Genomic DNA, 57,671 nt, shown 5'->3' on the forward strand with positions numbered 1-57,671 from the left:
GGGGATTAGCTCAGCTGGCTAGAGCGCCTGCCTTGCACGCAGGAGGTCAACGGTTCGACTCCGTTATTCTCCACAAATCAGTTGATTTGGTTTTTTGGTCATTCGTTTATTCGAATCACGAATCCATAAATCCACAGATAACCGTTCATTGACATATTGAGATAAGAAAAATATTAAAAAGTAGAAAGCGTTTTTTACTATTTATAGTAAAAGACAAACAAAAACGGTCTTAATTAAATTTAAGATTGGTACAATAAGCAAAATAAGGGCGTATGGGGGATGCCTTGGCTCTCAGAGGCGATGAAAGGCGTGATAAGCTGCGAAAAGCTACGGGGACGGGCACACACCGATTGATCCGTAGATACCTGAATGGGGCAACCCACTATGTTGAAGACATAGTACACCGATAGGTGGGCAAACCCGCTGAACTGAAACATCTAAGTAGGCGGAGGAGAAGAAAACAAAAGTGATTCCGTAAGTAGTGGCGAGCGAACGCGGATTAGCCCAAACCAATGTTGTTACGGCAATGTTGGGGTTGTAGGACCACGACATTTCTTGCACAAGGAACTAGAATCTACTGGAAAGTAGAACCAAAGAGGGTGATAGTCCTGTATAGGTAACGAGTGTAAAGGATAGTGGTATCCTGAGTAGGGCGGGGCACGTGAAACCCTGTCTGAATTTGGCGGGACCATCCGCTAAGGCTAAATACTCCTGAGAGACCGATAGTGAACCAGTACCGTGAGGGAAAGGTGAAAAGAACCGTGAATAACGGAGTGAAATAGATCCTGAAACCATACGCTTACAAGCGGTCGGAGCCCTTTCGTGGGGTGACGGCGTGCCTTTTGCATAATGAGCCTACGAGTTAACGTTGCTGGCAAGGATAAGTGGTTAAGCCACGGATCCGTAGCGAAAGCGAGTCTGAATAGGGCGCTTTAGTCAGTAGTGTTAGACGCGAAACCGTGTGATCTACCCATGGACAGGTTGAAGCTGTGGTAACACACAGTGGAGGACCGAACCCGTTGACGTTGAAAAGTCTTGGGATGATCTGTGGGTAGGGGTGAAAGGCCAATCAAACTCGGAAATAGCTCGTACTCCCCGAAATGCATTTAGGTGCAGCGTTATGCGTAAAGTTATATAGAGGTAGAGCTACTGATTGGATGCGGGGGCTTCACCGCCTACCAATTCCTGACAAACTCCGAATGCTATATAATGTTTCATAACAGTGAGGGCTTGGGTGCTAAGGTCCAAGTCCGAGAGGGAAAGAACCCAGACCATCAGCTAAGGTCCCCAAATATATACTAAGTTGAAAGAACGAGGTTTGTCTGCCCAGACAGCTAGGATGTTGGCTTGGAAGCAGCCATTCATTTAAAGAGTGCGTAACAGCTCACTAGTCGAGCGGACGAGCATGGATAATAATCGGGCATAAGTATATTACCGAAGCTATGGATTTAGAGTTTACTCTAAGTGGTAGGGGAGCATTCTAACAGGGTAGAAGGTGTATCGTAAGGTATGCTGGACTGGTTAGAAAAGAAAATGTAGGCATAAGTAACGATAATGCGGGCGAGAAACCCGCACACCGAAAGACTAAGGTTTCCACAGCTATGCTAATCAGCTGTGGGTTAGTCGGGACCTAAGGCGAACCCGAAAGGGACAGTCGATGGACAACGGGTTAATATTCCCGTACTACTGTTAACTGTGATGGGGTGACGGAGTGATGAAAGTGCCGCGAACTGACGGAATAGTTCGTTGAAGTACCTACCTATAAGACCCGCAGGCAAATCCACGGGTTTTGGGGAAATACGATAGTACTCGGCGTCTTCGGACAAAGAGATAGTGCACCTAAGGGCTTCCAAGAAAAACCTCTAAACTTCAGGTTAATAGTACCCGTACCGCAAACCGACACAGGTAGTCGAGATGAGAATTCTAAGGTGCTCGAGAGATTCATGGCTAAGGAATTAGGCAAAATAGACCCGTAACTTCGGGAGAAGGGTCGCCAGCAGCAATGCTGGCCGCAGTGAAGAGGTCCAGGCGACTGTTTATCAAAAACACAGGGCTCTGCAAAATCGTAAGATGAAGTATAGGGCCTGACACCTGCCCGGTGCTGGAAGGTTAAGAGGAGATGTTATCTTCGGAGAAGCATTGAATTGAAGCCCCAGTAAACGGCGGCCGTAACTATAACGGTCCTAAGGTAGCGAAATTCCTTGTCGGGTAAGTTCCGACCTGCACGAATGGTGTAACGATCTGGACACTGTCTCAGCCATGAGCTCGGTGAAATTGTAGTAACGGTGAAGATGCCGTTTACCCGCAGTGGGACGAAAAGACCCTGTGCACCTTTACTATAGCTTAGTATTGACCTTGGATAAATGATGTGTAGGATAGGTTGGAGACTGTGAAGTGGCGTCGCTAGGCGTTGTGGAGTCATTGTTGAAATACAACCCTTTGTTTATCTGAGGCCTAACCCCGTTTTGCGGGGGACATTGCTTGGTGGGTAGTTTGACTGGGGTGGTCGCCTCCAAAAGAGTAACGGAGGCTTCTAAAGGTTCCCTCAGTACGCTTGGTAACCGTGCGTAGAGTGCAATGGCATAAGGGAGCTTGACTGAGAGACATACAGGTCGATCAGGTACGAAAGTAGAGCATAGTGATCCGGTGGTTCCGCATGGAAGGGCCATCGCTCAAAGGATAAAAGGTACGCCGGGGATAACAGGCTGATCTCCCCCAAGAGCTCATATCGACGGGGGGGTTTGGCACCTCGATGTCGGCTCGTCACATCCTGGGGCTGGAGAAGGTCCCAAGGGTTGGGCTGTTCGCCCATTAAAGTGGCACGCGAGCTGGGTTCAGAACGTCGTGAGACAGTTCGGTCTCTATCTACTGTGGGCGCAAGAAATTTGAGTGGATCTGATTCTAGTACGAGAGGACCGAATTGGACAAACCTCTAGTGTATCTGTTGTCACGCCAGTGGCACCGCAGAGTAGCTACGTTTGGAAGGGATAAGCGCTGAAAGCATATAAGCGCGAAACCCACCACAAGATGAGATTTCTTTTAAGGATCGTGGGAGATGACCACGTTGATAGGCTATAGATGTAAAGGCAGTAATGTCATAGTCGAGTAGTACTAATAATCCGTAAGCTTATGTACACCTTTTCCTCCGGGGTAACCCGGAGGAAGAAACTTTCTAAATAAATACTTTTTTCTTTATCTCAGTATGTTAAGATATTGTGTAATGTTGATCCATAAATAATGGATTACCCATTGCAAAACGACCTTAAGGTGGTTATTGCGGCGGGGCTCACCTCTTCCCATCCCGAACAGAGAAGTTAAGCCCGCCTGCGCAGATGGTACTGCAGTTATGTGGGAGAGTATGTCGTCGCCTTTCTTTAAAAACCCGATTCTTTAGAATCGGGTTTTTTATTCATACTTCTTATTTTAAGTAAAGTATAATGGTACCTTAGCTCAGATGGTAGAGCAATGGACTGAAAATCCATGTGTCCCTGGTTCGATCCCTGGAGGTACCACATAATGCTCGGATGGTGAAATTGGTAGACACGCTGGACTTAAAATCCAGTGAACAGCAATGTTCGTGCGGGTTCAAGTCCCGCTCTGAGTACTAAGAACTTCAGTTAGCTAATGCTAGCTGAAGTTTTTTTATTTAAAGCAAATATGTTTTTAATATTTTTTATACTTTTATTTTCAAATCTAAATTTATTTCGATGAAAAAGATACTCATTTTTAGTGTATTGTTTTTTGGGTTAGTTTGTAATGCTCAAAAAGGGGAAGTAGAAGGAGTTATTGAGAATTTTTTTAGTGCATTTCATCAAAAAGACACTGTGAGACTAAAATCGGTTTGCTATGATAGACTTATTTTGCAATCTATTAGCGAAAATAGTGTAAAAGGGAATAAATTATCTGACGAAAGTATAACTGAATTTTTCAAATCTATTGCAAAAATTCCGTCTAATGTAAAATTTAAAGAGAAAATATTAAGTTATAACATCCAGATTGATGGGAGTATGGCTCATGTATGGGCTCCGTATGAGTTTTATCTTAATGATAAGCTGAGCCACTCGGGTGTAAATACATTTACTTTATTTAAAGAAAATAGTAATTGGAAAATTGTCTACCTGATTGATACAAGAAGGAAATAATCTAAGTTTTGTAGGATTTTGAGCGTACGGTAATTACAATTATTTTTCAATGTGAATACGGTACATTTAGGTTTTGCTCTGCTTGTTTCGATTTCAATAAAAAGAGATTTCCCTATCAATTTTGTTCACAAAATGTCTTTTTGTATTATTTGCATCAATCGCTTTTAAAGAATATTCATACTTAAATGAATACTTTTTTATTTGAAAAATCGTTTTAACTTCCTGTTTCTATTTTAATTGCTTTAAATCAATGAGCTGTAAATTGATAGAAATTGGTTGATTTTAATAATAACTCAGAGAATATTTATATTTTTGGATATCGTTATCAAAATGTAGCAATTTTATTAAATTCAAATTATCCAATATTCAAAACATGTCATTATTTCAAAAGTCTAAATTCATAATTCTTATCTCCTTTTTATCATTTATCAATACTGATATAACAGCACAAAATGGCATTAATGCAAGTACTTTTTACAAGCATGATGAATATCTCTCTTCGGATAAAATGGAAGGTCGTTTTCCTGGAACAAAGGAGAATAATAAGGCAGCAAGTTATATAAAAAAGCACTTTAGGAGATATGGCTTAAAAAAATTCAATAAAAACTATTATCAATCTTTTAAACTATTTGTAAAACCGGATATAAATAAGGTGAAATCTGATACCGTGACTACCCAAAATGTGGTTGGCTATTTCGAGGGTTCAGATGATTCTCTTAAAAAAGAATTTATTGTAATAGGTGCCCACTATGACCATTGGGGATGGGGAGGAAAGGGATCAAGCAGTAAGAAAAAAGATACTGTTGCAATTCATAATGGAGCAGATGATAATGCCTCAGGTGTTGCAGCCTTACTTTCAATTTTGGAAGAATTGTTAAATGCTAAAACTAAACCTAAAAGGAGTATTATTTTCATTGCTTTTAGTGGGGAAGAAGAAGGATTGCTAGGCTCTAAATATTTTGTAAATCATTTGCCTGTTGATAAAAATGCCGTAAAAGTAATGTTGAATATGGATATGGTAGGGAGATTAAACTCCGACAAGCAAATTTATATGGGAGGTGCCGGAACTTTTTCTGATGGTGTTGCTTTGATGAAAAGATTAGGAGAAGACAGCGGACTTAATCCTATTATACATGCTGGAGAGGTTGGAGGCTCTGATCATGTTTCATTTTATAAAAGCAATATTTCGAGTATAGGTTTTCATACAGGCGGTCACCCACAATACCATACTCCTGAAGATGATATTGATTTAATTAATAGCGAAGGTGGAGCATTGGTTTGTAAATACATTTATAACGCATTAATTGAAATCGCAAACTATAAGCAAGCACTCAATTTTATTAAGCAAGATTAGTTAACCGATATTTAACCTTCTCAAAAGTTGTGAATAACTTTAGATGTTTTACATAGGAATTGCTGTTATAGGCTGCCCTTTTATTTTTTTGTTAAAAGTTTATTTTTGTAAAATTTTTATGAGAAATAACAACTTGTATACTTAATAAAATTTATTCCGTCTTGATTTAACGCTTTTAAATCAGTGGATTATTCCACACAACTAATCGATTAGTATTTCGATGCTTTTTTGTTATGCCAAAAATGCGTTTCAAATTATATTATTTATGAAAAATTTTTTCAACTTATTTGATTTATCGCAGAAGGTAAATTACAAGACAGAAGTTTTAGCAGGTTTAACAGTTGCAATGACTATGATACCAGAATCTTTGTCGTTTGCAATTTTGGCGGGTTTCCCTCCTTTAGTGGGGCTTTATGGGGCATTTATAATGGGGCTGGTAACTGCAATTTTTGGTGGTCGACCAGGGTTGATTTCAGGTGGTGCCGGAGCTACTGTTATTGTTTTAATTGCGCTAATGAAATCGCATGGTATTGAATATGTTTTTGGGGCAATAGCATTGGCTGGAATTATTCAGATTGTTGTAGGATTATTAAAGCTTGGAAAGTTTATTAGATTAGTGCCACAACCCGTAATGTTTGGTTTTGTAAACGGATTGGCGATTATTATTTTCATGTCGCAATTAGAACAATTCAAAACCGTTGTTAACGGACAAATAGAATGGATTACAGGTACGCCTTTTTTAATTATGGCAGGCTTGGTGGCATTGACCATTGCAATAGTGGTATTAGTGCCAAAAATTACAAAAGTTGTGCCTTCGTCATTGGTAGCAATTATTATTGTTTTTGGATTGGTGATGCTTTTTAATATTGATACGAAACAAGTGGAGGATATAGCTTCTGTGAGCGGTAGCTTGCCACCCTTTCATATTCCTAATATTCCATTGAATATTGATACCCTCCAAATTATTTTTCCTTATGCCCTAATTATGGCAGCGGTAGGTTTAACAGAAGGATTATTGACCTTAAATCTTGTTGATGAAATTACCGCAACAAAAGGAAACAGTAACAAAGAATGTCTTGCACAAGGTGGAGCAAATATTTTGAACGGTTTTTTCTTTGGTATGGGAGGCTGTCCGATGATTGCACAAACGCTTGTCAATCTTTCAGCAGGTTCGAGGGCAAGACTTTCCGGAATTGTAGCGGCGTTAACGATTTTGGTTATCATTTTAATTGGTGCTCCTGTAATTGGAAAATTACCTATGGCTGCATTAATCGGAGTAATGATTATGGTAGCAATTGGTACTTTTGAATGGGCAAGTTTGAGAATTTTTAAACATATGCCTAAGTCTGATATTTTTGTGATGATTGTTGTTATGTTAATAACGGTTTTCCTTCATAATTTGGCTTTAGCAGTTTTAATTGGTGTGATTATTTCAGCGTTGGTATTTGCTTGGGATAATGCTAAACGAATCCGAGCAAGAAAACACGTTGATGAAAATGGTGTAAAACATTATGATATCTATGGACCTTTATTTTTTGGTTCTGTTGCCGGATTCTCTGAAAAATTTGATGTAATAAACGATCCAAATGAAGTTATTATTGACTTTGCAGAAAGTCGTGTGGTGGATATGTCTGCCATTGAAGCTTTAAACGCAATAACGCATCGTTATCATAAAGAAGGTAAAAAGGTATATTTACGACATTTGAGCCAAGATTGCATTGCTTTACTTAAAAATGCGGAAGCAATTATTGATGTAAATATAATAGAAGACCCGACCTATAAATTGGTTGTGAATGAAATTTAAAAAAATGAAAAAGGCATTACGTAATCGTAATGCCTTTTTTTATAAACCTTTATGTTTCTTTAATCGTAATTGTTACATATTTGTGTCATTCTATTTTTTACACATTTTTTTCAATTTGTCGAGGGCTTTTGGGTAGGTCTGGGTCATATAATCTAAAAAATCTTCTGTTGTGTCTAAGTCAACAGTAACTGTGGTAGTTCCGTTGTTTTCTTCGAAAGTATAATTTTCAAATCCATTGGCCCATTTTTCAACGTCTGGTCCTTCGGTTATTTCTACATTAGCTTTTACAAGTCCGTAATGTCGAATGGAAACAAAATGGTTGGGAATGTTGTCAACTATCTCTGAAACCATGCCACCCTTTTCTCCTTTTTCATCAACTCCTATAAATAGCATTTTGCTGCCCTTATCCCAACTCCCTTCATAGGTAGATGTTGGATTAAACAAAGCGGTCCATTGCTCATAAGTTGTTTTATTGCTAATGCCCAGCATTACATCATAAACTTTTTTTGCAGGGGCATTAATGCTAACATTGAATTGTAATTTTTTCATAATTATCAATTGTATAGATTACTAGTTAACTTCTTAAAATTTTCTCCATCTTTTTCCCTTTCGCTAATTCGTCAACCAACTTGTCAAGATACCGAACTTGTCTGGTTAAAGTGTTTTCAATTTCTTCAATTCTGTAACCACAGATAATGCCTTTAATCAGGTCAGCAGCAGGATTCAATTTTGCTTTATTAAAAAATGTTTCAAAAGTTGCATTTTCTTCTATCAGCTCTTGCATTTTTTTTTCGTCAAAACCGGTTAACCATTCAATGACTTGATGCAATTCTTCTTTTGTTCTGCCTTTTTTCTCCACTTTCGTAACATAGTGAGGATAAACAGTCGCAAAAGTCATTTTTGCCATTCGTTGGTTATGTTCAGCTGTTATCTGCATACTATTTAAGTCTTTCTAATTTTCCTTTTCTTTTTATTAGGTTCTTATAATCCCATTGGATTTGTCTTGATTTTTGAAGCCAAGCCATTAGATCTTTCGTGTTGATTTCTGATACATCATTATAAAAAATGGAAGCATCTTTAAATTTAGCTCCTTTAATGTTTAAGTTTTCTTCGTCAAAGTCAGCTCCGCTCCAAAACATAAGTCTTATTCCTTTTTTCTGTTTGCTGTAACCAACTGTCGGATTGTCGTCCAAAAACCAAACTGGATGAGCGTGCCAAATTTTACTTTCTGCTTCGGTCAATTCGTTGTCAATTGTCAGAGCAAGCAAGTCGCAAATTTCTTTGTCTGTTTCTGTTTGCCGGTCGTTGTATGATTTAATTTCTTTGTTCATTATCGTCCGAATGTTGTCGTGTTTGCTGTCTTTTAACATAGCCTATAACGCTATCTCGCTTCACGCGGTTGCGAAAAAGCGAACTGAATTCTCTCTACCGAAGATAAGCTTTCTTCTTGAATTTAGACGTTTAACTTACCAAAAAACTGCAGTAGCATGAAACTGCAGTTAACTGCTGCTTTTTTTTAATTCTTTTGTTGCTGATTTTATAAAAGCGTCTTTGTCTTTTCTTATCTCTTTCAATTCGGCTTTTTTAGCAGGTGGTAATACAAAGTATTTGTCAGCCCACAAGTTTATTTCTATCATTATAGGCAATAAGTCAATTCCCTTTTGAGTGAGTTTATATAAAACTTTCGCCTTGCTATCTGGGTGGTCTGATTTTTCTATCATATTATTTTCTTCCAATAGCTTAAGTCTTGATGCCAGTATATTGGTTGCAATTTTTTCCTCTGATTTTAAAAAGTCGCCATAAGTACAACTTTTTGCATACATCAAATCTCTCACAATAAGCAAAGACCACTTGTCACCCCATATATCAAGTGAACAACTAATTGGACAATCTGACCTTTTTTTTAATTCTGTCATAATATTATTTTTAAAGCACTTGCGTTTTAAAAGTTAATTTATACATTTACACTTTCAAAACGCAAGCAAATTTACAAAATTATTATTGAGGTATGGAATTAAAAGAAAAAACAATTTTGATAACCGGAGGAGCTTCAGGTATTGGTTTGGAAGCAGCAAGACAATTTTTGGAGATTGGAACAAAAGTTATCATCACAGGAAGAAATCAAGATAAATTAAACGCTGCTAAAAAAATGTATCCAAAACTTATTGCGATAAAAAGTGATGTTTCAAAAGCAGAAGATGCACTGTCGCTTTTTAATCAAGTTAGTGAATTGGGTGGAATTGATATTTTGTATAACAATGCAGGTGTTGGCGTAAAACCTTTCAATTTAGGAAACCCAAATAATAAACATCTTGAGGGTGCAATTTATGAAATGGAAGTAAATTATTTTGGTGTAATACAATTGAATAATCTTTTTATGGAAATGCTAAAATCAAGAAATGAGGCTGCAATTATCAATACAACTTCTATTCTTAGCATTGTTCCATCTTTTATTGAAGCTACATATTCCTCGTCAAAAGTAGCCTTGGCATTTTATACAAAATCACTTAGAAGACATTTAGAGATTATAAACAGTCAGGTTAAAATATTTGAACTTTTACCGCCATTGGTTGATACTAATTTGGTTGCAGATCGAGAAGACAAAAAAATGAGTCCCGAAGAATTAGTAAAACAATTGATAAACGGAATGCAGAAAGATCAATATACTATTCGCGTTGGCGTAACTAGATTGGTTTATCAAATTAACCGTTTTTTTCCAAAACTAGCATTTAAGCTTATTAATCCAACAAAGGACAATAAAATAATACAAAAACAATAACATAAAAAATATGAAAGCATTTGTAGTTAATAAATATAGCAAAACGGATAAATTGAAGTTTACGGAAGTAAAAGATCCAAGGGTAAAAGAGAATGAAGTTTTAGTTCAGATTCATGCTGCAGGTGTTAATCTGTTAGATTCCATGATCAAAACTGGTGCCTTCAAACTATTCTTGCCTTATAAGACACCTATAGTAAATGGGCATGATATGGCAGGAACAATTGTAAAAATTGGCTCGTCAGTTCAGAATTTTAAAGTCGGTGATGAAGTTTATTCAAGAGTTGGTGATTATAGAATAGGCACCTTTGCAGAATATATTGCTGTTAAAGAGAATGATTTGGCGTTAAAACCCCAAAACGTAAATATGGAACAAGCGGCTTCTATTCCGTTAGTTGGACTTACTTCTTGGCAATCTCTTGTAGAAATTGCAAAACTCAAAAAAGGACAAAAAATTTTCATCCAAGCTGGTTCTGGTGGTGTTGGTTCATTTGCAATTCAGTTAGCAAAACATCTGGGTGCTTTTGTGGCAACAACAACAAGTACAAAAAATATTGAGTGGGTTAAAAGTCTAGGTGCAGATCTTGTAATTGATTATAAAAATGAAGATTTTGCTGCCATTTTGAAAGATTATGATGTTGTTTTACATAGCAATAGAGATGCAAAAGTTCTAGAAAATTCTTTAAAAATTCTTAAGCAAAATGGTATACTTATTTCTCTTACTGGTCCACCAACACCTGAATTTGCGAAGAAATTAGGCTTGCCTTGGTATGTAAAATTAATTGTTGCTTTGATCAGTCGAAGTGCCAGAATTTTGGCTGAAAAACGCAAAGTAAACTTTACATTTCTGTTTATGGAAGCTAATGGTAAACAATTAGCCGAAATTACAAAGTTGATTGAAGCTGGAATAATTAGGCCAATCATTGATAAAACCTTTCCGTTTGAACAAACAAATGAAGCGTTGACTTATGTAGAGACAGGTAGAGCGAAAGGAAAAGTTGTCATCAATGTCAAGTAGGTTTTTTTAACGACAATCTTAAAGTAGCAGCTAACATTTTGAAGCTACCCGAAGCACGGAAGTTTTACCACAAAACTGTCTTTGGAACACAAAATTCCACCTTTTGGGTAGCTGCTGTTATGTGTTGTATTTATTTCTTTTTATCATGTTCAATCCATAGTAGCTTGGATGTGTCATAACCAACTTTCTCTGCAATTGCTAGATATTTAGTTTTAATATCTTCAGGTATTGAAGTCTCTCGAGAAAGGATCCATAGATAATTTAAACTCCCACCAGCAATAAGTGCATATTTGTAGTCTTCATCTATTGCTAAAACATTATATCCTCCGTAGAATGGACCGAAAAAGGAAACTTTAAGCATCGCTGTGCTATCATTCCTAACAAATTTGGCTTTACCAATTGATTGTTGCCATTGGTTTTTAACGGTATTATACCCTTGATTATCAACTTTAATTGTTCCGTTTTCATTCAGAGAATATTCAGCAGAAGTATTGTTTAAATTTCTTTCAAATTTAAAATCAAATCTAGCCACCTCATACCATTTACCGAGATATTTTTCTTTATCGAAAGAATTAACAGCAGTGGCGTTTTTAGGTATAGTAGTACATGAAAATAATCCTAGCATGGTGACTGAAATTAGTAGTATATAAATTAAAAATCTGTTTGTCATTTTATTTTTATTTGAACTTGATAGTTCGTTATTGCAAATAATGTTTCAGCTTTACGAGGTTTGGGATTAAAGATGCGAGTTTTTTCCATTATGCACAAATTTTGCAAATACAAAACCATTTTTAAATTCAGCCTAAAACCCAAATCTATTGTAACGGCTGTTGGTGGCTGCACTTCTTTCCATCACTAAATTTCTATTGCAACGATGTTATAAAATTTTTAATTTTAGTTGCTATAATTCTTTTTCGGTTATAATATTTTTTCACAAAACGGTTGTTTACTCTAATTTATTATTGATGTACAAAACAACATCTTTGATAACTAATTTTTGAATAGCGGAGATTAGGGTCTCCATAAATTCATAATCTGGTTTGTTGTGTTTTATAGGTAATTGAATGTATTTATTTTTTACAACATTCCATCCTCCTAATTTATTTTTATATGAATATATAGATAAATCTGTTACTTTATTAATACATTGGACAGCAAACAAATACTGGTTTGGTAATAGTTTAACACTATTGAAAATCCAGTGAATTGCATATGCATCAGATAGAATAGTAAATTCATTTGATTGGAAATAAGCTCGATAAACATCGCTATTCGAAGGAATTGAAATTACATTCTTTAAAATTGTTAGCTCATCTTTAGGTACAAAATAGTTTAATCCTTGGTTTTTGAAACTAGAAGTTAGACACGGAAGTGTATATTTTCCTGTCATCTCTTTTGGTAGTTCATCCGCTTTGAAAGATAACTTTTTTGTCTTTATTTTTTCAAATAAATCTCCGAGCTTAAACTTGCCCCACTCAATATTTTTATATTCATTTAAAACTTTTTCTTCTTCTTTTGTCAAGCTGTAGTCTTTTAATCCAGTATTTACTAAATAGGCTTCTAACTTGATAATTCGCTCTGCTTCCAACTCGGAAATAAAGTTTTCGATAAAGTCAAAATCTATCTTACCTTTTTTGGTTGGAAGCTGGATTTTACTACTTAAAAATAATTTATCAACATCTCTAACAAGTACTGATAATAATTTTTGTTTATTTAAAACTGATGTTAAAAAGCAAATAGAATTTTTAGGAAGTTGAATTTTAGGGACAATTTTTCTAACAAACTGTCCAGCATACCAAGGTTTATTTCGATAAAAAAAATCCATCTGTAAAAGTCCTAAACTCCAATTTCCCGCATTGTTAATATTTTCGTTATTTACAAACCCTGTTTGCTGTAAAACCCCTTGATTTTGAGAAGTTCTTGTAACATATTCATATTCATTCCCTTCAATAAGACTATCTGTATTAAAACTTAAAGTGTTATGTATACTAAACAAATCCTCCAATTTAAATTCCCCCCACTCAACTTTTTGTAATTTCTCGTTAAGCAGGGTATTTACTTTCCCAGATTATTCTCGTTTTGATTTTTTATAATACTTGTAACTTCCCACACCAAATATTCGCTTATTGTTTTTTTGAAATCTTGTAAAGTTGGTTTACTGTCGATGGGTGTAGATTGGTTCCAATCGGCTCCGCTGTTAGGGTCTATGGTGGCTTCGTGATATTCTTTTTCTGTAAAAATATTTAGTTTGCTTTTACCAAAACGCACCAAGTTTATTAATTCATCGTATCGTTCTTTGGCTTGGTTTGTATCTTTAAGGTTATTACTTGATTTTTTGCGATTTGTTCGTGAGTAACCATCATTAGAGAAATCGATAAATTTTACCATTTCTTCTTTGTGGTGCTTTTCATTTACCTTAAAAACATAAATATTGGTTTGGACACTTGCTTTGCCAATAAAAATATCAATAGGCATTTTGATACTTGCCAAAAGTGTGTGTGTGTTTAAAATTCTTTTAGTGTATTCTGTGGCTTTACCTGAGCCAGCAGAATTTTGAATGATGATTGCAGCGTAGCCTTTGTTCATCATATCTAATGCTTTTTCTACAAAGTTCATTCCGTTTCCGTTTGCTGAATAAGGTGGATTTAGTATAAAAGCATCGGCTGGAAACTTACTATTTCTTTTACCAAAACCGTAATTTCCGTCAAAGTCTGTAAGTGAATTTTTGTTTAAAATGTTTGAACTACCGTCGCCCATTAAAATCATATTTAAAATGGCTAACATATAAACCTCTGAAAGTACTTCTAACCCAAGTAATTGCTCGGCTTTTATTTTAATCTCCTTTTGAGTTAATTCTTCAGGTGAAGTAATGTGATTTTTAGCATCAATTAGCATCTCATTCATAGCTGCTACTAATAAACCTGCCGAACCTGTGGCAAAATCCCATACATAGGAATCTTTGTTTACACGAGCCAATTTTACTAGGAGATTAGATACATAAAAAGGTGTAAGCACAACATCGTTAAGTTTGTCTTGATTAAAACCAAGCCAACCGTACATTTCGTTAAAAAGTTTTCCTGTAAAATCGGTTGTTAAACCAATCTTATAATATATACCTAAATCATCTACAATTTTTGTGAAAACTCTTTTTAGTTGACTTTCTCCGTTTTCAACTTTATTTATATTTTCAGTAGTAAGCGTGTTTTGTAATGTTCTTAAAATTAAATCTTTCTTTTCGTTTGGGATTTCTTTTGCGTCTAAAAAGGCTTTAATTTTTCTGACTATTATGTCGCCATCTGTATTGCCTATTTCGATAGAAGATTTGAAATCGGATTTTTCGAGAGGTGCAACTTTTCCTGGTATTCCTATTGTTGCGATAATTGAATAAGCTACAAGATAAATTCGGTCTTTTTCTAATAAACCATCTTCATTGTCATAAATATCGTGATTTAGTTTTCGTAAACTTGCTTCAATTTCTTTTTCTCGCTGTTCTTTTAGTTTGTCAATTTCATCTTGCGTTAAACTTAATGTTTTTACTTTCTCAATAAACGCATCAAAGTTTTAGGTGCTAAAAAAGAAAAATCTGAAAATTCACCAATTTTTTGACCAACACCAAAGTTGTTTTTTGAAACAAAATATACACCTATTTTAAATTGTATTTTTTAACTTTCATCTTTATAACCTGTCATGCCAATTGCTATAATGTCGGTATAGCTTGTATGATGTAAAAGGGCATTAGCATAATGTACCGCTCCGTTTACGGCAAACGAATTGATGTTTTTAAAATGAGGTTCATTTTTATTGGTTTTGTTTTCAACTTGATGGTTAGCATCAAGTTTTATCAAACTATTTTTATATCCTTTATATTCAATAAGAATAGGGTAGAAGTTTAAGTTTTTGTCTTGCAATAATATTTTTGCATCGGGGCGATTTGCGCCTGTTCCACCATTTTTAGTGAAATAATCTGAAAGTGCTTTGTCAATTTCAGCATTTAAAGATTCTTGCTCTAGCTTATAATTTAATTTGTGTGATTTAAGCCAGCCGTTAGCTAAATCTGCAATATTCGGTTCTATTGATTGTGCCATTTTAATTATATTATTGGTCGTAAAGATAGTTTTTTTGTTAAAACTAAAAAGAGTTTTGCGTAAGCAAAACTCTTTTGTTTATTTAATGTTTTTTGTCGTTTTTTCGACGTTCTGTGTAGCTTTAGTGTTGCCACCAACGTATTTGCATTGCCGCAGGTGGGGGCTTGACATTGTAACTTCAGACGACTTCCAAAGTCCCCACCTGCGGCAATGCAAATACGTTGGTGGCAGTTTTTATTTGTTGTCGAGCCACACCACTTTTTGTTCTGACTTGTGATGCTGACCAATTATGTCTTTGTATAATTCTGGTCGTCTTGCCTTTATATATCTGTATCCGCCTGCTTGAATAAGTTTTTCAGATGTGATTGTAGCGGTTTCAAAACTATCGTCAAATGAACGGCATTCAGCAAGAACATCTCCGAAAGGGTCAATGATCATGGAACAGCCATTTTTCAATTGGTCATCGTCCATACCTATTGGATTTGCGAAAACAACATATATTCCGTTGTCGTATGCTCTTGAAGGAATCCATTTCATCAACCAACTTCGCCCTTTCATTCCGTCAAATTCTAACCGCAATGATGTCGGGTCAGCTTCTCTATTTTCCCAAAGTTTGGGGTCAACGAATCCTGCACCTGGTCTGGTGGAAGGAGTACACATAGTAACATGGGGCATGAAAATTATTTTTGCTCCTAACAATGCCGTGGCTCTCACATTTTCTACTATATTATTGTCATAACAAATCAGGATACCGCACTTCCAGCCATGAATTTCAAAAACGCAATACTCGTTCCCTGCTGTTAAAAATGGATTAATGAAAGGATGTAGCTTTCTATACTTTGCAATAAGTCCAGTTTTATCAACACAAACATATGCTTTGAATAAATTATTGTTGTTGTCTTTTTCAAACAATCCGGCTAAGATGATTATGTCAAATTTGTTTGCAATTTCTTTAAGTTTTAAAATACTTTTTCCATCAGGAATAAACTCTGCCAAATCAAGCATTTGCTCTTTGGAAAGTTGTCTTGCAAAAGTATATCCGGTAATAGAACATTCGTGAAATGCGATTACATCAGAACCTTCTTTGGCTGCTTTTTCAGCTAATTTTTCAATGACCGAAAGGTTATAACTTTTGTCACCACTTTTGTTCTCAAATTGGGCTGTCGATATTTTTAAGTTGTCCATTTTTAATGCTGTTTTTAAAATTGCCACCAACGTTTCGGCGCTTGGCGAGATAGGGGATTAAAGATGCGTTATTTTTCCACTAAACACTAATTTATCCAAGTACAAAAGGATCTTTAAATTCAGCCTAAGACCCCAACCTCGCCAAACGGCTGTTGTGCGAAGTTTTAATAGTTTCCACTTTTAATTAATTTTTCAGACTCTTCAATCAAATTATCGTAGTGCAATAGAAAAACGCCATTACGGCGTAACTTCCGTTTCAATCGATTTGATTTATCATTATAATCGCTTCTTCGACCTGCAATAACTGCGTATTCAAACCTCGTACTATCAAATTCATAAAATTCTTTTGGAAGTTGTTTGTTAAATATGTTTAATTTTTCAATTGCTTTTCTTAATCCATTAAAATTGTTTTCGAGCCAATCTCGCCAATCATCAATTTGATTTAAACCTTTTCTTATTGCATTTCCAAAATTACCATCCGCTAAAGTTATGTTACCGGTTGGATTTTCTAATTCAATTAATAGAAAATGATAGCCATTGGAATTTTTTCCTATGAGTAAAAAATCTGCTTGAAAGTTGGGAGGAAGTTCAATTTCTGGGAATATATATCGATCGTGATGACCATAAATCGTATAATTTAAAAGTATTGACCCAATAATGAAATATGCGCGATTATCACGAATGAAATTTAAGATATCTCTTTCTGTTATTTCGGTGCTTAATAATGCTGAAAATTTTTGGACTATAGCAATATTTTTAATATTACTTGTAGCAAGTTCCACTGTATTTAAATGATTTTTAGGAAATAATGAATCGTAATTTAAAACAAAAGGAAAATTTCGGTAAACCTCTAGGCGATGTGATAATTTTTCAAAGTCTCTTATTAGAAATGAACCTTCTTCCTTGTTATGAATTTTTTCTAACGCTTCTTGTTCGGGATGTGATAGTTTAGTATAATCTTTGTCAAATAAACTCATTTTCTTTCGGTTTGGTTCGGTTTTTTGGAAAATTTCGCACAACGTCCTGGCGCTACAAGAGGTTTGGGATTAAAGATGCGAGATTTTTCCATTATGCACAAATTTTCCAAATACAAAACCATTTTTAAAATAAGCCAAATGCCCAAATCTCTTGTAACGGCTGTTGTAGCTAGTACCTTTATTTATGCTCTTTTGAAATATCGTCCTTTTTTAGAATGTATGTTTTTTTCAATTCTATATTCGTTTCTTTTATGTCTGATGAAATCTTAGAAGTATTGTTATTTATACTTTTTAGTTTATTTAAAACTTGAGTTGAGTTGTCCTTTGTCAAAAAAGGATTCCAAATTCCTAGAATACCTAAAATTAATGCTAACCCTATACCAACCCAACCAACAAATAAGTTTTGTTTGTGTTTTCTATCGTCTTTAGTTTTAAAATCATGTTTTACAAAATCTATTAACTCTTCGCTTGGAAATATTAATCCAAACATATTACTATAGATATATTCATAATATTCATTCAGCTTACCAGACTTAAGTTTTTCATTGTTTTCCGAATCATAAATTATGTCAGGAGAATTTGTATATAAATAGTATCCATTTTCGTTTAGTATTAATTTGTTCTCATTTTCAATACGAAGATTGTTAAAATCGGAGTGAAGTGCCTCAAATATATTTAATTTTTCAGAAGGTGATACGATTGTTAAATATCGTATACTTTTTAAGTAATCAAGTAGATTTATGAGCTCAAATAAATCATGATTTTTTTTATTTATCTCCTCTTTATTGTCAAACAATTCAGAATCAATATAAAACAATAAGTCTTTAGAATCATGTTTTACAATTAATGCCAATTTACTTTTGCTCGTAAAAAAAGTATCCTGCAAAAATCTTGTACAAGTCTGCATTTTTTTAGGATCCAGTTTTGATAGATTCTCAATAATCTTTAGTTCATTTTTATTAAATGGTCTCATGATTTTCTGCTGGTATTAGCTACAACGTTTCGCAACCTTGCGTAGTTGCCGATTGCGGAGGTTAATCTGTCAACCAAGATAGAAAAAAATGCGGAAACGAAAACTCCAAACACAGCGATTTAACGGCAATTACGCAAGATTGCTGTTATGCCTTCGCCCTTTTTCCATTAGCAGAATTCTGGTTTAATAAATGTCAGTCCGTTTTTTTTCATGGTTTTATAATTGTCTGCCAATTCAGACGATGTTAATGTTTCATAGATATAAAGCCAGTATCTGTCGAACTCGACCCTTTTTAAACTTTTAGAAAGGTCTATGTATTCTTTTAGATAGGAAGTTTCATTGTGTTTTTTGTCGTACAGATAAGAAATCATTAAAAAAATGCAGTCCATTGAGGTTATTGAATCTTGTTTAATTGTTAATATTTCAATTTCAAAGTCATATTTTATTGCCCAATATATTGCGTAGGAACAGGCTTCATGAATCTTCTTTTTTACTCCGTATGCATATATGTCTTGAGCTATTTTTTTAATAATATTCTTGTCAATTTGGTGAGGTTCAAATACTTTCTGTTCTAATAGATTTACTAGATATGGATAAAGTAAAACCAAATGGTGTATTTGTTTTATGTAATAGTCTTTTGCGTTTGCATCTAAATGTTTGTTTGAAATTATTTTTATTGCATAATTCAAAACTGAGGCATCTGAATCTTCAATCAACATTAATTCAATTGCAAAATCTATGAACCCTTTTAATTCTTTGACTCTAATTGCTTCCTTGTTATTTACTATGTAGGTATTTGTAAAGTTGAAATGGTTTAATTTCGTAACCCAATTCTTTACGCTTGCTAAAGGCAATGGAATAATTTTAGACTTTTTACTATTTAGTGCTAATTCATATTTTTTCAGCTCTTCTGATAGACACAAGAAAAATCTGTCTGCTTCTTCATATGTGTCTACGTAGCAGGTATAGTCGTCAATATTTCTTATATATTTAAATCCATCTTTTGTTAGTTCTTTGTCTACCGAAACAAGTATGATTTCTGAAATTAAATTTGAAGAATGTGGGCCGATTAAAACGCCATTGGTTTCTCCATGTTTTAAGTTTCGCGTGTAAAAATCTATTTGGTTAAACCATTCATTTCTGTCAGATGGTTTTGATTTTGACTTCGCATATGTTTTTCCTACTAATGCCCAAGAAATTGAATGACTATAAACACTCGGAAAACAATTTGAAATATCAGCTAGCGCCACATACTTGCTTTTTATTACAATGTCTTGCTCGGGATCACCATCCTTAGTGAAGTTTTTGTAATTCATTTCGAAAAGCTCTGGTCTATTCAAAAGTTTTCTTAAGTGTATTCTGCTGATTTTGAACGCATCATTTGAAGTTTTTTCACTGAAGTGATTCTGTAATTCTGTCCAATTATCTGATAAAGATTTTGCTTGGCTTGAATAAGCAAATGGTTCAGGAATTGCCATTGGTCTTGGAATGTTTATATTCCTCATACTTGAATACCTGATAAAGTCTTTGGGCTTGTTGCTTACTGGAAAAGGGGGGATTTTAGTAAATGCTAGAAAGTCAACACTCGTCAAGAAATTTGGAATTTTTTCTGCAAAAAGTCCATACCCAACTAGGCCATCATATAAATCAGTGTCCGAAATTTCATTTTTGTAATCAATGTATTTAGTCATTCGTTTTCTGTTCTTTTCTGTCCGTTATAGGGTGAGGCATAACGGTTTGGCGCTTGGCGAGGTTGGGGATTAAAGATGCGAGATTTTTCGGTTAAACACAAAACTTCCAAATACAAAACCAACGTTGCATTAAGCCTAAAAGCCCAATCTTGCCAAACGGCTGTTAGCGGTAGTCATGATCTGTGTCAAATGAAATTTCATTGTTATCATTTATACTTTCTATTTCAAAATCTTCAGAATAATCATCTTCATCAAGTATTTCAATATAAGCAATTAGTGAGGAATCAAATTCCTGTTCTAAAGAAAGCGTATCTGTTTCATAGTAATGATAACTTTTATCATCACTGTCATAATACATGTAATTATCATCATCTGTTAATACATCAACCTTTACAATAGTCTTTGCTTCAACCTCAATTGTTATGATGTCATCTACAATTTCTATTATTTTATATGATAATTCACTAACATTTATTTCCTCAACCTCTACATTATAAACATCTTTCCCATTGACCGCATCGTAATATAAACTGTAATCATCTTCCAAATTGTCCTTGTACCAATTGACAAATTCTTGTTTTAATTGAGGAGAATTTGCAAGAAAAAGTTTATTAGTAATATCCTTTTTAACTTTCTCAATTTCTGTGTAAGCCTCTTCAAGATAAGTATCGTAATCATTCCTTACAGTAAAATCCGGATATTTTGTAGATAAAAGATCTTTGTCCGTTGAAAATACTATTGCGGTTGTACTATTTGTTGCACAAAAATCTTTAATAAGTTCAAGTGTAAAAGCATCGGGAAATTCAGACTTTTTTTCGCCTTTACCAAATGGAGGTAAAGATTCAAAATATTTATCAAATATAGATTTTATATCAAGAGATTTATATGGGAGAATTTTGATAATCGAATCTTTTATCAGATTATCTAATTTTAATTCAAAATCAGTTATTATTTTGTCAGACTCAATCTTTGTGAAAAATGGTTGTAATATGTTATCATTTTGTAATATCCAATTTTCGGCATCCTTTCTAAACCTATTGTGATTGATAATGCTTATTGATAAAAACTTTTTAAAGTTAGATTTTAGTTCGTTATATGTTATCTCGGTAACATAAAGTTGTATCCTTTTCTTTCGACTTAAACTAATCAAAGAGTTGATTTTTTTGCCGTGAAGGAAATTCTCTTTAATAAATATATTAGTATCTAAAATGACATTTTTCATCGGATTCTAATTATGATTACCGCTAACGTTCTGGCGCTTGGCAAGGTTGGGGATTAAAGATGCGAGTTTTTTCCATTATGCACAAATTTTACAAGTACAAAACCAACTTTAAATTTAGCCTAAAACCCCAATCTTGCCAAACGGCTGTTAGCTGATGTTTTTTTATTTATTTCTATATTCCTTTGTCGGAATGTCAATATAAAAATCTTGATATTCACCATATTTATTTCTGCTTAAAGTTCCAATAATCATTTGAACATTTGTCGTGTCTTTTTCCTCACAATATTCGCAAAATCTTTTTATTTCTTTTCTATTTCCTTTTTCGTCAACAAAATAATATTTTGAACCTGAATAGCTTATTGAATTTCCTTTAATTACAAATTTAGTATTCAAAATTCCATTTTTAGGAACTTTATAAACTCTCCACCATAAACCTTCAAATTCTTTTTCAGCTCCATTTTTTTGTCCGTATTGAATTGTAATTTTACCTCTATAATTTTCAGAAATTAAAAATATATCTTTTGACGCAGATATTATTTGCAAATATAGTATTCCGCTAAAAATTGGCACTAAAGACCAAAATGTCTGCCAAGTTTTTCGAATTTTAATGTTCACGTAAGAAAATAGAATTTGTATTATTCCAACTATTGAAATTAAAATAAATATATATGTTGGATACCATTCAAAAATATACATACAAACATTTACAAGAATTCCAAATGTTAATAATGTTAATCCGCAATAAAATAAAATCCTATTTTGCAATTTAGTTTTCTTTAGTTTCTGCGTTTTTTTCTAAAATATCAGCTAACGTCCTGGCGCTACAAGAGGTTTGGGATTAAAGATGCGAGTTTTTTCCATTATGCACAAATTTTCCAAGTACAAAACCATTTTTAAATTCAGCCAAATACCCAAATCTCTTGTAACGGCTGTTATGTGACGTTTTTTTGGTCTTCGTAAAATTGTTGTAGTGTAAATGAAAATTCACTTTCAGCGATAAATTCGTCTATTTCATTTCCAATTAAATCTTTTAATGATTGATTTGTTTGAGAATTATATTTATCAATAAATCTTTGTAAATCTTCAATTTTTTCTTGTCTTTTTTCTCTTAATTCAGTTCTGTTAAGTTCAAATTTCCTCCACGTTAATTCACCTCTTTTACTTGAATTAACGTGGAAAATAAGTGGACCAAATGCTCTTAAATGAGATTTTGTATTATCCTTGTATGGATTTAATAACATACAGTTTTTATCTAAAAAATTTCTTTTTTTATTGTTACACCAATAACAACCAAAAGTTAAATTAGACCACGTAAATGTTAATCGAGGATAAATAGATTTTGGAATTATATGTTCAATATCTCCAGGATAAATATGTGTAACTCTACTTTCACAATACGCACATTTTTCTTTTGTTTCATTTTTTAAAACATCCTTAATTAGTGTATTACTATATCTATTTTGTTTTGTCTTATCAATAATATTGGTTTTACGGTAATCGACCATTAATTCAGATGTCCAATTATCACCATTATCAATTAATAATTGAGGTTTAGGGAGTTTTTTTAGCTCAATCATTTTTTCTTGAAATAAGTTCAACAACAGCTTCATTAATATATTTTTCAAAACCTACTGATTTAAGTTCGTTTTTGAATTCTTTAATATTTTCGGCAGTTATTCCAGATTGTGCATATTTATCTAAAATATTATCTATTTTATCATCAACCCAATCTGGTGTTGTTGACTCAATACCTAAAACTTGTCTTAAAATTTCATTTGCTGTTCCAGTTTTTTCAAAATTTTCTAAAAGTTGAGAGCTTACTTTATTGTTATCATTATAAATTAAAGCATAAACATTTGAATCATTTACTGAAGAAATTATAAATGGATTGTGTGAAGCAACTATAAATTGGACATTTGGAAATGCTTTTATGAAATTTGGAAGTAATGTTTTTTGCATTTCAGGATGTAAATGATTTTCAGGTTCATCAAAGGAAACTATAAAAGGTTTTTCATCTTCATCAAACATATAAATCTGCCAAGCTAAATCAATAATTGATGCGATTCCTCCAGATACAGCATCAATACTGAATTCACCCGAATCTGTTTCTAAAATTACTTCTGGGATTCTAATTGATAATGATTGAAATCCTAATTTAGGAGGAAGAACTAATTTTAATATTTTTATGAAGCCTTCATAAATTTTTATTGCACCTTCATTTGAGTTTACGATTTGATTTCCATAACCTAAAGCGGCAAGAGAAATTAATGCTTCTTTTATAAAATAGGTTTCACTTTTATCTCCACCATAGCTAAAATATCGCTGTATTTGAGAATTTCTGTAATTATCAAATGCTCTTCTTTTAGTAATGACTTCTGTTGAAATATTTGGAACAGCTTGATATTTATAGATTGGTCTATGAGATGGAATATTAAAACCGTGAAGTGGTTGTTGTCTTTCTATATGTACATTATAAATAGTTCCAATAGATTTAGGTATAGATAAATTTGAATTTTCACCGTTGAAATATATAATATTTCCAATATTGTCTAAATGTGGATTCACATTTTTAGTTTCGAATAATTTAGACCAAATTCCACTTAAATATTTTAAGCCACCAGTTTTTTTATCTCTTTCGGCTGTTCCAACAAGTTGACTTTGCCAACCAAAATGTTGATTTATAATATTTAAAATAGTTGATTTTCCAGCTCCATTCGCTCCAGTTAGTATAGTTAATTGTTTATGAAAATCGATGTTTATATTTTCATATTGTCTCCAAGAATCAATTTTTATTGATTTTATCATATATTTTTAGATTTTCTTCCGTTTTTGAGGTAAAATGTCACATAACGTTCTCTCGCTTGGCGAGGTTTGGGGCTTGAATCCCTTAAATTTTCAACTTAAAACTAAATATTATGAAAAACGATAATTCCACTAAATCCCCAAATCTTGCCAAACGAGTGTTAGTGGCTGGGCTTTCTTTCGTAGAATGGATTTCGAAAGAAACTGCGCCAAGAACACCAAGTTTATGGGCACAAAAATATCCTGAATATTCGCCTTATTTATGCGAAACAATTTTGGGTGATGGTTTACAATTAGTTTATTTAGGAACTATTAATAATCGACCTTATCATTGGTTAATTAGAATAGATAGCAAAACAAATGTAAGTGATGATGAATTTAATTTTGAAGACATTTTACAACCGATAGAAGAAGAATGCGGAAGTTGCGAAGGTGTTGATGAATGCGAAAGTTGTCAAGAAAATGAAGAAGAATGTGAATACCCTAATAATATTTCTTGGGGAGGTGGTCACTGGGGAATGATTGTGAATTTTGGTACTGGTGAGGTCGGCTCGTAGCCTTGCCACTAACGTTTCGGGGCTTGGCGTCAGTGGCGGAAATTGAAGCGAAAAGTTTCAATTTAGCGACACAGTAAGCAAAAGCCAATTCATTGAATAAATTTAAGAAAAAAAGTCAATGTAATTGGCTTTTTGCGACATTGAAAACCGAAACTTTCAATTTATCACTTAACCCGCCATTGCGCCAAACCCTTGTTATGTGTAGTGTTTTTAGAATATATTTTTCATGACCCAGTTAACTCCAGTAATTAATTCTTCAATTTGTTCTTTCGTTGGTTCAACGTCTTTCTTATGAGCACAAATATTTCTAATATCAGCTAAATATGATATTTTTCGCCAAATGGTTGTGTCATAAATATCGTTATTCTTTAAAATTTCGTTGAAGTCAGATAAAGTAGGATTTCGTTTAGAAATTGATAGAGCATGGTTTTTAACTACACTTCCTAAATAACTTTCAAGTACAACTCCTGCAACCACTCCACTAGCTCTTAAATTTACTTTAACTAACACTTTTGCGGTTTCAAGTTCTGTGTCCTGTAGTTCAATAAGTAAGTTAGAATGTATATCCGATAGAATTGAGTCGATTCTTTCTTTTATAGATACTAAAATAGTGTATTGATTGTAAACGTTTTTCAATGTTTCATCTTTGGTATCGAAATCAGGATATTGATAGCTACTTGGTGCAACACCTTTAATGTAATCTTGAATATAGTATCTTCCATATCCTAAAGACTTTCTCTTAGTATCAATTTCGTAATAAGCTTTGAATTCTGGAAATCTGTCCTTTCCTAAAAATTCAACTATTTTTAGAGCTTTCGAATACCAAATTTGATATTCATGTTGAAATGAAAATTTACTTTCTAACTCTTTCTTCAACTTTCCTTGTAAAAATAGTATGATTTTAGCGCACTCATTGATCGAGTTTTCAATTTCTTTTTTCAGTTTTTCTTTAGATTTCATTGAAATTTATTAGAAAGTTTGATTTAACATTACACATAACGTTCTGGCGCTACAAGAGGTTTGGGATTAAAGATGCGAGATTTTTCCATTATGCACAAATTTTCCAAGTACAAAACCATCTTCAAATTCAGCCTAATGCCCAAATCTCTTGTAGCGGCTGTTACCAGCTGGCTTTTCTACAGTTGATTTTCATACCCGATTTCATCCAAATCAGATTTTAATTTATCAAAATTTGTTAACTCGGGATTTATTTCTTTAACCAAGTCTTTTGTAATTTCTATTCCATTAAATATTTTCTCTACAAGTTCCAACTTTAATTCACGATCTTCGAATTCTTCTTCATAATATTCTTCTGCCCAATTTTTGTAAGTCAATGGTTTTCCATCTAGTAAGTTAAGTAAATGACTGGAACCATCTTTGTATTCATCTTTAGGTAAATTGATTTTCCCAGTTTTCCAATCCATATCTGTTTTGTTCTGCCAAATACAAAAGGTTGTTCCAATACTTTTTACAGGTTCTCCAAATATGAATTCATTAAACACTTCTGGTAATTCATCAACAACTCCAGTTCGTATAACTTGAGTTAATTCCATTTTGTTTTCTTTATTTGAGCCAAGGATTTTTTCAAAAAAAGATTTTTTCTCTTCTATTGCTACATTTTTCCATCCATTCATTTCGCTTTCGTGTGCAAAACCATTTATACAAGTTCCATTTTCACTAAAAACTATCAACATTTGGTCGCCTTGTCCGTTTCGCATTTCGCAAAACTCTTCAGTTTCGCTCCAATCTTTTTGGTATGAATAATATCTATATTCCCATTCAGGACAAATGATTGCTTCTAAAGCAGAAATCGATTTGCAAATATTTTTTAATTTACTGGCATCAGGTAATAAGTTTAAGTTTTCCGTAGAAAGTTCTTTCATCTTAGTATTTTTTAAGCTTGCTGGTAACGTTTCGGCGCTTGGCGAACTTGGGGATTAAAGATGCGTTATTTTTCCACTAAACACTAATTTATCCAAGTACAAAACCATCTTTAAATTCAGCCTAAAACCCCAATCTCGCCAAACGGCTGTTAGCAGACGTTATTTAATTTTCTCAATCTTTCTCTTTTATTTATTCTGTCAGTAAAGACTTTTTGTTCAATAGATGTACATTTCAATACAAGTAAATCAATTAAGTCTGTTAGAAAATTTAAAATCATAGGAACAGTTTCATAAATATATTCCCATTGAGATTCTGTATTTTCATAAGTACTAAATATAAAATTAAGATTTTGCTTTTCTGTTTTGTTATTTGGATTTCTGTCAGTAAATAGGTGTATAGCGTTATTTGTGATGTTAAATATGCTATCACTTTGGTTTTTATCAAATATGAATTCAAATACATCATCACAATCATATTTGTCATAGAAAAATATGTTTGTCTTTTCAATTAATATTTTTTTCTGTTCTGGAGTCGATTTTATGGGGTCAAAATTTACAGTATTATTGAATTTTTCAATAAAATCGGTCTCATTTAACATTCTCATTAAAACAATAAGTATTTCAAGAAAAGGTTTTCGTAGTAGTGTAAAACTAACAGTCATTCTCATTTTTAATGAACATAATAAACTTTCCTGAATTGAGTAACAAGTTTCTCTAATTAAGCCTTGTAATAATTGATTTCTAACAATATGATTTAGTTCATCTGTGAATTTATGTTCTTCAAGAAAATCAAATAATGGATTACTTTCTTCATCAATAGTTTTTATTAATTCACTATATTCATCAGGGAATTTTATAGTTTGTGTATGTAAATCTTTAAATACTTTATTTAGTATTAAATCTTCAATTTGAGTTATTAAAAACTCACAATAATCGTGCTTTTTCCAATATTCTTTTGGTAAATAATAATATTCTTTTCTTTTATTCACGATTTTTTTTGTTAATGTCTGCTAACGTCCTGGCGCTACAAGAGGTTTGGGATTAAAGATGCGAGTTTTTTCCATTATGCACAAATTTTCCAAGTACAAAACCATTTTTAAATTTAGCCTAATGCCCAAATCTCTTGTAACGGCTGTTAGTGGCAGTTTTTTTCAAATATTTTTCTTTAGAAAGAAAAACAATTCTGTTTTATCTTTAGGAACCCTTTGAAGTTTTAACTCTTCGAATTTTGAAGATTTCAATATTCCTGTCACCTCTTTTTGGGTAACAGATTTGCTTGAATTTTTTGTTTCTTCGAGATTAACTTTAAGTTGAGTATAATGAATTTTCAACCGATTATCGTAATTGATGTCGAAATCCTTTATAATTCCGATTTCATAAATCTTTTTCTTCCAATTATCTTCTAATATTAAGATAACATCACCGATTTTATAACCTGATTTCGTAATTAGATTGTTCAGAAATTTGTTTTTAGCTTTCCGTTCATTTTGCCTTTCCTCGATTGTTTTTATGATTATTTTTTTTTGCAATTCGCTATATCGTGGCAATTCATTTCTTTGTAAACTACCTAGTAAACTCTCTTCATCTATATTAATTGCATTTATTGTGGTCGAGTATTTTGGTACTTCAAAAGGGATGTTGTTTTCCAATACATACCTACGGATTTCTTCGGTGCTTCGATAGCCAGTTTGTTGTAACATCTTATCAGATATTGTATGACTGAATTCATGAGTAGAATAATTCAAGGCACTGGTTAATAACTTTGAATGGGTATAAATATCGAACTCAAAACTAGTTTTATATTGTTCTTCATATCTTTTGTCAAGCGCACGATCGTAGTGTTTTTGTTCTGTGTCGAACAAAAATCTATCTGCATAGATAAATAATGGCTCACCAGATAAATCCTCAATTTCTATGATGCAGTCATCTGGTAGTAGTTTTTTAATCATTCCGTTTAAAGTTCGTTTGGCAAATTCATAATGTTGAATGAATGAATGAATTTTTCTAAAATCAGTTCCATCACTTCTTTGTGAATTATAAATAAACGATACAAATCCGCTTCCTGTAGAATTTTGTGAATTATAAAAATATTTATTGACTAATACTTTTTCGTCGGTTGTTAGATTTTCCAAGTTAGCAATTGAAATTTCAAACTTGAGTCTGCAACTCAAGTTTGAAAATGCGTTCGCTAGCTGATATTCTAGCTTAATACTTTTCATTTTATTAGCTAATAAAATGAAGCCTACACAGTATCTATTGAAGTAATCAAAAAATTCTTCTTCAGAATGGTCGTAACTAATCATTTTTTATGTTTACTGGTTCTTAAAATTGCCACTAACGTCTCGTGGCTACAAGAAGTGGCGAACTTCGGAACTGCGTATTTTCTGTTAAGATAAAATTTCTTGCGGAAAATAAACGTGAATTTAGCACATTTCTCGCCATTTCTTGTAACCGCTGTTGTGCGACGTTATTTATCGAAAACCTTTAAATAATTTTTTCAAATCATTTTCAACTTCTTTCTTTATTTCAGATGTCATTTTATTAGTTAGTTTAGTTCTGAATTCCTGACAACAACAAGAAATATCTATTGAATCTTTTTTTGGTGTTGCTTTTGGTTTTTCATTATGTTTTGAACATTTTTCTCTTTCAAGATTTTGAGCAATTTTTTTTAAATCCATTTTATGTTTTTTTAAGAATGTTACATATTAAGTTTGATTAATTTCTAAATCAGGAAAATGGTCAATTTTACTCTTTAAAAAATATTTTGGAACTACATAACTTAAACCTAATGTTATAAATATTGAGATTATGAATTCAAAAATAAAGTGAGTCTTTATTAATTCCATTTCTTTTAACTTTTCCAATAATAAAATACTCCAAACAATTGAAATAACAAATGAAAATAATATTGCAATTTTTGAAGTTGAAATATTAGCTCCACTAATTGGGTTTAAATAATTATTTTGTGTCTTTTTATTAGCAAAAACAAAATAGACACGTTTCTTTTTTTTTAGTTTTAATGTGTTCTTTTCACAGTCGTTAACCAAAGTTATGAAATTTATGTTCCAGAAATAATAACCTTTACTCGACCAATACCAAAAAAGTGAACTTATATAGCCGAGAGTTATTAATATTATTTTTTCAGTATTCATATTTTCTGACGAGGCAATAGTATAATATCCCACAAATAAAGCTCCAATAGCTACATAGAAATACGTCATCCATTTATTGAAATTGTCGTAATGAAAATTTCTCGCATTTATTAAGAATTCATACCTTTCTTTTGGAGTAAGTTTTTTAACTTCTGTACTTGTATTGTTCATTTAATCAGTGTTTTAGGTATAATGTCGCACAACGTCCTGGCGCTACAAGAGGTTTGGGATTAAAGATGCGAGCTTTTTCCATTATGCACAAATTTTCCAAGTACAAAAGCATTTTTAAATTCAGCCAAATGCCCAAATCTCTTGTAACGGCTGTTACCTGATGTGCTTTTATGCGTTTTCTTTATTAATTTACATTGTTTACTATAAGTTTTTTATTAATTGTATTTAATCCATAATACAATTTTATAGTAAGTTCTTTTATTTTATTCTCGTTACTTAAATTATTGAGTTTGTATTTTTCTAAACTCTGTTCAAACTTTTCTCCTTTTCTATGAGCGGAGCCTGTTGAACGTATAGATTGAATTGCTTGTAATGATTCAATTGTCAAATTGATATCTTCTTTTTCAATTCCAATTTTTTCGAGAGTTACATAAAATAATGAAATAGAACCTTTAATTTCTTTATTGTCAATTTTTTTACCTGATATTCTTTCTAATAATTTTACGTTTATTGAGTCACAAAATATTTTTGCAAGAACTTGAATTTGCTCATCAAATTCTTTCCATTCTTCTGTTAATGGAATTCTCAATATTTTTAAATAATGTAAATCATTTTTTGTGAGTTCTAAAAATAAATTTTCTGAAAATTCTGCATTAATCGAAGAGTTTAATTCATCATAAGCCATCATTAGGTAAGAAATTGGAGATTGTTCGACAGTTGGAGAGGAAAACTTTGCTTCAAAATCCCTTTCAAACCTATGATGTGATATTTTTCCTCTAGGAGGAACGTTGTATTGTTTCCAATGTAATTGTTCGTTTTTTGGTAAACTGGATAAATCTCCTAGCCAAACTTGCACTAAATTTTCCGCTGTTATGTCTAAATCGATTCCCCAAAGATTGAGACAAGTAAAACGATGTGATGAAACTGTGTATTTTTTTGGTTCAGAATAATATTTCAATAATACTGATTTATTGAAATAAATTGGAGTTAAAAAATTTGGAGCACCTGTATCTTTAAAATAACTACTTAAGAGTTTTTTATTACAGGAAAATTCAATGTTTTTTCCATTTTCACTTATGTCATATATGAAATTCTCATAATCCGTTTCAAGTTTTTCAAAACTAAAGTTGAGAGTTGGCTTTTCAAATGGCTTAATAATGTCTTTGCCTAAAAGTCTTGAATAACTTTGAAAGCCCTTTATAAAACTTTCATTATAAACTTCAATATTATATGAACAGTCATCGTTTTTGAAAGATGCATCTTTACTTTCAAATGGCATTTTTTTTTCAAATTTCCTTCTATGGTCGTGAAATCTTATTAAATAAGATTTAGTAAGTGCCAAATAGTTTCTTAAATATATTGTGTTAATATAAATCTCTTCAAAATCTTCACTTTTAGTATTATGTTTGACTATTGCGTTAACGTCTCCGTTTGTTTCAATAACTTGAAATTCTTGTTTTTCTTCTACCCAAAATGCTTTATAGTAAAGTAAAAAATGTTGAATTAATTCAAATCTACTTGGAATATATGAATGGAAATCTCTTCGTATAACAAATGGCTTTAAAGTAAGACCTTTTATTTTATATTTTAAACTTTTCTCAAAATCCCATTCATTATTTAAGTTTCCATCTATATATGGAATACCAAATTCACTATTTATTTCCCAATCATTTCTTTTAAATAAAATTTCTTTTGATTTTTCATCTGGTGGAGAAACAAAACAACTAATAGTAGTTAAATCTTCATTTTTTCTAGAATCGTCAATTTTTGCTATTAATATCCAATCACTTTTTAAATAATCTTTTTCATCAATCCAATCTCCAAAAGATAAATATGAATATCCATCTATTTCATCTTCTTCAACTTTTTTAGGGTTTACAAAATCTTTAATTACTTTAGGTATTCTATTATCCATATTTAATTTTGATTTCTATTTATTCTCGTTTTTTGGAGCATATCAGGTAACGTTCTGGCGCTTGGCGAGGTTGGGGATTAAAAAAGCGATATTTTTCCATTAAACACTAGTCTTCCAAGTACAAAACCATCTTTAAATTAAGCCTAAAACCCCAATCTCGCCAAACGGCTGTTAGCGGTTGGACTTATTTCGCTATTATATTTTTTGTTTCCTTAAGAAGTTTAATAACTGCATCAATTGGCAAACTATCTTTTTTTTCTTCATTGAGAATACTTTCTTCACTTATCGAATTACCATTTGAATTAGAATTTAAATGATTTTCTAGAAGTCTATCGATTGCCATATTTACTCTTTTTGTTGAATCATTTATGTCTAATGATAATGAATTAATTGAAAGTAAAAGTCCTTCAATATATCTAATCTCATGTATATGTTTAGCGATAACTAATAATTGTCTTTGCGTTCTATTTAATTGAGTTATAAATCCCCACAATAATCCTCCAAATACAGGTATTGGAATAATTGATGCTAAATAATTTTTCCATTCTGGGAATTCTTTATTTTCATTCAGTTTATAAAAAATATAAATTTCTAATAGAATTATTGTTGAAATTATTAGTGTTATTAGAATTGAATATATCCAAAACATTAAATTTAATCTTTTGTGTTCATCCTTAATTGGGGATAAGCATTCCGTAAGTTCTTCAAATGTTGATTTTATTTTATTGTTCCATTCAACAATAACATTTTCTTTTTTCTTTTTTTCTTCTAATTCGGTTTGATAGTTTTTTATCTGTTCATTAGCATTTAAAATTGCTATTTCCTTTTCTTTAATTATTTTTTTGTGTTGTGCAATTTCATCTTGTGACTTTCCTTCAATATTTTTTTGATGAGCAAGATAATTTTGTAAGTCAGCTTTCTGTTTTTCTAACTCTTTGATTTGCTCATCATAGAACTTTTCAGAATTATAAATATGCCCTGAATTCGCAACATAAATATTAATCTTATTTTTTATATTTCTTATTTCAGATTGAAGTATTCTTGTTAATTGTTTTAATTCATTTACATTATCGAATTCTAAATTATTTCCTATACGTAAGCTATCATATATTGCGGAAAGTTTTGAATATATATAGTGCAATTCTTCTGTAATTAAATCAGAAATAATTAGAATATTATTTATATTTTTATTGCTTATGGTATTAATTTCATCACGTAAATTTATTAATTCCATTATTAATTTTTTTTCAATTAAATTCCCAAAAATTTTATTTGAAAGTAATGAAATAAGATTTTCGATTATAGAAATATTGTCTTCATATTCCATCAGTCTTTTTTTTGCCTGCCCCATTTATTTTTTTATATGTTAAATCGATTTTTTATTTCGTCATTTTTTTTAGTCTAACCGCTAACGTTCTCGGGCTTTGCGTTCGGGCGGGTTTCGGAGCACAAAGCTTCAATTTATTACTAAAGTTTATTAACAGCTCAAAGCTACAAGTTTGTACGTCAGCCCGCCTGACGCAAAACCCGTGTTATGCGTTGCCATTTTCTCCATTTATATATTTGTTAAAGTCAAACAGCCCGCCATTAACATCGTCAACAAATTGTCTTACTGATTTATTTATGGGTTCAATTTTATATGGGTCGTGAATTAGTCCGAATACTTGTCCTTTGTTATTAATTGCTATGTAGTTTCCATCTTCAAGGTCTTTTATTTGGTAGAAAGTCTTGCCGTCAAAATCAAATTCTCCAAGATTGGTTAGGTCAAGCTGGTCACAAGTAAGTCCGCTAACAAGTTTTTCAATTTGTGTGTCTGCGGAAAACTTGCTTTTACTTTTCTTAAATGAGGACATGTCAACTTGAAAGTTATCGAAGTCCATAATGTTTTTTTCAAATTCAAAACCTATCCAAAGTCCTTCGTGAATTGTGATGTTTAATGGATATGCTTGTCCGCCTTGCTTAATAACTATATTCTCTAATTCAAAATGCTTGCCTTTGGTCATTGACTTGTCGGATTGAGAAGGTGCAAAGCCGATAGAATAGAAATTACCTTTCATTGCATGGTTTACAGAAAATCTTCTATAAAGACCTTTGTCAAGTCCATCCACTAAAAACTTGAACTCGGCAGGCAATTGCGAAAAGACTTGTCGGAAAAAGTCCAGTGCCTTTCCGTCAATTTTCCAACTTGTCTTTTTAAATAGTCCGAACATTATTGTCTGTCGTTTTATGGTTACGCATAACGGTTTGGCGCTTGGCGAAGAAGCGGATTTCGAAGCACTAAACTGTCTGCCAGCACTGAACTTGATACGAAGCACGAATCTTCATTTAAGCACTGAAACCGCTTTTTTGCCAAACGCCTGTTATGCCCAGTTATCCTTTCGTCCATTGTAGTTCGATATATTTTGTACAGTCGTTTTTCATATCTTCAAAACAGTCGAGTAAAATTGCTGAACCACCTTTTTTCACTATGTCTTTAACTGTTTCATACGTTTCTTCAGCTCCTTTTGGGTCTTGTCCAGCTAAGTCAAAAATTATATTGTCAGTCTTTGAAAGTGTGGCGTATAAACATAGCAGTCGCCTTGGTTTTCCAGCTAGTGTATTGACTTTTGTCTTTTCGTTTATCCATTCAATTTCATAAATTTTTTTCGCATATGGACTGTCTAAATTTGCATTTTTTTTTAAGTATTCTCCAACTGTCACTGGATAAAAAAGCCGTCTTAGTTTGGGTTCAATAAAATGCTCAACAAATGTCAAGTTTTTATGCACAATAACATTTTCGTCTTTCGTCTTGCCACAAAAAATGTCTTTGAGGAACACTTCTGTCTCGAAGAAATGCTGCCCGTTGAATAAATACAAAACAACAATTTCTCCCACGTTCAAGTCGAACGGTGGTATGTAAAAAGTGTCTGTCTTTATTCCCTTATTTTCAATTAGCATTCTGTCGTTTTATAATTGGGCATAACGTCCCGCGGCTTCACGAGGTTGGGGACTTTGGAATAGAGTTTTTTCTGCCAAAACGAAGATATGAAATAAAACGATAATTCCACTAAAACCCCAATCTTGTGAAACCGCTGTTAGTGGCTGGTATTTATTGTTTTTTCGTCTATATTAATCTTTTGCTTTTGAGTAGATTCGTTATGAAGTTTCATTTCTACTTGAACGCTTAATGAGTCAACAGAAGAATTTATTCTAAGCAGGTCAGTCCGTATGCTGTCTATTTGTTTTTGTTCAATTTTTGTGTCAAAAAGAAAAGGTGATAAAAATGAAAATAATAATGCAATGAAAGCAATTATTAAAGACCACCTTGCTATTTTAATTTCTCTAACATGTCTTTTTTCGTCAAGCGTAACAAAATTGTTTTTAACTAAAATATTTAATTCAGTGCCAACAAAAATATAGCTTCCTGTATATCGTTTAACATGTTCATAGATGTTTGTCGGTATAGGTTGGTCTACAAGATTAACTTTTTTAGTGTCGAGATAATTTTGGTCTATATTTTTTGAAGCAAAATTTTTGGTTCCAACTGTCTGTTCAGAATTTGAGTGTAAAAATATTAAATCTGATTTCTCAAGATAGTTTATTAAAGCAACTGTTTCAAAGAATTCACTAACAGCATCCTTATCAGTATTTAAATGCCAGAGAGATATTGATTTATTAGCTTCGTCAATTTTTATACCTCTATCTTGTAAAATGCTGTTGGTGATAAATGTCAAAACATTGGCATTCTTTGGGTCGATTTTCACAATTTCTGTGATTATCTTTTTTTCAAATTCACTAAAAGTTCTCATATTATCTTAATTCTGTGTTTGTTCACCATACTTGCCACTAACGTTTCGGCGCTTGGCGAGATAGGGGATTAAAGATGCGTTATTTTTCCACTAAACACTAATTTATCCAAGTACAAAAGGATTTTTAAATTCAGCCTAAGACCCCAACCTCGCCAAACGGCTGTTGTGCGTTCGGTTTTTTATTTATCAATATTTTCCTTTTCAATATATTTTGCTATATTTTTTCCATTTGTAAGAAGCAAATAACCAATAATAATTTTGATAAAATAATAGATTAGCCAACTTGTATCGCTATAATCTTTTAATAAGCTTTTTTGTCGGAAAAAGTCAAATAGTCTTCCGAAAAAACTTGGCAAACTTTCAACTAAAATTATTCCACCAATAAAAATTATTGCAATTGTCAAAACTGTTGAGTTTTTTATATTTAAATCTATTCTTTCTTCTGCAAAATTATTTTCAAGTTTCAGTTTTTCAATAATCCAATTTGTTTTGAAAAGAAAAACTCGAATGATTAAAATGTAAATAAAAATTGTACCCAAAAGTATTAACCAAAGCAATAGTAAACTTTCAGTATCTAAACTTCCATTTGTATATGATAAAGTTGTAAAAAATTGAGGAAGTATTGAAGTAGAACTTAAAAATATCCACAAACCAATAATTTTGATTAGAATTGTCCAAAATGTTTTAATCTGCATATTTTTCGATTTATGTTTTCGTTTTTATGTTCGTTCCGCCAAACTGACGCACAACGTCTTGGCGCTACAAGAGGTTTGGGATTAAAGATGCTAATTTTTTCCATTATGCACAAATTTTCCAAGTACAAAACCATTTTTAAATTAAGCTAAATGCCCAAATCTCTTGTAACGGCTGTTGGCAGATCGGTTTTTTATTTTATAATTTCTTTTATTTCCTTTTCAGAATATTTAAAACTCTGTTTTTTTCCGTTTCTGTGTTCTATTTCGACAATGATTTTATTATAATTTAATGGAACAATATTTCGTACTAAATTTTTATAATACAGATTAACTATTTTTTCAGCGTGACCTTTTGCATTTTCTTTATCGCTGTCCAACAAGTCACTGTTAGTTAATGTAATCTGATAATTTTCTTTTTTATTGTCAGTTCTGATTTTTCCTTGTTTAGCAACAAATTTTTCAGGTTTATATAAATTACCAATTTCCCGAATTTCATCATCCATTTTTTCGATGGTTTCTAAATTCTCAGTTTTTCTTTCTTGATCATTTACAACATTTTCTTTACAAGAAATTATAGAAGTTAGTATTAAAATATATAGATAATTTTTCATTCATTTTTTGTTTTTCGTTCTGTTTTTCTAAACTGTCTGCCAACGTCCTGGCGCTACAAGAGGTTTGGGATTAAAGATGCGAGTTTTTTCCATTATGCACAATTTTCCAAGTACAAAACCATCTTTAAATTGAGCCAAATGCCCAAATCTCTTGTAACGGCTGTTAGCCGCTGGGTTTTTATTCATTCAGTTCAAAGTACTTTTCTAAGGTATTAAATGTAAAAACAGATTTCACAAATATATCTTCTAAAACTTTAATGTAATTATCACTTTCAATATTAAAATATTTAAGAGCTTTTTCGCAATCTTTATTCGATTCACTGAATGTATGAGCAATTAGACCTGACCGCAAATTTTGCAGGTTTCTTAAAAATTCGAACATATCAGGAATTTCCATTCCTTTTGATTTTAAAAACTTTTCAAATTTAGCAATACCTCTGTCTCTTAAATCTAATTCTAGTCCTTTTGCAAGTTCTTTTTCGTTTAACCTATCAACAGTAAGTTTTACTATAGTTAAGGTTTGTTCACAAAAAGCTTTCACATTATTAGATGTGATTTTATGCAATGCGGTTAATAAATATTCATCTTTTGAAGACAATGGTTTATATAATTTCCAACCAAATTTGGTTTCCCATTTTTTATTAAAGCTTTCATATTTTGATTTGAAAAATAAGTCAAGAGTTTCAGGTTGTTCTGCCCATTGTCCTTCTATCATTGTTCTATAATACGTTCGGCTAATATTCATTCCTTCTTTAGGGGGAATATTATACTGTTTCCAATGAAGCTGTTCAGTTTCAGAAAGAATCCTTAAATTGGTAAGAAAGACAGGAATGTATTCATCTACATTATTATCTATCTTTAATCTAAAAAATTTTGAACTTACACTAAATCCATCAACTTCATATTTATTAGGTTCGTTATAATATTTGCTTAATACTTCTTTTTTGAAATATGTAACTTTGAAATGGTTTCCGTCAGTTTCTTCACAATTTTCATAAATTAATTCGCCTTCATCATCAACTCCTACAATAAAACTTTCATTTTTAGATTTTCCTAAATCAAAATGTGATTGCTTAATTTCGTTGGGTTTAATAAAGACTTTTCCCATAATCCAACTTTGGGTTTTGTCGGATACAAATCTTATTAAATGGCTATAAATAGAATCATTTTTCTTTATCAGCTCATCCTTGTGTTTAATATCCCATTCTGAAGGTATTTTTTTGAGAAGTCTCATAAAATCATAGCAAACTACAAAATTCATATCTCTAACTGTGATATATTCTTTTAAGTATTTGATTTTTACCTTAATTAATTTTGGTTCGATTGTTAGAACTTCTTCTAATTCTCCATAATCGCTAACATAATAGAATGTGCGATTTTGTTTATCATTCCCTTTTTCATAAAGTCTGAAATAAAGAATAAATTCTTCTGCTACATCTATATATTTTATTGATGTTTCAGGTAATGAAAATGTTTTGTAAAATAAAAAAGGTTCTAATCCTCTCTCGTCATTAGTTTTGTATGTATTATCGCCATAAAGAGATGGCTTTCCCTCATAGCCCATAGTCAGTGGCCAACTGTAGTTTTTACTATATTTTTTAACCTTGTTATTTGAAATTAGACAACAATATATCGCCGCAGAGTCGTCAAAATCTTTTGAGTCATCTTCGTATATTTTTAACCATCCATTTTTGATTGAAAATTTGGATTCAATTTCCTTTATTTTGTCCTCTAAAAGGAAATAATCTTTTTCCATATTTTATTCGATTCTCCGATTTTTTTTAACCTTGCGGCTAACGTTTCGGCGCTTGACGAGATTGGGGATTAAAGATGCGTTATTTTTCCACTAAACACTAATTTATCCAAGTACAAAAGGATCTTTAAATTCAGCCTAAGACCCCAACCTCGCCAAACGGCTGTTAGCGGATGTATTAATTCAGAGTGATGTTGTTTTCTTCTCCAATTTTTTTTAATCTTTCAACATACTCAATATTAATTTTTGATTTAGATGTTTTTATTTCTTCTGTTCCATCAGGATAAACTGTTTTTGAAACATAATCTTCAGGATTCAAAGCACTCAAATATGCTTTATTTAGCAATTCTTTTGCTTTTTCAATTTCACCAACTTTCAGAAATATTTTAATTTTATAAATTTCAGCAGTTGTTAATCCAACTTTTTCGTCATTTAAAATTAATTCTTTTAGCGAATTTAAATCAATATTTTTTTCAATAATTGGTTTTAAATAATTCTCTAAATGTTTATAAATCTCTATTTCTAAATTTACTTTTTCTTTAGTATTGTTTAATTCATACCAATAATCATTTCCTTTTACTACTTGTCCAAGTCTAAAGCATATTTGACAATCATATTCGCGAATAAATTTGGGTATTTCTTTATTCCAATTCTCTGCATATAATTCAGCAACAAAAAAACCAATGTTGAAAGTAAATGAAACATTATCTTGATGATTCCATCTACTTTTTTGAATATTTACAACTTGAGTTAATTCACTTGTCTTTTTATTAAATCCGTTTCCATTTTTTTTAAATCCTAATTCTTTAAAAAATGGAAAAACAAGATTTTTCAATATTTCATCGAATTCCAATTGTAAATTTCGTTCGGCTTTAGTTTCTTTTTTAAATAAAGACTTAAACATAAATTCATTTTGTTTATTATTGTTTTGCTTTTCGGTTCTCAAATATATCCGCTAACGTTCCCGCGCTTTGCGCTGTTGCGAAGTTCGGAACTGTTTGTTTTCAGCTAAGATAATATTTCTTGCGAAAGAAAAACGTCTGGCTTGCACAAAATTCGCAATAGCGCAAAACGTGTGTTACCTGCTGTTTTTTTTTATTGTATTTGTATTCCATAAATATATACATTCATTCCTAAATATTCCGTTTCAGAAAGAATTGTCATATGGTTTTTCTTCGCTACGTTTATTGAGTCAAGATTTCTTTTGTCTATAATTGAAATAAACTTTTTTGAAATACTATTTTCAAGTCCAAATAATCGCATTTGGTTTGCTATTTCAGTTCCAAATCCTTTTTTCCAATATTTAGGTTTAAGTGAATAAGCAATCTCGTATTCTTGGTTATTTTCAATATTTCTTACTAAAATTCCGCCCATTCCAATAAATTTTCCACTCACATTTTCAATAACTGCTAAATGTCCTAAACCTTCATTCTCATATCTTTCTAATTGCTTATTTATCCAACCTTCGGAAAGTTCAGAAGCAGTTTTTGTTACATCAATTCCTAAAAATGAAAGACTGTTATTTTCTTCAAAAAATTCTTTCCAACTTTCGATGTCATTGATTGATAATTTTCTGAAAGTTAATCTTTCCGTTTTTTGATTGAAATATTTTTGGTTGTTAAATTTCATTTAAACGCGTTTTTTTAAAATAGCAGGTAACGTCCTGGCGCTACAATAGGTTTGGGATTAAAGATGCGAGTTTTTTCCATTATGTAAAAATTTTCCAAGTACAAAACCATTTTTAAATTAAGCCAAATGCCCAAATCTCTTGTAACGGCTGTTATGCCTCGTATTTTTTTATTTCATATATTTTCTAAAGGCTGATACTGTTTGGAAAATAAAAAAAGCTAAGATTATTTTAAGAAAATAATCCAAAAAATGAACAATAAAGCTAAAATTTGCATTTTTTGGATAAATTCTACTTAGGATATGTGTTGGATTCATAAGTTGGGGGAGTGAGCTAAAATTTTCACTGTAAATTACCCAAGTCCTATTTAAGCTACAATAATTCAAATTAATCGAATAACTCAATTCATCCGAAATTCCTACAATGATTAAAAAGTGGAATATTAGTAAAAAAAGGAATGAAAGCAAAACTGGTTTTAGCCAATTTAAACCAAAATCATTTGTTTGTCCTACCCATAAAACAAATCTATTTATGTTGAAAATTCTTTTATACCATTTTACTTTAATAAAAGATTCTTGTTTATAGGTTCTCATCTCTAAAGCTTTAAAATGCAAAGAAGATATTCGATTCCCTTGTTTGTCTAAAGCATATTTTAACTGTCTATATATTTCTTTTTTTTGTTCAAAAGTATGATGCGACGTCGTGGAGTCAGTGTTTAATTTATTATCGTCAAACCATTTTACGTTTGCTGTAATAATCTCTGTTAATACACTATTAAATATTTTAATTTTTTCAAAAGTGTTGAAAAAAACATTAAAAAAATGAAATTTACCTAAATTAGAATGTGCAATTGTTATTATAGAATTCTTCCCAAATGATTTTGCGGAAATTATTGAAAGTGTGGAATAATTGTAGAAAAAATCAAATATTAGATTATTAAAATTGCAATGATTAAAAACAATATTACTGTTATAATTGTCACCAGAAATCTTTGTATTAAGGATATTTGAAGAATTGAAATAAAGTGCACCTTCAAGTTGCTTTGAGACTTTAATAACTATTTCATTAATTTCATAATTGTTACCGTTTATAATAAACTGCTCACCAAATTTAGCAGAAGATATATGTACCTTATTTAATGTTCCTTGTTTTTTGTTTGTTTCGTCCCAAAGATTAAAAGTTATTGACTTTTTAAAAACTGTACCAATAACTGTTAAATTTTGAGAAATCGGAACAGCTGTAATAAATAAGTCATCATTAAATTCACCATCATTAAAAATTAAGTTTTCAACCTTTCCTGCCCAAATATAAATATCGTCATTAAATTTTGCATCAGTAAAAATGAATGAATTTACTTGAATGTTTTCAAATCTTATTTTTGAATTTATAAATGAATTACCACGAATTGAAATATTATTTATAATCTTTGCAAGTCTAATATCAAATTGATTATTTACAGTTGAATCGTTAATTTGAAAACTGCCTATCGAACAGATTATTGTTTCTACTTTTAACGAATTAATTATTGAATTATTTTGGATGTCAATTCCTCTCTGAATTTCATTTTCTCCGTTAAAATATAATCCTTCAATTGTTGTGTTTGAAAATTCAAGATGAGAATTGTTAAAATTAAACTCATATTCGTAATTTTCAGCTTTACAGTTGTTTAATGAAAAAGATTTTTTAAATATGCAATTTATGAATTTAATACCGCAATTTAAATCTATATCTTGAAATATTACAACATCATCAAAAATGCAGTTCTCAATTATTACCCCTGTTGCTATAATATTATTTTTCAGGTCAACTTTATTAGTGATTTTTTGGTCAATAATTTTCAAAGGTTGTCCCGCTAGAATAATTTCAATTTCAAATTGATTTCCTGTCATTTTCTACGGTTTTTTAATATGAGGCATAACGTTCCGCGGCTACAAGAAGTGGCAAACTTCGGAACGAATTATTTTCCACTAAGATAGTATTTCTTGCGAAACGCAAACTTGAATTTACTACGAAATTTGCCATTTCTTGTAACCGCTGTTAGTGGCTGCCTTTTTAGCTTTCCAGTTTCATTTTCATCATTATGTCAGTCTGTTCGTCGTCGCCAAGCCTAAAAATATGTTTGTCGAATTCTACAAAGCCATTTTTCTTGTAAAAACTTATTGCTCTAGGATTTTCTTCCCAAACACCTAACCAAACATATTCCGAGCCTTTCTGTTTGGCAATTTCGATTGCTTTATCATAAAGTAGTTGCCCAACACTTTTTCCGTGAAATTCTTTTGAAACGTAAATTCTCTCAATTTCCAGAGATTTATTATCTTTTAATTCAGTTTGTGAATCTCCAAAATTGACTTTCAAATAACCAATAACTTCATCTTCCAACTTGGCGAAGTAAAACACAGAATTTTTATCACTCAATTCTGCGGTTAATTTTTCTTTTGAAAAACCTTCTTCCAAATAGTTTTTCATGTTTTCTTCAGAGTTAGACTCTGAGAAAGTTTCTTCAAAAGTCTGTCTGCCAATTTTCTGTAATTGATTGATTTCTGTTAAGCTTATTTTCTGGATTTGGATATTTGACATTTTATGCAGAGTTGTTTAAAGGTTGCCACTAACGGTTTGGCGCTTGGCGAAGAAGCGGATTTCGAAGCACTAAACTGTCTGCCAGCACTGAACTTGATACGAAGCACGAATCTTCATTTAAGCACTGAAACCGCTTTTTTGCCAAACGCCTGTTATGCCCAGTTATCCTTTCGTCCATTGTAGTTCGATATATTTTGTACAGTCGTTTTTCATATCTTCAAAACAGTCGAGTAAAATTGCTGAACCACCTTTTTTCACTATGTCTTTAACTGTTTCATACGTTTCTTCAGCTCCTTTTGGGTCTTGTCCAGCTAAGTCAAAAATTATATTGTCAGTCTTTGAAAGTGTGGCGTATAAACATAGCAGTCGCCTTGGTTTTCCAGCTAGTGTATTGACTTTTGTCTTTTCGTTTATCCATTCAATTTCATAAATTTTTTTCGCATATGGACTGTCTAAATTTGCATTTTTTTTTAAGTATTCTCCAACTGTCACTGGATAAAAAAGCCGTCTTAGTTTGGGTTCAATAAAATGCTCAACAAATGTCAAGTTTTTATGCACAATAACATTTTCGTCTTTCGTCTTGCCACAAAAAATGTCTTTGAGGAACACTTCTGTCTCGAAGAAATGCTGCCCGTTGAATAAATACAAAACAACAATTTCTCCCACGTTCAAGTCGAACGGTGGTATGTAAAAAGTGTCTGTCTTTATTCCCTTATTTTCAATTAGCATTCTGTCGTTTTATAATTGGGCATAACGTTATGGCGCTTAGCGAGGTTGGGGATTTTAAAGCAGAGTATTTTCTGCCGAAACGAAGATATGATAAAAAACGTTAATTCCACTAAAGCCCCAATCTTGCTAAACGGCGGTTAGCAACAGTAATTATTTTATTTGATATTTCGTTTTGTTTAGATTTCCAATACTCTCAAACATTTTGAATTCGATTCCTTTTTTTAAATCCCTACTGGCGGTTGCTGATGACAAATCTTTGAATACATTCATATAATCTTTTCGAGTAAACTCTTTTAAACCAAGTTTTAAAAAGTATTCTAATCTATCTATATCTTTTAAAACTCTATTATTGTAATTAAGTAAACTTTCTAATGACTTTTCAATAACACCAAGCATATACTCAATAAAATGAGTTGATTTTCCCGATTTATCACTTAAAGCTAGTGATTTATAATATTCATCTTGTGTTTTACTGATTAATGTTTCAAATGGTAAAAATTCAAAAACGGGATATTCACTAATCAAAATTAATGTTTGCCACAATCTTCCCATTCTGCCGTTACCATCTAAAAAAGGATGGATAAATTCCATTTCATAATGAAAAACACAACTTTTTATTAATGTTAATTCCTCTGAATCTTTAAGATATTCAAATAAGTCTTTCATCAGATATGGAACATTTTCATAAGGAGGAGCAATGTGTTCTACTTTATTTCCTTTAACTATTCCAACACCTTGTTTTCTATATTTTCCAGCACTTTCTATTAATCCTTTCATTAATTCAAGATGTGCTTTTAAAAAGCTTTTATCTGATGAAAATTTATACTCATCTAGTTTTTCATAAACTTTGATAGCATTTAAAACTTCTAATACATCTTTTTCAGGACCAATTACTCTTTTGTTTTCAATTAAAGCAGTAATTTGTTCCTCAGTTAATGTATTGCCCTCAATTTGTAATGAAGAATAAATTGTTTTAATTCTATTCTGCTTACGAAGTTGAGGAGATTGCTTACTTAGATAATTTGCGTTTATTTCACCAATTTTTTCTGAAATGGAAGTTATCAGTTTTAGAATTTTTGGAGTTATGTCGTAAGGTGGATTCATTGATACTATCATTTGATGTTATCAAAAGTAGTTTTTTTGCACGAGATTTCAAAATTATTGTTGCTAACGTCCTGGCGCTACAAGAGGTTTGGGATTAAAGATGCGCGTTTTTTCCATTATGCACAAATTTTCCAAATACAAAACCATTTTTAAATTAAGCCAAATGCCCAAATCTCTTGTAACGGCTGTTGGCAGTAGTGATTTTTTATTTTCCTTTGTAAATAATTAATACATCATATTTGTGCTTTTTCTTTTCCTCAAATTCAGTTTTCGTCCACATATAGATTGTATAATATTGATTAGTTACATCTTTTAAGGCTAATTGAACTCCTTGATATGGAGAAATTGTTATGCTTGGAGGTTTTTGAAATGCAGGTAATTTATTTCCACCAATTGTTTTAAGATTTTTAAAATAGATTGTGTCCAATTTTCCAAATGTTTTTTCATCAGGCTCATTAAAAGTAATGTCAGTTACTAAATAAACTTGATTTAAGAAATCAATTTTTTTTATCTCTGCAATATCAGTTTTTATATTTTCAACATCTATTTCTGCATCATTTACATTATTAATTTGAGATTGTAATTTGTTTTCAGAAATATATAATTCCTTATTAAGACTCAAAAATTGTTCGTATAATTTATAAAACCTATCATTAGTTTTGTCATTATTCTCTAAAAGGTCAGTGTTAGATTGTTTAATTTTTTCATTTTCAAATGAAATTTTCTGAAGTTCATTTTGTGTTGCTAAAATTTTAGAATTGATTTCATCTTTAGATTTTTGTAAATCAGATTTTGTTTCATTAGAAATCTCAATTTTTACTTTATCTACAATGTCATTGTACGAATTATAACCAAGAAATGAAAACACTCCAATCAAAACTGAGAATATTGCAACGTAAAATTGTAGTTGATACTTTAATTCGTAATATTCTTTAGATTCATTTCTAACTGCAATTCTTTTGTTGAATAAAATAATATTCCAAATAAGAAAAACTATTAAAGCAATAATCAGTATTACCAATAAAATGTAGAATGGTGTTTTCATATTTCTTATGTCAGATTTGAGTCTGCTTTATCATTACTGCCAACGTTCTGGCGCTACAAGAGGTTTGGGATTAAAGAGTCGAGTTTTTCCATTATGCACAATTTTACAAGTACAAAACCATCTTTAAATTCAGCCAAATGCCCAAATCTCTTGTAACGGCTGTTGGCAGTAGTTTTTATTCGATAGTAACTTTTCCTGAAGTTTCAAATAAAGGTTGCCCATTGAGATAAATCCTGATTTGATTTTTTGGAAAATTAGATGTTTCTTGTAGATAATATTCTGTCTTTAAATATGGTTTTAGAGATTTTATTAAATCTTCAACATATTGTTTATTTTCAGGGTTAAAAAACAATGTTACAGGATAATCAGGAAATCTGCCTATAAATGTATTTCCTTTTGGATATTGACCCAAATTATTTTCTGTTAGATATTTTTCTAATTGAATTGCAACTTTATTTCTTTGTGAACTACCTGATTCTATTTCAATAACTGTTAATGGATGATTTGGGTATTGCTTAATTAGTTCTTGTATATTGGAGTAAACAGAATTATCAATATTTTCGTTTGGATTTTTAAACTCATTTTGATAGTAATTTACAGTGTTTTGACCGCCGGATTGTCTATTTGTAACAATAAGCGCATTTGGAGCATTTATTACTTCTGATTTATTAACTTTTTTATCTCCTTTGATATAATCTCCTTTTATTTGAAAAGTGTTTGTGATTTTTGGATTTGTTTTTTCTATTTGTGGTTTTGATTGTTTTTCAATTTCTTTTATTTTCAAACCATAATGATTCCAAAAAAATGTAGAAACAACAGCAAGAATTGTAAATAGTGGAATTCCCCACATAGAAATTTTTTGATAAATTTGATATTGTTCTAACATAGATTTTTCTAAATAATTTAATTTTTGGTTATAACTTATTCTTTTTTCGAGTTTTAGGTAAAATTACTGCCAACGTCCTGTGGCTTTATGCTGTGGCGGCTTTTATCACGGACGTTTACAAATATACCGAAAAGGTTAGAAAGAAAATACTTCATTCGGAGAATGAAAACAAACACCGGCTCTTCCTATTATAAACCGAACCCCGCCATTGCATAAAACCGCTGTTATGTGCCGCTTTTTAATTTTTAAACCTTTAGTGAAATTATTTTTTCAGCGACTTTTAAACAATGCTCAATATTTCCTGTAACTCCAATCGTAGTAGTTTCAATTTCGTACAGCTTTTCAGCAATAGTTTGTTTATCGACACCTTTTATTTTTAGATTCATAATAGTTGGCGTATAGCTTTGGTACTCATCTCTTGGAGCAATATCATTTACACCAATTGGGTCCCAATCATTCCAAAGAATTTCGTCAATTTCTTGATATAGTATTTTGTATTTGCCTTTACTTCTGAATTTCTGTTTTAATTCGTTTTTGTCGAGTCTGTATTTTCCACTGATTAAATATTCTTTCCAAAGAAGAATGTTCTTAATTGTTATATCGTATCCAATTTCTGGGGAATCCCATTCTAAAATAACATCGGAAATTAACTTACCATCTTCAGTTGAACCATTCCAATTAAAAAAATCCGAACCGCTTAAAGCAAAACCAATTGTATTAAGATCTATCAATGAAAGTTTTCCTAAAATGGCATCGTTACATAACTTAATAAGATGTTCTTTCTTGATTTCAAATTCACCATCTTCAATACTATCAATATACACAGAAGTAACATCATAACTGGTTTGTTTTTGACTATTATATAAATCAATTGACAACTCTTCTGCTGTTAATTTATCTTCAAAATATTCTTTTAATTTTTGCTCTGTCATTGTTTTGGGATAAAGTGGCATATAACGTCCTGGCGCTACAATAGGTTTGGGATTAAAGATGCGAGTTTTTTCCATTATGTAAAAATTTTCCAAGTACAAAACCATTTTTAAATTAAGCCAAATGCCCAAATCTCTTGTAACGGCTGTTATGCCTCGTATTTTTTTATTTCATATATTTTCTAAAGGCTGATACTGTTTGGAAAATAAAAAAAGCTAAGATTATTTTAAGAAAATAATCCAAAAAATGAACAATAAAGCTAAAATTTGCATTTTTTGGATAAATTCTACTTAGGATATGTGTTGGATTCATAAGTTGGGGGAGTGAGCTAAAATTTTCACTGTAAATTACCCAAGTCCTATTTAAGCTACAATAATTCAAATTAATCGAATAACTCAATTCATCCGAAATTCCTACAATGATTAAAAAGTGGAATATTAGTAAAAAAAGGAATGAAAGCAAAACTGGTTTTAGCCAATTTAAACCAAAATCATTTGTTTGTCCTACCCATAAAACAAATCTATTTATGTTGAAAATTCTTTTATACCATTTTACTTTAATAAAAGATTCTTGTTTATAGGTTCTCATCTCTAAAGCTTTAAAATGCAAAGAAGATATTCGATTCCCTTGTTTGTCTAAAGCATATTTTAACTGTCTATATATTTCTTTTTTTTGTTCAAAAGTATGATGCGACGTCGTGGAGTCAGTGTTTAATTTATTATCGTCAAACCATTTTACGTTTGCTGTAATAATCTCTGTTAATACACTATTAAATATTTTAATTTTTTCAAAAGTGTTGAAAAAAACATTAAAAAAATGAAATTTACCTAAATTAGAATGTGCAATTGTTATTATAGAATTCTTCCCAAATGATTTTGCGGAAATTATTGAAAGTGTGGAATAATTGTAGAAAAAATCAAATATTAGATTATTAAAATTGCAATGATTAAAAACAATATTACTGTTATAATTGTCACCAGAAATCTTTGTATTAAGGATATTTGAAGAATTGAAATAAAGTGCACCTTCAAGTTGCTTTGAGACTTTAATAACTATTTCATTAATTTCATAATTGTTACCGTTTATAATAAACTGCTCACCAAATTTAGCAGAAGATATATGTACCTTATTTAATGTTCCTTGTTTTTTGTTTGTTTCGTCCCAAAGATTAAAAGTTATTGACTTTTTAAAAACTGTACCAATAACTGTTAAATTTTGAGAAATCGGAACAGCTGTAATAAATAAGTCATCATTAAATTCACCATCATTAAAAATTAAGTTTTCAACCTTTCCTGCCCAAATATAAATATCGTCATTAAATTTTGCATCAGTAAAAATGAATGAATTTACTTGAATGTTTTCAAATCTTATTTTTGAATTTATAAATGAATTACCACGAATTGAAATATTATTTATAATCTTTGCAAGTCTAATATCAAATTGATTATTTACAGTTGAATCGTTAATTTGAAAACTGCCTATCGAACAGATTATTGTTTCTACTTTTAACGAATTAATTATTGAATTATTTTGGATGTCAATTCCTCTCTGAATTTCATTTTCTCCGTTAAAATATAATCCTTCAATTGTTGTGTTTGAAAATTCAAGATGAGAATTGTTAAAATTAAACTCATATTCGTAATTTTCAGCTTTACAGTTGTTTAATGAAAAAGATTTTTTAAATATGCAATTTATGAATTTAATACCGCAATTTAAATCTATATCTTGAAATATTACAACATCATCAAAAATGCAGTTCTCAATTATTACCCCTGTTGCTATAATATTATTTTTCAGGTCAACTTTATTAGTGATTTTTTGGTCAATAATTTTCAAAGGTTGTCCCGCTAGAATAATTTCAATTTCAAATTGATTTCCTGTCATTTTCTACGGTTTTTTAATATGAGGCATAACTAGTAAATAACATCAAATATATACATCTTTTTGGAACTTCAGCAGCTAGTCAATAAGTCTTTTCTTGTTATTTTCATCTACCAAACTATCTAATGGGCTAGTAACCTTATCTGTTGCCATTTTGGTAACATGGGTGTAAATGGTGGTTGTTTTGATACTGGCATGTCCCAGAAATTTTTGAATGTAGCGAATATCGGTGCCGCCTTCTAATAGATGCGTGGCAAAACTATGTCTCAGGGTGTGTACAGTTGCTTTTTTAGATAAGCCGGACTTTTTTATTGCTTCGCGCATTACTGATTGTACGCTACCGGTACTGTAAGGCTCTCCTGCAAATTGTCCTTCAAAGACATAATGATTGGGTTGGTACAATTTTCTGTAATATTCTAGGGTGTTTACAATGGAGTAGGGCAGCATAACGATTCGGTCCTTTTTGCCCTTGGCATTCTTGATATGGATTTTGTGCTCCGTAAATAAGATGTCTTGCCATTGGAGGGTCACAATCTCGCTCACTCTTAAGCCGGCACCGTAGCCAATTAGTAAAAGTAATTTATGTTTTGGATTATCGACAACCCTGAAAATTTGTAAACATTCTTCCATAGTTAATACGGTGGGTAATTTTTTTTCTTTTTTGGGACGCGGAAGGCTAAGTTCAAAATTCTTCAATTTTAGAACTTGTTGGTAATAAAATTGTAAAGCATTTACAATGCTGTGTCCACTAGTGGCTGATAAACCTCGCTCCATTATCGAAGCCAAATATTTAGTCATTTCGGCTTGGGTAATCGTTTTTGGATCCCGATACTGATTATCCTTTAAGAATTTAAGGAAACTACTGGTATAGGTTTGTAAGGTCGAACTGCTGTAGTTTAAGGCTAAGATGGTGTCTACCATTTGAGAAATGTAGTCATGGGCGGCATCAGGGACTTGGTTAAAAATTCGAGATTTTGTTTGGCTTAAATCCAATTGTTTGCGATTAGGCAAATTTTGCTTCATCAAATAGCCCTTAGGCAACTGATTGCTTAATAGTACGTTATGCGGTTCAAATTGCAGTAATAAGCCTTCATAAACACTAGGCGCTGCGGGAAGTAAATAACAGTTTTTAACGGTGCTGTAGCGGCACATGGAGAAACGTTTTATCTTTTCCCGTAATACTAAATAAGGAGGCAAATATACTTCCATCCATTTGAGATCTTCGGGATGTGGTTGTAGAATTATTTCTTCACCATTAAAAACGCTTTCATTTTTGTAATAATCATTTGCAGGAAAAAAGGGAGATATATTAAGTATATTTTCGACCTGTTCCTGCACTTTGGCATTTCTCATAGCCATATACACCTTGTAATTGGCATTCCAATACACTCCTTTTACGGCTAATAATTGTTTGCTAATGGTCTGAAAATAGTGCATTTTAAAAACCCAATATTTGCCTAAATTAGGCAGTAATTCTAAACGCATTTTGGTTTTTAACGAATCGATATCCGTTATATGTTCAGGGTTATTCTTCTGTTGGGATGAATCTAACTGAAATTTGCTTGTAGCTATGTCTGGAAGGTCACGGCTTGGAGTTAAGCCGGCCAGCGGTTGCGTTTCCTTATTTTTTGGGTTTTCAATGAGCAAGTTTTCAAAAGTTTGGCTAATCAGCTTATAGTTGAAAACATTGTAATCCAAATACCAACAACGAAGGGATTTACTGAATACAGCCCCCATTTTTCTTAGTTGAGAATTAGTGGCGTTGTCGTATTTAAGAAAAAGTCCAATTCGATGTGCATCGCGATGCCATATCTTTTTTACAATAATTTGCATAAGGCGTATATATCAAAGAACTAAAATACAATTTTATTTCCGTAAATAAAATTTAAATAATTGATTTTTAGTGATATATGTGTAATTATTGTGATTTGTTTTTATTGACTTTCTTTTGATAGAAAATAGCAAATTTAGCTGTTTTGCGTGAGGGATGGCAGCGACATCCTTTTATGGAGCGTAGTGGAATAAAAGATAAAGCGTACAGCCCGACCCCGCAGTAGCATAGCGGAGGCGGGGTCACGCCCTGATGATTTTTGATTTAGGACAAACTAAATGAGTTTATCTGAAATGAAACAATTTGAGAAATTCTAAAATAAATTTGGTACTAGCAATCGGCGAGGTTTACTGCGATAGCTAATCCTCCTTCGGAAGTTTCTTTGTATTTGTTGTTCATGTCCTTGGCGGTTTGCCACATTGTATCAACAACTTTGTCTAAGGGTACTTTGGCATTTTTTGGGTCGGTTTCTAGGGCTAATTCGGCGGCATTTATAGCTTTGATTGCACCCATGGTATTGCGCTCGATACAAGGAATTTGAACCAAACCACCAATAGGGTCACAGGTTAATCCTAGATGGTGTTCCATAGCAATTTCGGCAGCCATCAAGACCTGTTCTGGGGTTCCGCCCATCAATTCGCATAGAGCAGCAGCTGCCATAGACGATGAAACGCCTATTTCGGCCTGACAACCGCCCATTGCGGCTGATATAGTAGAACCTTTTTTGAAAATACTGCCTATTTCTCCGGCAACTAACAGGAATTGTTTGATTTCTTTTTCTCCGGCCTGGTGATTTTCGATTACTAAATAATACATCAAAACAGCAGGAATAACACCGGCACTTCCGTTAGTAGGCGCGGTTACAATGCGTCCTAGAGCAGCATTGACTTCATTTACCGCTAAGGCAAAACAGCTTACCCATTTCAGGATTTGACGAAATTTTACTTCGGTCAGTCGGATTTGTTCTAGCCAGGTTTGCGGTGAATTGTAGTTGGATAAGCCAATAAGGTTTTGGTGCATGTCAAAAGCTCTTCGGCGCACGTTTAATCCTCCTGGAAGAATCCCTTCGGAATGGCAACCGATGTACATACATTCAAGCATGGTGTTCCAAATACGCATCAATTCATGATTGATGACTTCCTCAGAGCGCATGGATTTTTCGTTTTCGTAAACGATTTCAGATATTTTTTTGTTTTCGTTGTTGCAATAGACTAAAAGCTCGGCTGCTTTATCAATTGGGAACGGGAAAGCACATTCTATTTCTATGTTCTTTTTGGCGTTTTCTCGCTCTTCTTTTACTACAAATCCACCTCCAATAGAATAAAAAGTAGAGGAATATTCTTTTTCATCCGCTAAATAAGCGGTAAAAGTCAATGCATTGGCATGAAAAGGCAGAAATTCTTTATTGAATGCAATGTCTTGCAAAAAATAGAAAGGAACAGCAAATTCGTTTGCCAGTAGGATTTCGTTTTTATCTTCAATAGATTTTATGATTCCGGCAATGTTTTCTACGGGAATGTATTCCGGATCTTGACCGCTTAAACCCAGCATAACTGCCAAATCCGTGGCATGTCCTTTTCCGGTAAGGGAAAGCGAACCGTATAAATCAACTTTGACTCTAGTAATCGAATGTATTAAATTTTCGTCGCGAAGTTCGACCAAAAAACGTTCAGCTGCGCGCCAAGGTCCAAGGGTATGAGAGCTGGATGGTCCAACACCAATTTTTAACATATCGAAAACAGAAATACATTCTTTCATGAGTAGAGTAGGTTTAAAAAGGCAAATATAAATTAAAGAAATATAGTAATCTTAAGAAAAACGCTTTCAAATGTCATATTTAATAATTATTGATACTGTTTTTAATTAATCAGATATAAATATCCTTAATAAGGATTTGCTTTGAATTCAAAAAGTATCAAATTCTATTTCAAAATCTACCGTAATGATTGTGCCAAGGTTTAAGAATGTGACGGAATTAATATTCAAATTATTAGGTTTTATAGACAGCAGTTTCATTAAAATATTCGGCCTGCTTTTCTTTCAGTAAAAAATCTTTTACAGACATCAGCATCGCTTTATTGGAGGTAAATAATTCTCTGTTGAAATTGATAACCGTGGTGATGTCAATATTCTCTATGGGAACATTTTGTGCCTCAGAATAAAAATTGTTGAGTGCCGAGGTATAGTTTTCTTGTATGGAATCAAAAAGAATTTGAAGTATTTTGAAACTACCTTCTTCTTTTAAGGTGAGCAGCGCGTCCAATTGAATATAAAGAGATTCGGTTTCTTTTTTATTTTTAATGAAAAAATTATATTTTATTTCCTTCGAAGAGTTTCTCAGATCGTTAATATTGCTTCCTATGTCTTTTATGCTTTTTACGGAATGCATGGAACTGCGTACAGCCGAAATTAATTGATTTAATTCAGAATATTGTTCCGGTTGTAATTTTGATCTTAGATTGAGATAAAAGGCTTGTAATTCGCCTTGAAGTTGTTTTAGGGAATTGTATTTTTCTTCTTGACTTTTTATAAAGAATTTCCGTTTCTCGTTGTAGCTTTTAAATTCTGGATTTCCTTGGATTTTTTGTGTGTCAATCTTAAACAATTGCAAATTAAAAAGCATGGAATTATGGATGAAGTATTTAACTTCTCTTCTAAATAAATCTAAGGCTGTCAATGGTTCGGCAACAGTTGCATGCTTGATGAATACCGCGGCAGTTCCATCAGTGTCTTTAAAAAAACGCTCAAGAAAATGAGTGAAGGGATTTAATATAGGTAAGAAAACAAGAATCGAAAGGAGATTGATTAAGCTTGAAAAAGTAACTAAAGCTATCAGGGAATCCTTGATATTCAAAACATCGGTAATCAGAAAAAGAATTGGTTTTAACAATATAAAAACAAATAAGGTAATAATGAGATTGATAAGGAAATTGCCAAGAGCCACCCGTTTTTTTGAGGTATTTCCGCCGATAGCTCCTAGTACAATTTTAATTGTTGTACCAGTTTCTGAGCCTAATATGATTGCTGCGGCTATGGGAAAAGTAATAGCACCAACATGAAGTGCACTTAGCACAAGTGCTACGGTCACATTGCTAGATTGAACCAATACAGTAATGAGAAAACCTATAAATAGAAAACCTACCGCTGGCATGTCAGTATATTTAGAGAAATCAAAAATAGTTGCTTGGGCTTCCATTGCGGTTTTCATAAAGGAAAGACTAATGAACAACAAGCCAAATCCAAAAAGGAAAAAAGAAAGGTATTTGAATGTTTTTCGGTTTCCAAAAAGGATAAGCAGAAAGCCGCCCACACATACCGCAGGATAGGCAATTATTTCGATATCCATTTTAAAACCAAGAGTGGCAACCAACCAATTATTGAGAGTTGTTCCTAGATTGGCACCCAAAATAATAGCCATTGCATTTTTCATGGTAAATACTCCGGCTCCAACAAATGCCAAGACCATAAAAGAAACCATAGAGCCACTTTGAAGAATTGCAGTGACTATTGTTCCACCAGTTACGGCACCAATTTTATTTTTGGTAATGCGTTGCAGAAAATGTTTAAAACTCCTGGCTGAAAAGTTTTTTATGGATTCTTCTAACAAGTACATGGCAAAAAGAAACAGACCAATACCTGCAAAAAGTCTAAAGATATTATCGAATACTGGCATAACAAAAAGATATACTTAAAGATAAGGATAAAATAAATTATCAGCTATCTGGTAGCAAAAGAACTTTTGTGTTATAAAACGGAATTGGTTTTAGTAAGAAACAGTTTTCGTTTTATTTTTTAGACCAAGAAAATTACTTTTGATTATTCTATGGTAAAATACTTTTTTACTAATGTCATATCAATCGGTTTGTCTTCAGAAATTTGTACGAAATAGTCCAATTGCCATTGCTGTGTTTTTTTGGCTTGAGTATTTAAAGTCTTGTCCCAAGGCGGATAAACACGCATCGCTCGTTTTCCTTCTTTAAGTTCGTCTGAAAGGATTCCTTTATTGTGTAATACCGCTTTTGGAAAAATAAACTGTCCAAAATTGTTGTCTTTTTGACAGCTAATAATAAAAAAACCGATGCCATCTTCAATATGAAAAGGGGCAATGGGACCTTTTGGAATTCTTTTCCATAAAGTCACAAATTGCCCCGTTTTTGTAGGGGTTATTTTAGCCAGTCGGTAACAAACTAAGTGATTGTTTATTGTAAATGTATGAGCGTTGTATTTCTTGCTTTCGGTTTCTGCGACCGCTTCGGAGCATATAAAACCACAAGGATCATAAATCAATTCTTTGGCTAAGAGCAATTCTTTTGATAGCATAGAATTTAACTCGGGATTTTCTCGATTAAGATACTGTCGCCCGAGGCGTCCATATAGGTGCAGGTCATCTCGATAATGTCTACGCGCCACTTTGCAATACCACATTGGGCTGCGTGCGTGCAAAAAGTAAAATAATCCGTTTGTCCGCCCTGATGCATGACAAGATATTCAATAAAGCGTTCTTTATTTGCTATTGGAGCAATCTGGATTGTATTGTATTTTTTATCGGTACTCACCGAATAATCGTTACTGCCATAATAAGAAACACGGCCATCATTGACAAGGGTGTCGTATCCTTTTACGCCTAAATTGATTAAGTCTTGAATATAATTAGGGAAATCGGCACCTGTTTCTACTTTGTCATGTGCTTTTTTGATTTGTTCTATGGTAAACATATTTCTTTATTTTTAAATTGTGGATACAAGTGGGATTCTTGCTTTAGAGTGGTGAAAACAGGTTTTTTTAAAGTTGAATAAAATCGTCACTTTTAGGAAAAACAGCTAAGGCTTTTATCGCTATTTCTGGAACAGGATTGGCTAGTTTGCGCAGTTTTGTATCCATCCAAGCACCATCAACGGTTATTGTGGCACAAAGTTGGTCTTCTTCGTTTCTGAATTCGTGAATAATAGTCCAGCGCGAGGCATCAGCTTTCATTTTTGCCACTTTTGTATGCATGAAAATAATATCCGAGAGTTTGATTTCTTTTCTAAAAACACATTCTTCTCTAAAAAGAATCGGTCCAAAATGATTCATTTGAAATGCTTTCATGGTCAAGCCAAGGCTTTCCAAAATTTCGATACGATGTTGGGCGCCAAAGTCATAATAAGCACTGTGGCGAACGTGAAAATTAGGGTCAAGATCTGACCAACGAAAGGATAATTGTTTGCTGAAGGATGTCATTCTTACTTGGATTAAATTACGATTGACTTTCTGACTTAGAAAGATGCCGCAAATTTAGGGAATTCAAATGAAGTAGGCTCAGCTAATATCGCTTTTGATGGCTTGTTTTTATGAATAATAATGAAATGCTATTTGTGATAAAATGACAAATAAAAAGAAGGAAACCAAAAGAAATAGTATAAATATAGAGGAACTTCTGGGAGATTCTATTATTGCAATATTATCTTTATATAAGTCCATAACGACACCATTTGCACCATAACCTAAAATTAGTTTACAATCTACTTTACGGTCGTTTTCAATTATTGTAAAAGTATGTTTGGCACCAGTTATAGAGCTTTTTTCAGAAACAATTTCTCCGTTTAGTTTTATGGTTTCTTTTCCTAAGTAGGAATTAAAAACTTCTATTTTATTATCGCCTAGGTGAATGGTTGAAAATTTCATAGCTATTTTTTTAGTTTAATCAAACATAAGAATTTAATTACGAAATTTTACTAATAATGTTTGTAAATAAATTTTCACAAAGGTAATTTTCAACAATACTTTCCAGCTATGACAGTAAGAATTAAAGATTCCTTTAGCGTGTCAGTCAGTCTGAAATGTCAGTTTGTCAGATTAATTTACGACAATTTTAACAATTCCTGACAATTTCCTGTAGCCTCTGGCATTGGCACAATGATTGACTTATGCACCTTGAGTTATTAAAATAAGTGTATATTAAAATTTAAATATAATAAAAATGGGTAAAATAATCGGAATTGATTTAGGTACGACAAACTCTTGTGTTTCTGTAATGGAAGGTAATGAAGCAGTTGTTATTCCTAACGCAGAAGGAAAAAGAACAACGCCATCTATCATCGCTTTTGTAGAAGGTGGAGAAATTAAAGTGGGAGATCCTGCAAAAAGACAAGCAGTAACAAATCCTACCAAAACAATTGCTTCTATTAAACGTTTTATGGGTCATTCTTTTAGCGAAGTTTCGGCTGAGTCAAAAAGAGTTTCTTACAAAGTAGTAAAAGGAGACAACAATACACCACGTGTGGATATTGATGGTCGTTTATACACTGCTCAAGAATTGTCAGCTATGACGCTTCAAAAAATGAAAAAAACAGCTGAAGACTATTTAGGTCAAACAGTTACTGAAGCGGTTATTACTGTTCCTGCTTACTTTAATGATGCTCAACGTCAAGCTACGAAAGAAGCTGGAGAAATTGCAGGTCTTAAAGTTATGCGTATTATCAATGAGCCTACAGCTGCAGCTTTGGCTTACGGATTGGATAAAAAAGG

General features: G+C 32.0%; 54 protein-coding genes, 3 tRNA genes and 2 rRNA genes (2 of these 59 only partly in view). 12 read left to right on the forward strand and 47 right to left on the reverse strand.

Features of this window, described 5'->3' with window-relative positions; all coding sequences use genetic code 11:
- The 8 genes from ACMDB5_RS10235 to ACMDB5_RS10270 form a co-directional block, all read left to right on the forward strand.
- Positions 1 to 73 (forward strand) — tRNA-Ala (locus tag ACMDB5_RS10235); it begins 1 nt to the left of the window's first position.
- A 178-nt stretch (positions 74 to 251) separates the two neighbouring features.
- Positions 252 to 3,135, forward strand: a 23S ribosomal RNA gene (locus ACMDB5_RS10240).
- 128 nt (positions 3,136 to 3,263) lie between these two features.
- Positions 3,264 to 3,373: ribosomal RNA gene (gene rrf, locus ACMDB5_RS10245) — 5S ribosomal RNA — on the forward strand.
- Positions 3,374 to 3,439: 66 nt separating this feature from the next.
- Positions 3,440 to 3,512: transfer RNA gene (locus tag ACMDB5_RS10250), tRNA-Phe, on the forward strand.
- 6 nt (positions 3,513 to 3,518) lie between these two features.
- Positions 3,519 to 3,604, forward strand: a tRNA-Leu gene (locus ACMDB5_RS10255).
- A 103-nt stretch (positions 3,605 to 3,707) separates the two neighbouring features.
- Positions 3,708 to 4,142 carry a nuclear transport factor 2 family protein gene (locus ACMDB5_RS10260; protein ID WP_413998164.1) on the forward strand — a complete coding sequence of 145 codons (435 nt, stop codon included), beginning with the start codon at positions 3,708 to 3,710 and terminating at the stop codon, positions 4,140 to 4,142.
- A gap of 373 nt (positions 4,143 to 4,515) precedes the next feature.
- Positions 4,516 to 5,496: a M20/M25/M40 family metallo-hydrolase gene (locus tag ACMDB5_RS10265; RefSeq protein ID WP_413998165.1), complete on the forward strand. Its 981-nt coding sequence runs from the start codon at positions 4,516 to 4,518 to the stop codon at positions 5,494 to 5,496.
- 265 nt (positions 5,497 to 5,761) lie between these two features.
- The gene (locus tag ACMDB5_RS10270; protein WP_413998166.1) at positions 5,762 to 7,300 is read left to right on the forward strand and encodes a SulP family inorganic anion transporter; all 1,539 of its coding nucleotides are present in this window, start codon (positions 5,762 to 5,764) and stop codon (positions 7,298 to 7,300) included.
- Between the two features lie 90 nt (positions 7,301 to 7,390).
- Here the strand turns inward: ACMDB5_RS10270 and ACMDB5_RS10275 are convergent, their stop codons facing one another.
- The 4 genes from ACMDB5_RS10275 to ACMDB5_RS10290 form a co-directional block, all read right to left on the reverse strand.
- A complete protein-coding gene (locus tag ACMDB5_RS10275; RefSeq protein ID WP_413998167.1) occupies positions 7,391 to 7,849 on the reverse strand; it encodes an SRPBCC domain-containing protein in 459 nt (152 codons plus the stop codon).
- 25 nt (positions 7,850 to 7,874) lie between these two features.
- The gene (locus tag ACMDB5_RS10280) at positions 7,875 to 8,237 is read right to left on the reverse strand and encodes a DUF2200 domain-containing protein (protein ID WP_413998168.1); all 363 of its coding nucleotides are present in this window, start codon (positions 8,235 to 8,237) and stop codon (positions 7,875 to 7,877) included.
- A gap of 1 nt (position 8,238) precedes the next feature.
- Positions 8,239 to 8,631: a DUF1801 domain-containing protein gene (locus ACMDB5_RS10285; RefSeq protein WP_413998169.1), complete on the reverse strand. Its 393-nt coding sequence runs from the start codon at positions 8,629 to 8,631 to the stop codon at positions 8,239 to 8,241.
- 168 nt (positions 8,632 to 8,799) lie between these two features.
- On the reverse strand, positions 8,800 to 9,216 hold the full coding sequence (locus tag ACMDB5_RS10290) for a winged helix-turn-helix transcriptional regulator (RefSeq protein WP_413998170.1): 417 nt from the start codon (positions 9,214 to 9,216) through the stop codon (positions 8,800 to 8,802).
- A gap of 92 nt (positions 9,217 to 9,308) precedes the next feature.
- On the opposite strand from ACMDB5_RS10290, the gene ACMDB5_RS10295 reads away from it, so the two are divergent.
- Both ACMDB5_RS10295 and ACMDB5_RS10300 read left to right on the forward strand, forming a co-directional pair.
- The gene (locus ACMDB5_RS10295; protein WP_413998171.1) at positions 9,309 to 10,079 is read left to right on the forward strand and encodes an SDR family oxidoreductase; all 771 of its coding nucleotides are present in this window, start codon (positions 9,309 to 9,311) and stop codon (positions 10,077 to 10,079) included.
- A gap of 10 nt (positions 10,080 to 10,089) precedes the next feature.
- Positions 10,090 to 11,094, forward strand: coding sequence for an NADP-dependent oxidoreductase (locus tag ACMDB5_RS10300; protein WP_413998172.1), 1,005 nt, complete (start codon positions 10,090 to 10,092; stop codon positions 11,092 to 11,094).
- A gap of 130 nt (positions 11,095 to 11,224) precedes the next feature.
- Here the strand turns inward: ACMDB5_RS10300 and ACMDB5_RS10305 are convergent, their stop codons facing one another.
- The 12 genes from ACMDB5_RS10305 to ACMDB5_RS10360 form a co-directional block, all read right to left on the reverse strand.
- Positions 11,225 to 11,764, reverse strand: coding sequence for a lipocalin family protein (locus tag ACMDB5_RS10305; protein WP_413998173.1), 540 nt, complete (start codon positions 11,762 to 11,764; stop codon positions 11,225 to 11,227).
- A gap of 276 nt (positions 11,765 to 12,040) precedes the next feature.
- On the reverse strand, positions 12,041 to 13,144 hold the full coding sequence (locus tag ACMDB5_RS10310) for a restriction endonuclease subunit S (protein WP_414000378.1): 1,104 nt from the start codon (positions 13,142 to 13,144) through the stop codon (positions 12,041 to 12,043).
- Positions 13,145 to 13,149: 5 nt separating this feature from the next.
- A complete protein-coding gene (locus ACMDB5_RS10315) occupies positions 13,150 to 14,154 on the reverse strand; it encodes a class I SAM-dependent DNA methyltransferase (RefSeq protein ID WP_413998174.1) in 1,005 nt (334 codons plus the stop codon).
- 602 nt (positions 14,155 to 14,756) lie between these two features.
- Positions 14,757 to 15,179, reverse strand: coding sequence for a hypothetical protein (locus ACMDB5_RS10320; protein WP_413998175.1), 423 nt, complete (start codon positions 15,177 to 15,179; stop codon positions 14,757 to 14,759).
- Between the two features lie 234 nt (positions 15,180 to 15,413).
- Positions 15,414 to 16,364, reverse strand: coding sequence for a nitrilase family protein (locus tag ACMDB5_RS10325; protein ID WP_413998176.1), 951 nt, complete (start codon positions 16,362 to 16,364; stop codon positions 15,414 to 15,416).
- 164 nt (positions 16,365 to 16,528) lie between these two features.
- Positions 16,529 to 17,341, reverse strand: coding sequence for a Shedu anti-phage system protein SduA domain-containing protein (locus tag ACMDB5_RS10330; protein WP_413998177.1), 813 nt, complete (start codon positions 17,339 to 17,341; stop codon positions 16,529 to 16,531).
- Positions 17,342 to 17,519: 178 nt separating this feature from the next.
- A complete protein-coding gene (locus tag ACMDB5_RS10335) occupies positions 17,520 to 18,314 on the reverse strand; it encodes a hypothetical protein (RefSeq protein ID WP_413998178.1) in 795 nt (264 codons plus the stop codon).
- 167 nt (positions 18,315 to 18,481) lie between these two features.
- Positions 18,482 to 20,005, reverse strand: coding sequence for an RNA-directed DNA polymerase (locus ACMDB5_RS10340; RefSeq protein ID WP_413998179.1), 1,524 nt, complete (start codon positions 20,003 to 20,005; stop codon positions 18,482 to 18,484).
- 163 nt (positions 20,006 to 20,168) lie between these two features.
- The gene (locus ACMDB5_RS10345) at positions 20,169 to 21,227 is read right to left on the reverse strand and encodes a PIN domain-containing protein (protein ID WP_413998180.1); all 1,059 of its coding nucleotides are present in this window, start codon (positions 21,225 to 21,227) and stop codon (positions 20,169 to 20,171) included.
- Positions 21,228 to 21,389: 162 nt separating this feature from the next.
- Complete coding sequence (locus tag ACMDB5_RS10350; RefSeq protein ID WP_413998181.1) at positions 21,390 to 21,992, reverse strand: DUF6843 domain-containing protein; 603 nt, start codon at positions 21,990 to 21,992, stop codon at positions 21,390 to 21,392.
- 167 nt (positions 21,993 to 22,159) lie between these two features.
- Entirely contained in the window at positions 22,160 to 22,852 is a 693-nt protein-coding gene (locus tag ACMDB5_RS10355; protein WP_413998182.1) for an HNH endonuclease, read from the reverse strand.
- Positions 22,797 to 24,032 (reverse strand): AAA family ATPase, encoded by a 1,236-nt coding sequence (locus ACMDB5_RS10360; RefSeq protein WP_413998183.1) that lies wholly within the window; start codon positions 24,030 to 24,032, stop codon positions 22,797 to 22,799. Before ACMDB5_RS10360 ends, ACMDB5_RS10355 begins: the two co-directional genes overlap by 56 nt.
- A gap of 110 nt (positions 24,033 to 24,142) precedes the next feature.
- Between ACMDB5_RS10360 and ACMDB5_RS10365 the strand changes: the two genes are divergently transcribed.
- A complete protein-coding gene (locus tag ACMDB5_RS10365; protein ID WP_413998184.1) occupies positions 24,143 to 24,586 on the forward strand; it encodes a hypothetical protein in 444 nt (147 codons plus the stop codon).
- 210 nt (positions 24,587 to 24,796) lie between these two features.
- Here the strand turns inward: ACMDB5_RS10365 and ACMDB5_RS10370 are convergent, their stop codons facing one another.
- From ACMDB5_RS10370 to ACMDB5_RS10520, 31 genes are all read right to left on the reverse strand, one after another.
- Complete coding sequence (locus ACMDB5_RS10370; protein ID WP_413998185.1) at positions 24,797 to 25,546, reverse strand: hypothetical protein; 750 nt, start codon at positions 25,544 to 25,546, stop codon at positions 24,797 to 24,799.
- A gap of 176 nt (positions 25,547 to 25,722) precedes the next feature.
- Entirely contained in the window at positions 25,723 to 26,469 is a 747-nt protein-coding gene (locus tag ACMDB5_RS10375; protein WP_413998186.1) for a hypothetical protein, read from the reverse strand.
- A gap of 149 nt (positions 26,470 to 26,618) precedes the next feature.
- Entirely contained in the window at positions 26,619 to 27,458 is an 840-nt protein-coding gene (locus tag ACMDB5_RS10380) for a hypothetical protein (RefSeq protein WP_413998187.1), read from the reverse strand.
- A 162-nt stretch (positions 27,459 to 27,620) separates the two neighbouring features.
- Complete coding sequence (locus tag ACMDB5_RS10385; protein ID WP_413998188.1) at positions 27,621 to 28,772, reverse strand: hypothetical protein; 1,152 nt, start codon at positions 28,770 to 28,772, stop codon at positions 27,621 to 27,623.
- 168 nt (positions 28,773 to 28,940) lie between these two features.
- Entirely contained in the window at positions 28,941 to 29,147 is a 207-nt protein-coding gene (locus ACMDB5_RS10390) for a hypothetical protein (protein ID WP_413998189.1), read from the reverse strand.
- A 27-nt stretch (positions 29,148 to 29,174) separates the two neighbouring features.
- The gene (locus ACMDB5_RS10395) at positions 29,175 to 29,792 is read right to left on the reverse strand and encodes a hypothetical protein (RefSeq protein ID WP_413998190.1); all 618 of its coding nucleotides are present in this window, start codon (positions 29,790 to 29,792) and stop codon (positions 29,175 to 29,177) included.
- Between the two features lie 184 nt (positions 29,793 to 29,976).
- Positions 29,977 to 31,707: a hypothetical protein gene (locus tag ACMDB5_RS10400; protein ID WP_413998191.1), complete on the reverse strand. Its 1,731-nt coding sequence runs from the start codon at positions 31,705 to 31,707 to the stop codon at positions 29,977 to 29,979.
- 184 nt (positions 31,708 to 31,891) lie between these two features.
- Positions 31,892 to 33,034, reverse strand: a complete 1,143-nt coding sequence (locus tag ACMDB5_RS10405; RefSeq protein ID WP_413998192.1) for a hypothetical protein — start codon at positions 33,032 to 33,034, stop codon at positions 31,892 to 31,894.
- A gap of 205 nt (positions 33,035 to 33,239) precedes the next feature.
- Positions 33,240 to 33,917, reverse strand: a complete 678-nt coding sequence (locus ACMDB5_RS10410) for a hypothetical protein (RefSeq protein WP_413998193.1) — start codon at positions 33,915 to 33,917, stop codon at positions 33,240 to 33,242.
- 160 nt (positions 33,918 to 34,077) lie between these two features.
- On the reverse strand, positions 34,078 to 34,644 hold the full coding sequence (locus ACMDB5_RS10415; protein ID WP_413998194.1) for a hypothetical protein: 567 nt from the start codon (positions 34,642 to 34,644) through the stop codon (positions 34,078 to 34,080).
- A gap of 137 nt (positions 34,645 to 34,781) precedes the next feature.
- On the reverse strand, positions 34,782 to 35,495 hold the full coding sequence (locus ACMDB5_RS10420; protein ID WP_413998195.1) for a hypothetical protein: 714 nt from the start codon (positions 35,493 to 35,495) through the stop codon (positions 34,782 to 34,784).
- A gap of 179 nt (positions 35,496 to 35,674) precedes the next feature.
- Positions 35,675 to 36,190, reverse strand: coding sequence for a hypothetical protein (locus ACMDB5_RS10425; protein WP_413998196.1), 516 nt, complete (start codon positions 36,188 to 36,190; stop codon positions 35,675 to 35,677).
- A gap of 191 nt (positions 36,191 to 36,381) precedes the next feature.
- Complete coding sequence (locus ACMDB5_RS10430; RefSeq protein ID WP_413998197.1) at positions 36,382 to 36,801, reverse strand: hypothetical protein; 420 nt, start codon at positions 36,799 to 36,801, stop codon at positions 36,382 to 36,384.
- Between the two features lie 178 nt (positions 36,802 to 36,979).
- Positions 36,980 to 38,557 carry a hypothetical protein gene (locus ACMDB5_RS10435; protein WP_413998198.1) on the reverse strand — a complete coding sequence of 526 codons (1,578 nt, stop codon included), beginning with the start codon at positions 38,555 to 38,557 and terminating at the stop codon, positions 36,980 to 36,982.
- 175 nt (positions 38,558 to 38,732) lie between these two features.
- On the reverse strand, positions 38,733 to 39,458 hold the full coding sequence (locus ACMDB5_RS10440) for a DUF4304 domain-containing protein (RefSeq protein ID WP_413998199.1): 726 nt from the start codon (positions 39,456 to 39,458) through the stop codon (positions 38,733 to 38,735).
- Positions 39,459 to 39,649: 191 nt separating this feature from the next.
- Entirely contained in the window at positions 39,650 to 40,183 is a 534-nt protein-coding gene (locus ACMDB5_RS10445; RefSeq protein ID WP_413998200.1) for a GNAT family N-acetyltransferase, read from the reverse strand.
- A gap of 168 nt (positions 40,184 to 40,351) precedes the next feature.
- Positions 40,352 to 42,070 (reverse strand): hypothetical protein, encoded by a 1,719-nt coding sequence (locus tag ACMDB5_RS10450; RefSeq protein ID WP_413998201.1) that lies wholly within the window; start codon positions 42,068 to 42,070, stop codon positions 40,352 to 40,354.
- A 163-nt stretch (positions 42,071 to 42,233) separates the two neighbouring features.
- Positions 42,234 to 42,758 carry a GNAT family N-acetyltransferase gene (locus ACMDB5_RS10455; RefSeq protein WP_413998202.1) on the reverse strand — a complete coding sequence of 175 codons (525 nt, stop codon included), beginning with the start codon at positions 42,756 to 42,758 and terminating at the stop codon, positions 42,234 to 42,236.
- 162 nt (positions 42,759 to 42,920) lie between these two features.
- A complete protein-coding gene (locus ACMDB5_RS10460; RefSeq protein WP_413998194.1) occupies positions 42,921 to 43,487 on the reverse strand; it encodes a hypothetical protein in 567 nt (188 codons plus the stop codon).
- A gap of 150 nt (positions 43,488 to 43,637) precedes the next feature.
- Positions 43,638 to 44,591, reverse strand: a complete 954-nt coding sequence (locus ACMDB5_RS10465; RefSeq protein ID WP_414000379.1) for a Fic family protein — start codon at positions 44,589 to 44,591, stop codon at positions 43,638 to 43,640.
- A 205-nt stretch (positions 44,592 to 44,796) separates the two neighbouring features.
- Positions 44,797 to 45,636 carry a hypothetical protein gene (locus ACMDB5_RS10470; RefSeq protein ID WP_413998203.1) on the reverse strand — a complete coding sequence of 280 codons (840 nt, stop codon included), beginning with the start codon at positions 45,634 to 45,636 and terminating at the stop codon, positions 44,797 to 44,799.
- A gap of 175 nt (positions 45,637 to 45,811) precedes the next feature.
- The gene (locus tag ACMDB5_RS10475) at positions 45,812 to 46,420 is read right to left on the reverse strand and encodes a hypothetical protein (protein WP_413998204.1); all 609 of its coding nucleotides are present in this window, start codon (positions 46,418 to 46,420) and stop codon (positions 45,812 to 45,814) included.
- A gap of 347 nt (positions 46,421 to 46,767) precedes the next feature.
- Complete coding sequence (locus ACMDB5_RS10480; protein WP_413998205.1) at positions 46,768 to 47,529, reverse strand: hypothetical protein; 762 nt, start codon at positions 47,527 to 47,529, stop codon at positions 46,768 to 46,770.
- 88 nt (positions 47,530 to 47,617) lie between these two features.
- Entirely contained in the window at positions 47,618 to 49,336 is a 1,719-nt protein-coding gene (locus tag ACMDB5_RS10485; protein WP_413998201.1) for a hypothetical protein, read from the reverse strand.
- 75 nt (positions 49,337 to 49,411) lie between these two features.
- Positions 49,412 to 51,166 (reverse strand): tyrosine-type recombinase/integrase, encoded by a 1,755-nt coding sequence (locus ACMDB5_RS10490; RefSeq protein WP_413998206.1) that lies wholly within the window; start codon positions 51,164 to 51,166, stop codon positions 49,412 to 49,414.
- Between the two features lie 328 nt (positions 51,167 to 51,494).
- Entirely contained in the window at positions 51,495 to 52,922 is a 1,428-nt protein-coding gene (locus ACMDB5_RS10495) for an L-serine ammonia-lyase (RefSeq protein ID WP_413998207.1), read from the reverse strand.
- Positions 52,923 to 53,154: 232 nt separating this feature from the next.
- Complete coding sequence (locus ACMDB5_RS10500) at positions 53,155 to 54,837, reverse strand: Na/Pi cotransporter family protein (protein WP_413998208.1); 1,683 nt, start codon at positions 54,835 to 54,837, stop codon at positions 53,155 to 53,157.
- A gap of 143 nt (positions 54,838 to 54,980) precedes the next feature.
- Positions 54,981 to 55,484, reverse strand: a complete 504-nt coding sequence (locus ACMDB5_RS10505) for a MepB family protein (protein WP_413998209.1) — start codon at positions 55,482 to 55,484, stop codon at positions 54,981 to 54,983.
- A gap of 5 nt (positions 55,485 to 55,489) precedes the next feature.
- Positions 55,490 to 55,879: a DUF1398 domain-containing protein gene (locus ACMDB5_RS10510; RefSeq protein ID WP_413998210.1), complete on the reverse strand. Its 390-nt coding sequence runs from the start codon at positions 55,877 to 55,879 to the stop codon at positions 55,490 to 55,492.
- A 67-nt stretch (positions 55,880 to 55,946) separates the two neighbouring features.
- Entirely contained in the window at positions 55,947 to 56,384 is a 438-nt protein-coding gene (locus tag ACMDB5_RS10515; protein ID WP_413998211.1) for an acyl-CoA thioesterase, read from the reverse strand.
- 108 nt (positions 56,385 to 56,492) lie between these two features.
- Positions 56,493 to 56,828, reverse strand: a complete 336-nt coding sequence (locus ACMDB5_RS10520) for a hypothetical protein (protein WP_413998212.1) — start codon at positions 56,826 to 56,828, stop codon at positions 56,493 to 56,495.
- Between the two features lie 295 nt (positions 56,829 to 57,123).
- Here ACMDB5_RS10520 and dnaK point away from each other — a divergent pair, with 295 nt between their 5' ends.
- Positions 57,124 to 57,671 carry the 5' end (the start) of a molecular chaperone DnaK gene (dnaK, locus tag ACMDB5_RS10525; protein ID WP_413998213.1) on the forward strand. It continues 1,336 nt past the right edge of the window, so only the first 548 of its 1,884 coding nucleotides appear in the window; it begins with the start codon at positions 57,124 to 57,126; the stop codon falls past the right edge of the window.

Origin of the sequence: Flavobacterium sp. W1B (genome assembly GCF_047344965.1) — a bacterium.
Classification (GTDB): Bacteria; Bacteroidota; Bacteroidia; order Flavobacteriales; family Flavobacteriaceae; genus Flavobacterium.

Coding starts and splice junctions, on each gene's coding strand:
- ACMDB5_RS10415 (WP_413998194.1), bottom strand. CDS start 34,644: ATGCTAATTGAAAATAAGGGAATAAAGACAGACACTTTTTACATACCA.
- ACMDB5_RS10370 (WP_413998185.1), bottom strand. CDS start 25,546: ATGAAATCTAAAGAAAAACTGAAAAAAGAAATTGAAAACTCGATCAAT.
- ACMDB5_RS10425 (WP_413998196.1), bottom strand. CDS start 36,190: ATGCAGATTAAAACATTTTGGACAATTCTAATCAAAATTATTGGTTTG.
- ACMDB5_RS10400 (WP_413998191.1), bottom strand. CDS start 31,707: ATGGATAATAGAATACCTAAAGTAATTAAAGATTTTGTAAACCCTAAA.
- ACMDB5_RS10450 (WP_413998201.1), bottom strand. CDS start 42,070: ATGACAGGAAATCAATTTGAAATTGAAATTATTCTAGCGGGACAACCT.
- ACMDB5_RS10305 (WP_413998173.1), bottom strand. CDS start 11,764: ATGACAAACAGATTTTTAATTTATATACTACTAATTTCAGTCACCATG.
- ACMDB5_RS10460 (WP_413998194.1), bottom strand. CDS start 43,487: ATGCTAATTGAAAATAAGGGAATAAAGACAGACACTTTTTACATACCA.
- ACMDB5_RS10365 (WP_413998184.1), top strand. CDS start 24,143: ATGAAAAACGATAATTCCACTAAATCCCCAAATCTTGCCAAACGAGTG.
- ACMDB5_RS10390 (WP_413998189.1), bottom strand. CDS start 29,147: ATGGATTTAAAAAAAATTGCTCAAAATCTTGAAAGAGAAAAATGTTCA.
- ACMDB5_RS10470 (WP_413998203.1), bottom strand. CDS start 45,636: ATGAAAACACCATTCTACATTTTATTGGTAATACTGATTATTGCTTTA.
- ACMDB5_RS10465 (WP_414000379.1), bottom strand. CDS start 44,591: ATGAATCCACCTTACGACATAACTCCAAAAATTCTAAAACTGATAACT.
- ACMDB5_RS10300 (WP_413998172.1), top strand. CDS start 10,090: ATGAAAGCATTTGTAGTTAATAAATATAGCAAAACGGATAAATTGAAG.
- ACMDB5_RS10510 (WP_413998210.1), bottom strand. CDS start 55,879: ATGTTTACCATAGAACAAATCAAAAAAGCACATGACAAAGTAGAAACA.
- ACMDB5_RS10320 (WP_413998175.1), bottom strand. CDS start 15,179: ATGGCACAATCAATAGAACCGAATATTGCAGATTTAGCTAACGGCTGG.
- ACMDB5_RS10270 (WP_413998166.1), top strand. CDS start 5,762: ATGAAAAATTTTTTCAACTTATTTGATTTATCGCAGAAGGTAAATTAC.
- ACMDB5_RS10395 (WP_413998190.1), bottom strand. CDS start 29,792: ATGAACAATACAAGTACAGAAGTTAAAAAACTTACTCCAAAAGAAAGG.
- ACMDB5_RS10360 (WP_413998183.1), bottom strand. CDS start 24,032: ATGATAAAATCAATAAAAATTGATTCTTGGAGACAATATGAAAATATA.
- ACMDB5_RS10325 (WP_413998176.1), bottom strand. CDS start 16,364: ATGGACAACTTAAAAATATCGACAGCCCAATTTGAGAACAAAAGTGGT.
- ACMDB5_RS10520 (WP_413998212.1), bottom strand. CDS start 56,828: ATGAAATTTTCAACCATTCACCTAGGCGATAATAAAATAGAAGTTTTT.
- ACMDB5_RS10490 (WP_413998206.1), bottom strand. CDS start 51,166: ATGCAAATTATTGTAAAAAAGATATGGCATCGCGATGCACATCGAATT.
- ACMDB5_RS10335 (WP_413998178.1), bottom strand. CDS start 18,314: ATGAGACCATTTAATAAAAATGAACTAAAGATTATTGAGAATCTATCA.
- ACMDB5_RS10315 (WP_413998174.1), bottom strand. CDS start 14,154: ATGTACGGTTGGCTTGGTTTTAATCAAGACAAACTTAACGATGTTGTG.
- ACMDB5_RS10430 (WP_413998197.1), bottom strand. CDS start 36,801: ATGAAAAATTATCTATATATTTTAATACTAACTTCTATAATTTCTTGT.
- ACMDB5_RS10435 (WP_413998198.1), bottom strand. CDS start 38,557: ATGGAAAAAGATTATTTCCTTTTAGAGGACAAAATAAAGGAAATTGAA.
- ACMDB5_RS10280 (WP_413998168.1), bottom strand. CDS start 8,237: ATGCAGATAACAGCTGAACATAACCAACGAATGGCAAAAATGACTTTT.
- ACMDB5_RS10375 (WP_413998186.1), bottom strand. CDS start 26,469: ATGAAAGAACTTTCTACGGAAAACTTAAACTTATTACCTGATGCCAGT.
- ACMDB5_RS10260 (WP_413998164.1), top strand. CDS start 3,708: ATGAAAAAGATACTCATTTTTAGTGTATTGTTTTTTGGGTTAGTTTGT.
- ACMDB5_RS10265 (WP_413998165.1), top strand. CDS start 4,516: ATGTCATTATTTCAAAAGTCTAAATTCATAATTCTTATCTCCTTTTTA.
- ACMDB5_RS10285 (WP_413998169.1), bottom strand. CDS start 8,631: ATGAACAAAGAAATTAAATCATACAACGACCGGCAAACAGAAACAGAC.
- ACMDB5_RS10410 (WP_413998193.1), bottom strand. CDS start 33,917: ATGTTCGGACTATTTAAAAAGACAAGTTGGAAAATTGACGGAAAGGCA.
- ACMDB5_RS10420 (WP_413998195.1), bottom strand. CDS start 35,495: ATGAGAACTTTTAGTGAATTTGAAAAAAAGATAATCACAGAAATTGTG.
- ACMDB5_RS10455 (WP_413998202.1), bottom strand. CDS start 42,758: ATGTCAAATATCCAAATCCAGAAAATAAGCTTAACAGAAATCAATCAA.
- ACMDB5_RS10345 (WP_413998180.1), bottom strand. CDS start 21,227: ATGAAAAATGTCATTTTAGATACTAATATATTTATTAAAGAGAATTTC.
- ACMDB5_RS10495 (WP_413998207.1), bottom strand. CDS start 52,922: ATGAAAGAATGTATTTCTGTTTTCGATATGTTAAAAATTGGTGTTGGA.
- ACMDB5_RS10330 (WP_413998177.1), bottom strand. CDS start 17,341: ATGAGTTTATTTGACAAAGATTATACTAAACTATCACATCCCGAACAA.
- ACMDB5_RS10290 (WP_413998170.1), bottom strand. CDS start 9,216: ATGACAGAATTAAAAAAAAGGTCAGATTGTCCAATTAGTTGTTCACTT.
- ACMDB5_RS10275 (WP_413998167.1), bottom strand. CDS start 7,849: ATGAAAAAATTACAATTCAATGTTAGCATTAATGCCCCTGCAAAAAAA.
- ACMDB5_RS10480 (WP_413998205.1), bottom strand. CDS start 47,529: ATGGAAAAAACTCGCATCTTTAATCCCAAACCTATTGTAGCGCCAGGA.
- ACMDB5_RS10515 (WP_413998211.1), bottom strand. CDS start 56,384: ATGACATCCTTCAGCAAACAATTATCCTTTCGTTGGTCAGATCTTGAC.
- ACMDB5_RS10485 (WP_413998201.1), bottom strand. CDS start 49,336: ATGACAGGAAATCAATTTGAAATTGAAATTATTCTAGCGGGACAACCT.
- ACMDB5_RS10440 (WP_413998199.1), bottom strand. CDS start 39,458: ATGTTTAAGTCTTTATTTAAAAAAGAAACTAAAGCCGAACGAAATTTA.
- ACMDB5_RS10295 (WP_413998171.1), top strand. CDS start 9,309: ATGGAATTAAAAGAAAAAACAATTTTGATAACCGGAGGAGCTTCAGGT.
- ACMDB5_RS10385 (WP_413998188.1), bottom strand. CDS start 28,772: ATGATTAGTTACGACCATTCTGAAGAAGAATTTTTTGATTACTTCAAT.
- ACMDB5_RS10405 (WP_413998192.1), bottom strand. CDS start 33,034: ATGGAATATGAAGACAATATTTCTATAATCGAAAATCTTATTTCATTA.
- ACMDB5_RS10500 (WP_413998208.1), bottom strand. CDS start 54,837: ATGCCAGTATTCGATAATATCTTTAGACTTTTTGCAGGTATTGGTCTG.
- ACMDB5_RS10445 (WP_413998200.1), bottom strand. CDS start 40,183: ATGAAATTTAACAACCAAAAATATTTCAATCAAAAAACGGAAAGATTA.
- ACMDB5_RS10505 (WP_413998209.1), bottom strand. CDS start 55,484: ATGCTATCAAAAGAATTGCTCTTAGCCAAAGAATTGATTTATGATCCT.
- ACMDB5_RS10340 (WP_413998179.1), bottom strand. CDS start 20,005: ATGACTAAATACATTGATTACAAAAATGAAATTTCGGACACTGATTTA.